The 57671-nt window shown below is 71.4% G+C and carries 49 protein-coding genes and 2 pseudogenes (2 of these 51 running past the window's edge); 21 read left to right on the plus strand and 30 right to left on the minus strand.

The features are described from left to right. Positions 1-389: the 3' end of an MFS transporter gene (locus ACLQ26_RS23025; RefSeq protein WP_425746396.1), read on the plus strand. The gene continues 820 nt to the left of window position 1, outside the view; 389 of the gene's 1209 nt are visible here — the last part of the coding sequence; its start codon lies beyond the left edge, outside the window; the stop codon is at positions 387-389. Between the two features lie 63 nt (positions 390-452). On the opposite strand, the gene ACLQ26_RS23030 is transcribed toward ACLQ26_RS23025, so the two are convergent. Beyond that, complete coding sequence (locus ACLQ26_RS23030; protein ID WP_425746397.1) at positions 453-1067, minus strand: HD domain-containing protein; 615 nt, start codon at positions 1065-1067, stop codon at positions 453-455. 124 nt (positions 1068-1191) lie between these two features. Here ACLQ26_RS23030 and ACLQ26_RS23035 point away from each other — a divergent pair, with 124 nt between their 5' ends. Beyond that, positions 1192-1626 carry a hypothetical protein gene (locus ACLQ26_RS23035; protein WP_425746398.1) on the plus strand — a complete coding sequence of 145 codons (435 nt, stop codon included), beginning with the start codon at positions 1192-1194 and terminating at the stop codon, positions 1624-1626. A gap of 8 nt (positions 1627-1634) precedes the next feature. Here the strand turns inward: ACLQ26_RS23035 and ACLQ26_RS23040 are convergent, their stop codons facing one another. The 12 genes from ACLQ26_RS23040 to ACLQ26_RS23095 form a co-directional block, all read right to left on the minus strand. After that, entirely contained in the window at positions 1635-2840 is a 1206-nt protein-coding gene (locus ACLQ26_RS23040) for a 2-oxo acid dehydrogenase subunit E2 (RefSeq protein WP_425746399.1), read from the minus strand. Continuing rightward, positions 2833-3846, minus strand: a complete 1014-nt coding sequence (locus ACLQ26_RS23045; protein WP_425746400.1) for an alpha-ketoacid dehydrogenase subunit beta — start codon at positions 3844-3846, stop codon at positions 2833-2835. Before ACLQ26_RS23045 ends, ACLQ26_RS23040 begins: the two co-directional genes overlap by 8 nt. Further along, positions 3839-4777 (minus strand): thiamine pyrophosphate-dependent dehydrogenase E1 component subunit alpha, encoded by a 939-nt coding sequence (locus tag ACLQ26_RS23050; RefSeq protein ID WP_425746401.1) that lies wholly within the window; start codon positions 4775-4777, stop codon positions 3839-3841. Before ACLQ26_RS23050 ends, ACLQ26_RS23045 begins: the two co-directional genes overlap by 8 nt. Beyond that, positions 4774-5022, minus strand: coding sequence for an acyl carrier protein (locus ACLQ26_RS23055; RefSeq protein ID WP_425746402.1), 249 nt, complete (start codon positions 5020-5022; stop codon positions 4774-4776). The genes ACLQ26_RS23050 and ACLQ26_RS23055 overlap by 4 nt, the downstream gene beginning before the upstream one ends. Further along, positions 5015-6898 (minus strand): HAD-IIIC family phosphatase, encoded by a 1884-nt coding sequence (locus tag ACLQ26_RS23060; protein ID WP_425746403.1) that lies wholly within the window; start codon positions 6896-6898, stop codon positions 5015-5017. Before ACLQ26_RS23060 ends, ACLQ26_RS23055 begins: the two co-directional genes overlap by 8 nt. 82 nt (positions 6899-6980) lie before the next feature. After that, positions 6981-8009, minus strand: a complete 1029-nt coding sequence (locus tag ACLQ26_RS23065; RefSeq protein ID WP_425746404.1) for a 3-oxoacyl-ACP synthase III family protein — start codon at positions 8007-8009, stop codon at positions 6981-6983. After that, entirely contained in the window at positions 8006-9703 is a 1698-nt protein-coding gene (locus tag ACLQ26_RS23070) for a hypothetical protein (RefSeq protein ID WP_425746405.1), read from the minus strand. Before ACLQ26_RS23070 ends, ACLQ26_RS23065 begins: the two co-directional genes overlap by 4 nt. After that, complete coding sequence (locus tag ACLQ26_RS23075) at positions 9700-9930, minus strand: acyl carrier protein (protein ID WP_234591281.1); 231 nt, start codon at positions 9928-9930, stop codon at positions 9700-9702. The genes ACLQ26_RS23070 and ACLQ26_RS23075 overlap by 4 nt, the downstream gene beginning before the upstream one ends. Continuing rightward, entirely contained in the window at positions 9927-11315 is a 1389-nt protein-coding gene (locus ACLQ26_RS23080; RefSeq protein ID WP_425746406.1) for an MFS transporter, read from the minus strand. Before ACLQ26_RS23080 ends, ACLQ26_RS23075 begins: the two co-directional genes overlap by 4 nt. Positions 11316-11327: 12 nt before the next feature. Beyond that, entirely contained in the window at positions 11328-17960 is a 6633-nt protein-coding gene (locus ACLQ26_RS23085) for a condensation domain-containing protein (RefSeq protein WP_425746407.1), read from the minus strand. Next, complete coding sequence (locus tag ACLQ26_RS23090) at positions 17957-18772, minus strand: thioesterase II family protein (protein WP_425746408.1); 816 nt, start codon at positions 18770-18772, stop codon at positions 17957-17959. The genes ACLQ26_RS23085 and ACLQ26_RS23090 overlap by 4 nt, the downstream gene beginning before the upstream one ends. A 113-nt stretch (positions 18773-18885) precedes the next feature. Then, positions 18886-19827 carry an NmrA family NAD(P)-binding protein gene (locus ACLQ26_RS23095; RefSeq protein ID WP_425746409.1) on the minus strand — a complete coding sequence of 314 codons (942 nt, stop codon included), beginning with the start codon at positions 19825-19827 and terminating at the stop codon, positions 18886-18888. Between the two features lie 63 nt (positions 19828-19890). Between ACLQ26_RS23095 and ACLQ26_RS23100 the strand changes: the two genes are divergently transcribed. Beyond that, a complete protein-coding gene (locus tag ACLQ26_RS23100; RefSeq protein ID WP_425746410.1) occupies positions 19891-20505 on the plus strand; it encodes a TetR/AcrR family transcriptional regulator in 615 nt (204 codons plus the stop codon). Positions 20506-20562: 57 nt separating this feature from the next. On the opposite strand, the gene ACLQ26_RS23105 is transcribed toward ACLQ26_RS23100, so the two are convergent. Further along, positions 20563-21171, minus strand: a complete 609-nt coding sequence (locus ACLQ26_RS23105; RefSeq protein ID WP_425746411.1) for a class I SAM-dependent DNA methyltransferase — start codon at positions 21169-21171, stop codon at positions 20563-20565. Between the two features lie 83 nt (positions 21172-21254). Here ACLQ26_RS23105 and ACLQ26_RS23110 point away from each other — a divergent pair, with 83 nt between their 5' ends. Next, positions 21255-22466: a low temperature requirement protein A gene (locus ACLQ26_RS23110; protein WP_425746412.1), complete on the plus strand. Its 1212-nt coding sequence runs from the start codon at positions 21255-21257 to the stop codon at positions 22464-22466. A 143-nt stretch (positions 22467-22609) separates the two neighbouring features. On the opposite strand, the gene ACLQ26_RS23115 is transcribed toward ACLQ26_RS23110, so the two are convergent. Then, positions 22610-22990 carry a hypothetical protein gene (locus ACLQ26_RS23115; RefSeq protein ID WP_425746413.1) on the minus strand — a complete coding sequence of 127 codons (381 nt, stop codon included), beginning with the start codon at positions 22988-22990 and terminating at the stop codon, positions 22610-22612. A gap of 410 nt (positions 22991-23400) precedes the next feature. Here ACLQ26_RS23115 and ACLQ26_RS23120 point away from each other — a divergent pair, with 410 nt between their 5' ends. The 5 genes and pseudogenes from ACLQ26_RS23120 to ACLQ26_RS23140 all read left to right on the plus strand — a co-directional run. Next, a complete protein-coding gene (locus ACLQ26_RS23120; protein ID WP_425746414.1) occupies positions 23401-23994 on the plus strand; it encodes a hypothetical protein in 594 nt (197 codons plus the stop codon). Positions 23995-24152: 158 nt separating this feature from the next. Continuing rightward, positions 24153-28082 (plus strand): ThuA domain-containing protein, encoded by a 3930-nt coding sequence (locus ACLQ26_RS23125; protein WP_425746415.1) that lies wholly within the window; start codon positions 24153-24155, stop codon positions 28080-28082. Positions 28083-28473: 391 nt separating this feature from the next. Next, positions 28474-28827, plus strand: coding sequence for a PadR family transcriptional regulator (locus tag ACLQ26_RS23130; protein ID WP_425746478.1), 354 nt, complete (start codon positions 28474-28476; stop codon positions 28825-28827). Further along, a complete protein-coding gene (locus ACLQ26_RS23135) occupies positions 28824-29885 on the plus strand; it encodes a hypothetical protein (RefSeq protein ID WP_425746416.1) in 1062 nt (353 codons plus the stop codon). The genes ACLQ26_RS23130 and ACLQ26_RS23135 overlap by 4 nt, the downstream gene beginning before the upstream one ends. Before the next feature lie 89 nt (positions 29886-29974). Further along, positions 29975-30130 (plus strand): annotated as a pseudogene (locus ACLQ26_RS23140) (DUF2975 domain-containing protein); the annotation flags it as partial. Positions 30131-30142: 12 nt separating this feature from the next. Here ACLQ26_RS23140 and ACLQ26_RS23145 read toward each other — a convergent pair. From ACLQ26_RS23145 to ACLQ26_RS23155, 3 genes are all read right to left on the minus strand, one after another. Further along, the gene (locus tag ACLQ26_RS23145; RefSeq protein ID WP_425746482.1) at positions 30143-30556 is read right to left on the minus strand and encodes a hypothetical protein; all 414 of its coding nucleotides are present in this window, start codon (positions 30554-30556) and stop codon (positions 30143-30145) included. A 162-nt stretch (positions 30557-30718) separates the two neighbouring features. Continuing rightward, entirely contained in the window at positions 30719-31153 is a 435-nt protein-coding gene (locus ACLQ26_RS23150; RefSeq protein ID WP_425746417.1) for a hypothetical protein, read from the minus strand. 220 nt (positions 31154-31373) lie between these two features. Further along, complete coding sequence (locus ACLQ26_RS23155; RefSeq protein WP_425746418.1) at positions 31374-31832, minus strand: septum formation initiator; 459 nt, start codon at positions 31830-31832, stop codon at positions 31374-31376. Positions 31833-31934: 102 nt separating this feature from the next. Here ACLQ26_RS23155 and ACLQ26_RS23160 point away from each other — a divergent pair, with 102 nt between their 5' ends. Genes ACLQ26_RS23160 through ACLQ26_RS23170 form a run of 3 tightly spaced genes read left to right on the plus strand, consistent with a single transcriptional unit; the run spans position 31935 to position 34511 of the window. Further along, positions 31935-32618, plus strand: a complete 684-nt coding sequence (locus tag ACLQ26_RS23160; RefSeq protein ID WP_363684145.1) for a response regulator transcription factor — start codon at positions 31935-31937, stop codon at positions 32616-32618. Further along, positions 32615-33928: an ATP-binding protein gene (locus ACLQ26_RS23165; protein ID WP_425746419.1), complete on the plus strand. Its 1314-nt coding sequence runs from the start codon at positions 32615-32617 to the stop codon at positions 33926-33928. Before ACLQ26_RS23160 ends, ACLQ26_RS23165 begins: the two co-directional genes overlap by 4 nt. Before the next feature lie 28 nt (positions 33929-33956). Continuing rightward, positions 33957-34511, plus strand: coding sequence for a DUF5872 domain-containing protein (locus ACLQ26_RS23170; RefSeq protein ID WP_425746420.1), 555 nt, complete (start codon positions 33957-33959; stop codon positions 34509-34511). Positions 34512-34544: 33 nt separating this feature from the next. Here ACLQ26_RS23170 and ACLQ26_RS23175 read toward each other — a convergent pair whose 3' ends face one another. Continuing rightward, complete coding sequence (locus ACLQ26_RS23175) at positions 34545-35426, minus strand: LysR substrate-binding domain-containing protein (RefSeq protein WP_425746421.1); 882 nt, start codon at positions 35424-35426, stop codon at positions 34545-34547. A gap of 70 nt (positions 35427-35496) precedes the next feature. On the opposite strand from ACLQ26_RS23175, the gene ACLQ26_RS23180 reads away from it, so the two are divergent. Together ACLQ26_RS23180 and ACLQ26_RS23185 are read left to right on the plus strand one after the other, a co-directional pair. Further along, positions 35497-35976 carry a GNAT family N-acetyltransferase gene (locus ACLQ26_RS23180; protein WP_425746422.1) on the plus strand — a complete coding sequence of 160 codons (480 nt, stop codon included), beginning with the start codon at positions 35497-35499 and terminating at the stop codon, positions 35974-35976. A 129-nt stretch (positions 35977-36105) separates the two neighbouring features. Further along, on the plus strand, positions 36106-36636 hold the full coding sequence (locus tag ACLQ26_RS23185; protein WP_425746423.1) for a PepSY domain-containing protein: 531 nt from the start codon (positions 36106-36108) through the stop codon (positions 36634-36636). Between the two features lie 63 nt (positions 36637-36699). Here the strand turns inward: ACLQ26_RS23185 and ACLQ26_RS23190 are convergent, their stop codons facing one another. From ACLQ26_RS23190 to ACLQ26_RS23210, 5 genes are all read right to left on the minus strand, one after another. Beyond that, positions 36700-38592, minus strand: coding sequence for an ABC transporter ATP-binding protein (locus ACLQ26_RS23190; RefSeq protein ID WP_425746424.1), 1893 nt, complete (start codon positions 38590-38592; stop codon positions 36700-36702). 268 nt (positions 38593-38860) lie between these two features. After that, entirely contained in the window at positions 38861-39208 is a 348-nt protein-coding gene (gene trxA / locus ACLQ26_RS23195) for a thioredoxin (protein ID WP_425746425.1), read from the minus strand. Then, entirely contained in the window at positions 39178-39570 is a 393-nt protein-coding gene (locus tag ACLQ26_RS23200) for a MerR family transcriptional regulator (protein WP_344353583.1), read from the minus strand. Before ACLQ26_RS23200 ends, trxA begins: the two co-directional genes overlap by 31 nt. Before the next feature lie 125 nt (positions 39571-39695). Continuing rightward, on the minus strand, positions 39696-40904 hold the full coding sequence (locus tag ACLQ26_RS23205; RefSeq protein WP_425746426.1) for a chitosanase: 1209 nt from the start codon (positions 40902-40904) through the stop codon (positions 39696-39698). A gap of 141 nt (positions 40905-41045) precedes the next feature. Then, positions 41046-41948 carry a LysR family transcriptional regulator gene (locus ACLQ26_RS23210; protein ID WP_425746427.1) on the minus strand — a complete coding sequence of 301 codons (903 nt, stop codon included), beginning with the start codon at positions 41946-41948 and terminating at the stop codon, positions 41046-41048. 70 nt (positions 41949-42018) lie between these two features. Here ACLQ26_RS23210 and ACLQ26_RS23215 point away from each other — a divergent pair, with 70 nt between their 5' ends. After that, positions 42019-42897 carry a dihydrodipicolinate synthase family protein gene (locus ACLQ26_RS23215; protein WP_425746428.1) on the plus strand — a complete coding sequence of 293 codons (879 nt, stop codon included), beginning with the start codon at positions 42019-42021 and terminating at the stop codon, positions 42895-42897. 33 nt (positions 42898-42930) lie between these two features. Here ACLQ26_RS23215 and ACLQ26_RS23220 read toward each other — a convergent pair whose 3' ends face one another. Continuing rightward, positions 42931-44556: a glycoside hydrolase family 43 protein gene (locus tag ACLQ26_RS23220; protein WP_425746429.1), complete on the minus strand. Its 1626-nt coding sequence runs from the start codon at positions 44554-44556 to the stop codon at positions 42931-42933. 252 nt (positions 44557-44808) lie between these two features. Between ACLQ26_RS23220 and ACLQ26_RS23225 the strand changes: the two genes are divergently transcribed. The 4 genes from ACLQ26_RS23225 to ACLQ26_RS23240 all read left to right on the plus strand — a co-directional run bounded on the left by ACLQ26_RS23225 (position 44809) and on the right by ACLQ26_RS23240 (position 49059). Then, positions 44809-46104, plus strand: coding sequence for an extracellular solute-binding protein (locus tag ACLQ26_RS23225; protein WP_425746430.1), 1296 nt, complete (start codon positions 44809-44811; stop codon positions 46102-46104). 52 nt (positions 46105-46156) lie between these two features. Further along, positions 46157-47155, plus strand: coding sequence for a carbohydrate ABC transporter permease (locus tag ACLQ26_RS23230; RefSeq protein ID WP_425746431.1), 999 nt, complete (start codon positions 46157-46159; stop codon positions 47153-47155). Further along, a complete protein-coding gene (locus tag ACLQ26_RS23235; protein ID WP_425746432.1) occupies positions 47152-47991 on the plus strand; it encodes a carbohydrate ABC transporter permease in 840 nt (279 codons plus the stop codon). Before ACLQ26_RS23230 ends, ACLQ26_RS23235 begins: the two co-directional genes overlap by 4 nt. A gap of 87 nt (positions 47992-48078) precedes the next feature. After that, positions 48079-49059, plus strand: coding sequence for a LacI family DNA-binding transcriptional regulator (locus ACLQ26_RS23240; RefSeq protein WP_425746479.1), 981 nt, complete (start codon positions 48079-48081; stop codon positions 49057-49059). A 38-nt stretch (positions 49060-49097) separates the two neighbouring features. Here ACLQ26_RS23240 and ACLQ26_RS23245 read toward each other — a convergent pair whose 3' ends face one another. The 5 genes and pseudogenes from ACLQ26_RS23245 to ACLQ26_RS23265 all read right to left on the minus strand — a co-directional run bounded on the left by ACLQ26_RS23245 (position 49098) and on the right by ACLQ26_RS23265 (position 55946). Beyond that, positions 49098-50249: an epoxide hydrolase family protein gene (locus ACLQ26_RS23245; RefSeq protein ID WP_425746433.1), complete on the minus strand. Its 1152-nt coding sequence runs from the start codon at positions 50247-50249 to the stop codon at positions 49098-49100. Continuing rightward, positions 50246-51655: an FAD-dependent oxidoreductase gene (locus tag ACLQ26_RS23250; RefSeq protein ID WP_425746480.1), complete on the minus strand. Its 1410-nt coding sequence runs from the start codon at positions 51653-51655 to the stop codon at positions 50246-50248. The genes ACLQ26_RS23245 and ACLQ26_RS23250 overlap by 4 nt, the downstream gene beginning before the upstream one ends. 309 nt (positions 51656-51964) lie before the next feature. After that, positions 51965-52993: pseudogene (locus tag ACLQ26_RS23255) on the minus strand (FAD-dependent oxidoreductase); the annotation flags it as partial. Then, entirely contained in the window at positions 52990-54582 is a 1593-nt protein-coding gene (locus tag ACLQ26_RS23260) for a GMC family oxidoreductase (protein WP_425746434.1), read from the minus strand. The pseudogene ACLQ26_RS23255 and the gene ACLQ26_RS23260, both read right to left, overlap by 4 nt. Next, positions 54582-55946 (minus strand): aspartate aminotransferase family protein, encoded by a 1365-nt coding sequence (locus ACLQ26_RS23265; protein WP_425746435.1) that lies wholly within the window; start codon positions 55944-55946, stop codon positions 54582-54584. Before ACLQ26_RS23265 ends, ACLQ26_RS23260 begins: the two co-directional genes overlap by 1 nt. Positions 55947-56293: 347 nt before the next feature. Between ACLQ26_RS23265 and ACLQ26_RS23270 the strand changes: the two genes are divergently transcribed. Then, positions 56294-57514 carry a glycosyltransferase gene (locus ACLQ26_RS23270; RefSeq protein ID WP_425746436.1) on the plus strand — a complete coding sequence of 407 codons (1221 nt, stop codon included), beginning with the start codon at positions 56294-56296 and terminating at the stop codon, positions 57512-57514. A 40-nt stretch (positions 57515-57554) separates the two neighbouring features. Next, positions 57555-57671 carry the beginning of a VOC family protein gene (locus ACLQ26_RS23275; RefSeq protein WP_425746437.1) on the plus strand. Its footprint extends 624 nt past the window's final position, so the window shows 117 of its 741 coding nt (coding positions 1-117); the start codon lies at positions 57555-57557; its stop codon lies off the right edge, out of view.

Genomic DNA, 57671 nt, shown 5'->3' on the forward strand with positions numbered 1-57671 from the left:
CCGTCGGCGTCGCCGGGACCGTGCTGTTCGCCGCGGGTTGCCTGGCGCGCTGCCTGCCCTGGTGGCCGGCCACGGTGACGGGCGCCGCGATCGCCGGCGTCGGGCTGCCGTGGACCCTTGTCGCGGCGGTGACCGCCGTGCAGACGCACACCCCGCCGGCGCTGCTCGGCCGGGTCGCCGCGACGGCTAACACCGTGATGTTCGGGCCTCTCGTCCTGGCGATCCCACTCGGGGCCGCCGCCGTCCACCTCGGCGGACGCCCACCGCTGGTCGCCGCCGCCGCGCTCTGCCTGACCGCCGCAGCCAGCCTGCGCCTGCTCAAGCCGTCACCGCCGTCACCGCCGGACCTGCCGGAGCGACCGCCGCCGCTGGTGATCGTTGGCAGCTGAGCAGTGCGACACGCCGGCCACACCACTGCTCAGCTGACAACGATCACGACCGACGAATGCCCGCTACCTGTCGGCGGCGCCGTGCGGATCGAGTACCGGATGGATGGCCTGAAAGGCGAGCCGGCGGTCCGCATCGGCGGCGATCCGGTCGAGGAGGTCGTCCAGGTCCAGGAACACCGACCACCGTTCACGGCCGGTGACGTCGGCCAGGTGGTCGACGAGCAACCCTTCCAGGTCGGTGACCCGCTTGCCCTTCCACACCTTGTCGGCGACGCTGACCAGCAGGTCGTCGACGTCGATGCCGTCCTGGTGCCAGGAGGCATGGGTGCGCGCGAATCGGGCCAGCGGCGCGGCGACACCCTGCTCCAGCAGCAGGTCGTAGCCGGCCGCCTCGTGCGCCGAGCCCGGCCCGGACAACTCCTCCGGATGCCGGACCTTGCCGATGTCGTGGGTGGCGGCGCCGAACAGCACCGCCGCACGGTCGACGCTCACCTGTGGAAACCGGTCCACCAGGGCGTCCGTGAGCTGCGCCGCGACGTCGTGGACGGCCCGCAGGTGCGCGGCGAGGCGCGGCGGCGCGTGCAGCGCCTCCAGCAGGGCCACGACCTGGTCGGGGAGAGGTCGCAACCGCGGGTCGCCGGGTGCGGTCAGGGCTCGGCGCAGTGCAGCGGAGGTCACCGCGCCAAGGGTACGACGGACCGCGGGCATCGAGATCGATTCGTGGCCGTACAGCCGCTGGGCAGGTATCGGCCGTCGTTAGCGTTTCGCCATGCGCCCAGCCCCGTCACCTCACCCACCGTCGGTGGACCCGCCCCCGAAGGCCCAGCGCACCGCGTGGATCGTCGCGGGCGCCGTCATTCTCGGATGCCTGGGGGCGCTGGCCCTACCGGTTGGCGGCTTTCTGTTGTGGATGTACGGCGGGCCGGACGTGGACGAGCCGCGCGCGGCGGCCGACCAGTTCATCGGTCGGCTGGAGAGCAACGACGACGTGGCCGCGTACGAATCCCAGTGCTCCGATGTCAAGACACGGACCAGCGCGGCGGCTTTCACCGCGGCGGTGGAGCGCATCGGCCGGCCCGTGTCGCACACCATGGGTCGGGCCGCCTTCCTGGACGAGCCCGGGAGCAGCGCCGCCGTGACCGTCGAGTTGACCGGCCGGACGGGCCAGACCACGACGCTGGATCTGCACCTCGAGTCGACGGGCGGCTGGCAGGTGTGCGACGAGGCATTCGGCTGACCGTCGCGTCACTCCTCGGCGAGCTGGTCGGGGGACTCCAGGGCCGCCTTCACCGCTTGGAGGAAGGCGACCGCCTCCCTCCCGTTGACCACGCGGTGGTCGTAGACGGCGCTGAGGTTGACGAACCGGCGCGTCACGACCCGGCCGTCGGTGTCCAGCGCCAACTCGTCCTGCGTGCCGCCGATCGCCACCACGCAGGTCTGGCCGGGGAAGACGATAGGCCCGGCGAGCACCACGTCCGGGTCGGTGTGCAGGGAGACGACGATTGTCCCGCCGGCCAGCTCACCGGCCCGGAAGCCCTCACCACCGGCCCGGGAGCGGAAGTCCATGAGCGTCTCGGCGATCTCCGCGCAGGTCAGCTCCTCCACGTCGCGGACCACCGGGATGAAGAGCCCCGTGCCGACGTCGATGGTGACGCCGACGTGGGCTGCCTCGGCGAGTCGTACGCTGCTGCCGTCGCCGGGTGAGGCGAAGAGCAACGGGTGGTCCTCGCGCAACCCGCCGATGGCCTTGACCAGCAGTTCCGGCAGGCCGACAAGGGTGCGGGTGGCGCGGGTCAGGTCACGGGCCACCGTGAGGGCGGCGTCGGCGCGGACCTTGATCACCGCGAGCGCCGCCGGCACCTCCCGGTGGGACTCGGTGACCACGGCTGCCACCGCGCGCTGGGCGCGGGAAAGGGTGTGCACCTGACGCGGATCGTCCGGCTCCGGGCCGTCGCCGGCCGCCAGCGCGGCGGCCGCGGCCACCACCACCGGCTCGGTAGTCGCCGCGGGCGCCGCCGACCGGTCGGCCAGCAGGCGCTCCACGTCGGTACGCCGCACGACCGCCTTGCCGAGGCCGCGCAGCTCGTGGTCGTCGAGGCCGTGCGCCGCCGCGAGTTCCCGGGCCGAGTCGGTCAGCACCGGCCCGCCGAGGTCGGCCTCCGGCAGGGGTACGACAGCCGGGGCGACCGTCTCGGCCAGGAAGCGCTGCCGGGCCTCTTCGTTGTCGAAGACGTGACCGATGACGTCGCCCGGGGCGCACTCCCGGTTGACCTCCACGAGCCGGTGCAGGACCCCGTCGCCGTCGCAGAGCAGCTCCTCGGCGGCCTTGGAGGTCTCCACCTCGGCGATCGGGTCGCCGGCGCGCACCTGCTCGCCGTCCCCGGCCAACCAGTCGAGCAGCACGTACGTCGTGTCGTTGTTGTTGAGCTTGGGGACGACCAGGTCAGTCACCACTGACGACCTCCTTCACGGCCTGGCGGATGTCGGTGTCCTGCACCAGCACTGTGCGTTCGAGATGCGCGGCGGTCGGGATGACGCTGTCCGCTGAGTGCACCAGACGTACCGGCGCGCGCAGCGCCCCCCAGAGCCGTCGGTGCACGACCTGCGCCAGCTCCGCGCCCCAGGTGCCGCCGGCGGTGCTCTCCTCGGCCACCACCACCCGACCGGCCCGCGCGATCGGCGGCAGCAGGGTGTCGGTGTCCAGGGGCCACAGCCGCGACGGCACCAGCACCTGGCAGACGATGTCGTCGCGCAGCAGCAGCTCCCGGGCCACCGCCACCGCGCGGGCGGCCAACCCACCGGGTACGACGAGCACGCAGTCGGCCTGCTCCTCCTCGTCCACCCGGATCCGGGCCACGTCGCCGTCCGGGCCGATCAGGTCGTAGCGGAACAGCTCGTCCACCACGCCGTCGGCGTACATCCGGCTGGTGTAGAGGACCTTGTCCTCGAAGAGCAGCCCGGGACGGCCGGTGGCGAGCATGCCCGCGAGCACCGCCCGGTTGTCGTGGAACGGCGACACCTCGTGCAGGCTCAGCCCGGGGATGCCCACGAAGTGCTTCAGCGGGCTCTGGCTGTGTGTCGGGCCGTACCCCCGGTTGCCGCCGCTGGGGCAGCGCACCACCAGGCGCATCGGCACCCGCCTGCCGTACATCGCTGTGGACTTGCTGGCGAAGTTGAGGATCTGGTCGAACGCCAGGGCCACGAAGTCGCTGAACATGATCTCGACGATCGCGCTCTGCCCGGCCAAGGCCAGCCCGCCGGCCACGCCGACGATGCCGCCCTCGCTCAGCGGGGTGGACAGCACCCGTTCCGGCCAGCGCGCCGACAGCCCCCGGGTCACCTTGAACGCCCCGCCGTACGGGTCGACCAGGTCCTCCCCGAGCACTGTCAGCGCGGGGTCGTCGGCCAGTAGCGCGTGCAACGCCTGGTTGAGGTTCTCCACCACCCGCTCAGCCACGGTCGGCCTCCGCCCAGTGGCTCGCCGGCCGGCCGGCGACGTCGGCGACCACCTGCGCCACGTACGCCCGTTGCCGCTCGTCGTGCACGCCGAACTGCTCCGGGTACGCCTGCGCGTAGCGGCCGTACCAGTCGTGTGCCCGCGCGTGCGCGATCTCCTCCGGGCGGCGGCTGTCGTCGCCCTTGCTGTGCGGTCCCACCCGGTGCGTGAGCAGCTCCACCACGTACGGCGTGGACCGCTCGCGGACCCGGTGCAGCACAGGCGTCAGCGCGGCCCGGACCACCTCGGTGTCGGTGGAGGTGACCCGCAGGTGGTCCACCCCGAACGCCCGCGCCCGGCCGCCGATGCTGCCGGCGAGCTGCGCGACTGTCGGCGTGGACTGGGCGATGCCGTTGTTCTCCACGACCAGCAGCAGCGGCAGGCCCCACAGCGCGGCCATGTTCAGCGCCTCGTAGACGGCGCCCTCACCCCAGGTGCCGTCACCCAGGTAGACGAGTGCCAGCCGGCCCGGCTCGGTGCGCTTGAGGTGCAGCGCCACCCCGGCGGCCACCGGCACGCTCTCGCCCTGCACCCCCGTCGACAGGTACCTGTCGCGCAGGATGTGCTGGCTGCCGCCGACGCCCTGGCACACCGCGCCCTCGCGGCCCATCACCTCGGCCAGCAGGCCGTGCGGGTCGGCGAACCGGGCCAGGTAGTGCCCGTGCCCCCGGTGGTTGCTGAACACGAAGTCGTCGTCGGTGAGCAGCGGGCGCAGCGCCACCGGCACGTACTCCTGGCCCAGGCAGGTGTGGGTGGTGCCGTGCAGCTCGCCCCGGCCGAACATGTCCAGCAACGCCAGCTCGAAGTGCCGGATCAGCAGCAGCAGGTCCAGGTCGGTGTCGGCGAGCCGGGTCGGCGCGATCGGCGGCGCCTCGGTGCGGGTGGCGGTCACCGGGCCACCCCGTCCAGCTCGCCGGCGACCAGGTCGACAAGCTCGCCGACCGCGGTCACCGCCAGGTACGCCCGCAGGTCCAGGCGTACGCCGAGGTCGTCCTCCAGCGCGGAGAGCAGACGCAGCGCCTCCAGGCTGGTCCAGTTGGCAAGCGACGCGAACCGGACGTCGGGCGAGATCTCCTCGGCCGGTACGTCCGCGACCTGCTCGATGAGGCCCGCGACGGTGGTGAACAGGTCAGGCACGGATGTCTCCCTCCTCCAGGGCGATCCACGCCGGCAGCAGCCGGGGTGGGGGGTGCAGCGGCAGCACGTGCCGGGTGGTGCCGTCCTCGACGGATGCCACGGTGAACCCGGCGGCGGGCCAGACAGCCCCGCCGGGCTTGTTGCGGGCGGTGGGCCGGAACAGGGCCTCCAGCCGGGTCGCGCGTGCGGCTCGGGCCAGCTCCGCCACCCGGTGTAACGCCGCCTGCTCGACGCCCCGGGAGAAGACCCGGCAGCTGAGCACGAAGTTCTCGATCACCCAGGCGTCCGGGTCGTTCCGGTCCAGCCACAGGCCGCCCACCAGCCCTTCGGCGCCGAACCGGTCGGTCACCTCGACGGTGAGCACCAGGTGGTCGGGGGAGCCGGCGCGCGCCCGGGTCTGCGCCTCGGTGTGCGCGCGCTCGGTCATGGTGAACTGGTTGGTGCGCAACCCGAGCTGCGCGACCCGGGGCAGGCTGTGCTCGTCGACCTCCCGGACTGTGACGCGCAGCTTCAGCTCGTGCAGGTAGTCGGCCGCCGAGTCGAACGTGGCGGCGAAGCGTTCCCGCCCGGCGCGGGCCCGGTACAGCTCGGTGCGCTCACGGTCGGTGGCGCCGGTGGCCAGCACTGTGAAGTGCCCCTCGGTGAGCAGCCGGGTGGGGAAGCCCGCCGGGTCGCCGGCCAGCTCCACCACCCGTACGGTCGGCAGCTCGCGGCGTACCAGCTCGCACTCGAACGGGCTGTCGTCGGCGAACACGACGGCGTCCAGGCCCAGGTTGAGGGTGGCGGCGAGCTGGCGCAGGTTCTCGTCCTTGCGCCCCCAGTTCACCGCCTGGGCGACGAAGTCGTCGGAGCGCAGCAGCAGGTCGGGGTGCTGCGCGAACGCCTCGGTCACCAGGTCGGGGTCGTTCTTGCTGCACACCGCGAGCAGTACGCCCTGTCGGCGCAGCGCCAGGGCGCGGCGCTGCACGTCGCGGTGGCAGTTGCCGGGATAGTCGGTGCCCAGCCGGATGCCGGTGAGCCCGTCGTCGCCGAGCACGCCCGCCCAGAGGGTGTTGTCCAGGTCCAGCGCGAGCACCTTCGCCGTCCGCCCGAGGACGGCGCGGCAGAAGGTGGCGGCCTCGTGGGCGTACCGGCGTTCCACTGTGGACGTCCACGCCATGCTGGCGAACCGGTACAGGCGCTCGTCGCGCACCGGGCCGTCGTGGTCCACCAGCAGCGTCTCCAGATCCACTGTGTACGTCGTGTCCCGCTCGCCCAGCTCCAGCAGCTGGGAGTTCAGCTCCCGCCAGATCCGTCCCAGCTCGGCCCGGCCGCGGAAGCTGACCAGGCCACGGTGCTCCAACGGCGACAGCGGCACGGTGTGCAGCAGGACCGCGCCCTCGGTGCGCGCCGCGTGCCCGCGCAGCGCGGCGGCGAGCACGCCGGCCCGCTCGCCAAGCACGTCGGCGAGGCCGGCCAGGTCGCCGGGGTCCCACTCGGCGGGCAGGAACCAGCCGTCGTGCAGCAGGCAGAGCGTGACGTCGGGCCGGAACTCGGCGAGCGCGGAGCGCGGATCGCTGAGGTCGAGCACGAGCTGGTCGAAGCCGGAGACGTGGATCTCGGCGGCGATGCCGATGCGCAGCAGCGCCACCCGCAGCAGAGGTTCCAGCGTGCCCGGCGTGAACGTGCCGGTGACCGCGACCCGCAGGGGGCGCAGCGGGAAGTCGGGGCTGGTCAGCTTCTCGACGGGCACGTCGGCGAGCAGCCGACCGGCGGACGCGACGACTGTGACCGCCGCGTCGTCCAGGTGGACCAGGGCGGGCGCCAGCTCCGGATCGGCGGCCGCGTCGGGTCGGCGCAGCCGGCGGATCCGGTGCAGGACCTCCTCGTCTCGCATGGTCGGTGTCCTTCCTCTCCCGCCGGGCGGGGTGGTCGTCGACGGGGGCCGGCAGGGCGTTCCCGTCGCTGGGTGCGGCAGGTCAGACCCGCAGCAGGGTGCAGACCCAGTGCATGCCGCTGCCGGTGCTGGTCAGGGCGACCAGGTCGCCGTCGGTCAGCTCGCCGCTGTCCAGGTGGCGTTCCAGGCCGATGAGCTGGTCGGCGCAGCCGATGTGGCCGTGGGCGAGGGCCAGCTCGACGTTTGTCCGCTCCAGCTCCACGCCGAGGTCCTTGGCCAGTTCGGCGAACTGTCGGGCGTTGTCGTGGAAGTGCACGAACCGGCGGACGTCGGCAAGCGTCACGCCGGCCCGGCCGCACGCCGCCTCCACCACCTGCCGGTTGCGCTCGCGGATGGTGGCGACGAACCGGAACATCCGGCGTACGTCCCCGGCGAAGAACTCGTTGAGCCGGTCGGCCGGGTCACCGACGCGTGGGGTGCCGCCGTCCGGGGTGAACGGCTGTGCCGCGCCACCGACGGGCATGCGCATGAAGCCCGCGTACCGGCCGTCGGTGATCGTCTCGGTGGCCAGCCAGCGGCACCTGTCATGATCGCGCACCAGCACTGCCGCCGCCGCTCCGTCGGAGAAGACGCTCGTGTTGACCTCCATCCGGTTCCAGTACGGCTCGCACACCCGGTTCGCGCCGATCAGCAGCGCCGTCCGGTACTCGGGGTGGGTGGCGAACCGTCCGGCCACCGTGTCGAACGCGGCCACCCCACCGCCGCACGCCTGGTTGAGCAGCACCGCTTCGGCCCGGTGCGCGCCGAGACGGGCCTGGGTGTGCGCGGCCGGATCCCAGTAGAGGTATTCGGCCAGGTCGGGGATGGCCAGCACCACGAGGTCCACATCGGCGGCGGACAGTCCGGCCCGGTCCAGGGCCGTGCCGCCGGCGACCACCGCCAGGTCGGTCACCCCGACGCCGGGGCCGGCCCGGTGGAAGGCGCGGTACTCCCAGGACCGCAGACGGTCCAGATCCTTGGTGTACGCGGCAGCGGCCGCCGCCACGTCGACGGGTTCACCGAGCACGTGGGCCAGGGCGGCCACCCCGACGCCGACCGGCGGGCCGCTCATCGCCGCACCGCCGTCGCGCGGTCTGTCGTCGCCCGGTCCGTGGTGGCCCGGTCCGTGGTGGCCCGGTCCGTGGTGGCCCGGTCCGTCGTGCCCCGGTCGGCCGTCGCGTCGTTGTCGGCGTCGGTGCGGGCGGCGCGCAGGCGGACCCGGGGGTCGGCGGGCGCGACACCGTCCAGCTCGGACAGGAAGCGCCGGGCGGTGCCGTTGCGGCCCGTGTCGGCATAGCGGATCAGCACCTCGCCGACCTCGGCCGCGCCGGCACGCCGGGTCAGCTCCCGCAGCACTTCCGCCTCGACACCCTTGCCGAGCACCGGGCAGGAGAGGGAGAAGACGTCGACTGTCCAGCGGTCGACGGACCGGTCCAGCGCCACGAGGCCCGCGATGCCGTAGTCGCCGAGCCGGTCGCGTACCCGGATCGCCAGCAGGTCCGCGGCCCGCGCGGCCAGCGCGGCGGCCGGTGGGGCGGGCGCCAGCGCGAAGTCGTGCGCGCGGGCGACCATCTCGGCGACCTCGGCGACCTCGGCGACCTCGGCGACCTCGGCGACCTCGGCGACCTCGGCGACGGCCACCGGCAGGTAGTCGACGTGCACGTCCAGGCCGGCAACGAAGTCGTCCAGGGACAGCTCGGTGGGCGCGACGGCGGGCCGGGACGTGCCGCCGCTCCACCGTCGGGCAGGGAGCCGGCCGGTCAGTCCGGCCGCCCGCAGCTCGTCCGACCAGCCAGCCGGGTCGGCCCCGAGCGGGACGTGTCGCGGCGGCGACTGCGCCGGGCCGGTGCCGGCCAGCACGAGCTGGGCCGGCGCGACGTCCAGCTCGTCGGCGATCTCGGCGAGCTGGTCGGCCAGGGGCCGGTCGTCGGTGACCCAGCCGTCGAGCACGCTCAGCAGGTCCGTGGCGTCGGCGCTCGACCACCAGTCGACGCCGGTGGCCCGCAACGCCACCCGTACGCCTGCCGCGCGCAGGTCACGCAGCGCCGGCAGCAGGTGGACTGCGCCACCGGCCAGCCCGTCGCCGTCGAGGACCAGCGCGCGGCAACCCGCGCCGAACCACCAGGCCACCAGAGCGGCGGTGGCGGCGCCGAGCCGCGCGAAGACCTCCTCGGTGTACGGCACCTTCGCGAACCGGAACAGCGCCTGGTGGTACGCCCGCTCGTCCCCGACGGCCCGTACCGCCTCGTCGGCGTCGACGAGCAGCACCCACGGGTCGCCGGCCAGCCGGTCGCGCAGCCGTTGCCGGACGGCTGTGGCGCTGGCGCTCACCCCGTCGGCGTGCAGCGCGTCGGCCGGCCCGTACGGGCGGGAGGTGGGGACGGGCGGCAGGACGTACACCAGCAGGGCGCCGTGGCGGCGCGCAGCGGTGACTGCCGCCTCCGCCCCGGCCAGCAGCTCCGCCGCCCACGCGTCGCCGGCCGGGCCGGGATCACCGGCCTCCTCCAGGCGCTGCGCCACCACAAGCACGTCGGGTCGCGCCTCGGCGAGGAAGCCGTCGGTGGCGAGGCACTGCTGGACGACCTGCTGGAACGGGCCGACGGCGAGCGTGGCGGGCAGGCCGGTGTCGTGCAGGCCCAGGCCGAGGTACGGCACCAGCGGGTCCACCGTGTAGCTGGCCAGCAGCGCCACGCGCAGGGCCGGCGTTGGCGGCTCGCGGGTGAGCGCCTGCCAGCGGGTGCGTCGGGTGAACAGGTCGGCGCTCATCGGGTCTCCGTGCCCTTGGCGCGCAGCACGGTCCGCAGCTCGCCGACGCTGCGCACGTCGCGGATCTCCTCGAAGGCGAAGGAGAGCCCGTAGACCTCCTCCAGGGTCACCACCAGTTGCAGGTGCCGCAGGCTGGTCCAGGTGCCGATGGTCTGCGGCCCGGACTCGTCGGTCACCTCGGCCGGGTCGACCTCCAGGACCCCGGCCACCACCTCGGTGAGCGTCACTTCGCCACCACCGCGCGGTCGTCGGTCAGCTCCTCGGTGCCGCTCGGCGAGGGCAGCGGGGCGGGCGGGTCGGTGGGCTCGTCGTAGTCGGGCAGGTCGACCTCCATCCGGCGGAGGCTTGGCGAGGCGAACCCGGCGGCGGCCACGCCGATGCCGAACAGGCCCACGATCACGAAGATCAGGCCCATTCCGGCGCCGGGTCCGCTGCCGACGAGCCAGCCGAAGTACGGCACCCCCGGCCCGCCGTCGCGCATCATCGGCTCGAACCAGCGGTCCGCGGCGATGCCGGCCAGGGCCGTGCCGCCGGGGTACGCCAGGTCCTCGATGAACTGGCGGGCGGCGAAGACCCGGCCCTGGTGCGACGGCTCGACCTTCTCCTGCCACACCGACTGGGCGTACCCGTCGATGAAGGGGATGGACAGGTGCAGGAAGAGCAGGGCGACCGACCAGACGATGATGCTGTCTCCGACGCCGTAGACGATCCGGCCGAGGACGCTGAAGACCAGGATGGCGACGAGCATCCGGCGGATCTTGTGGCGGGTGTTGGGCAGCAGGCCGAGCAGCAGCGCGCCTGCCACACCGCCCACCGCGCCGATGGTCTGCACCAGGCCGACCGCGTTGGTGCTGCTGTCGGTGCGGGCCAGGATCTGCGGCACCAGCAGGGCGAAGCCGACCGCGGCGAGCACGTTGATGGCGAACATGATCGCCTCCAGCCCGGTGAACGCCCGGCTGGCCAGGATGTAGCGGAAGCCGTAGATCGTGTCGTACCAGAAGCCGCCCTCGTCCTGCTGCGTCGAGCGGGGGATGGACGGCAGCTTCACCAGCAGCACCGCGCCGATCGCGACCAGGTAGGACAGCGCGTCGACGAACAGGATGACCTTGATGTCCATGAGGCCGAGCAGCGCGGCGGCGAAACCGGGGGCGAAGATCACCGGGATGGTCCGGACCGCGAACATCATCGCGTTGGCCCTCGGGTACTGGCCCTTCTCCATCATCACGGTGATGGTCGCCTGGTACGCCGGCAGCTGGAACGCGAGGAACGCGCCGGTGACCAGGTTGACCAGGTACAGGTGCCACACCTCGACCGAGCCGGTGAGGAACAGCAGCAGCACGGCGGCCGTGGTGACCGCCGAGCCGACGTCACTGAGCACGATTGTCAGTCGGCGTCCCCACCTGTCGACGAGCGCGCCGGCGATCGGGCTGAAGATCACTGTCGCGCCGAACGCGAACGCCATGAGCATGGTCAGGTCGAAGGCCCGGCCGGTGGCGTCCCACACCCAGATGCTCAGGGCGAAGTTCGTCATCCGGGTGCCGAGCGCCGACAGCAGCTGGCCGAACCAGATCGTGGTGAACCCGGCGAACCGGGACGGGCGTCGGAACGCCATGGGGGTCTCCTCCTACTGCCGTGGCGGTTGCCCGTGGTTTCCGGCCAGCCGCAACAGGCTGGTCCGGATGCCGTCGAGCAGGTTCTCAGCGGTCTCCGGCCGGAAGGCCGGAGTGGCGTAGCTCAGATCGACGCGGAGCGCGGGGCCGGTGAGCGACCCCGTCACGTCGAAGGGGAAGGGCCAGTGCCCGTCGGGGTCCTCGGTCGGCCCGAACGGCGCCGCGCAGACGTCGAGGAGTTGGGTGGCCGGGGCGACGTCGTCGAATCCGAAGCCGCCCATGTAGTTGACCGCGACAAGTGGCGGCGGCGTCGCGGCCAGCCGGGCGCGGACGTCCTCGTCCGGGCACAGGTACCGCAGCAGGCCGTACCCGATGCCGTTGTCCGGGACCCGGCCGAGCTGGCGGATCACCGAGCGGACCGAGCGGGCCGCGTCGGCGGTGGCGGGCAGCTCCAGCCGCAGGGGGTAGAGCACCTGGAACCAGCCCGTGGTGCGGCTGACGTCCACGTCGTCGAAGAGCGGTTCGCGGCCGTGGCCGGTCGTGGCGACGGTGACCGCGCCACCCGTACGCCCCGCCACTGTGGCCACCACTGCCCACACGAGCAGGTCCCGCACGCTGGCCCGCAGTCGACGGGCGGCGGCGTGCAGTCCCCGGGTCGCCGCCTCGTCCAGCGTCACGGTGGCCAGGCCCAGGTCACCGAGGCGGTACGGCGTGCCGGTCGGCTCGTCGGCCAGCCGGGGCAGCACGCCGTCGTCGGCCTGCGCCAGCCAGTACGGCACCTGCTCGCGCAGTGCCGCGGAGCCCGCGTACTCGGCCAGCCGCCGCGCCCAGGCGCGGTAGGACGTGGTCTTCTTCGGCAGCGCCGGCTCGACCCCGCGTTCGAGCTGGTCACAGAGCGTCTCCAGGTCGGCGAGGAGCACGCCCCGGGAGACCGCGTCGACGACGAGGTGGTGGTTGACGAGCAGCAGCCGGTCGGGCAGCTCCGGGCCGAGCCGGAAGTGCGCCACCCGGGCCAGCGGGCCGGCCGTGAGGTCCAGGCCGGTCTGCGCCTCGGCGCAGCGGGCCTCGACTGCGGCCTCCCGCTCGTCGACCGGAAGGCCGGTCAGGTCGTGGCTGACGAACGGGACGGCGTCGGCGGGGTCGGCGTGGTGCTGACGCCAGCTCCCGTCCGGCTGGCGGGTCAGTCGTAGCCGCAGCGCGTCGTGCTGGGCCACCAGCAGGCGGACGGCCTCGCGGACCAGCTCGACCGGGAGCGGACGGGCCAGCTGAAGGTAGTAGGGGTGGTTGAACAGGGCGGGCCGGCCCATGGTGGGGGCGACCAGGTCGGTGAACCAGCGCTGCGCGCCGGTCAGCGGGGCGTCGCCGTGCACCGCGCCCTGCTCGGCGTCCAGCGCCACAGTCGCCTCTCCGAGGCTTGCGGCCAGCTCGGCCACCGTGGGGTGGCGCACGAGCTGTCGCGGGGTGACCTGGATGCCTGCCGTCGCGCAGCGGGCGACGAGCTGCATCGCGAGCAGCGAGTCACCGCCGACGGCGAAGAAGTCGTCGTTGATGCCGAGCTGGTTGGTGCGCAGCAGCTCCGACCAGATCGCCACGAGCTGACGTTCCCGGTCGGTGCGCGGTGCGGCGGCGGCGCGGTCGGCCGAGCGTCGGTACCCGTCGGTGACCGCGCCGCGCAGCGCCGCCGCGTCGCCCAGCTCGGTGGCCACCTCGGCGAGCAGCCCGGCGGGAATCCGGTCGACAGGCGCGTCGGCGTCCCCGGAGACGGCCGCGTCGAGGGACCAGAGGCCCCGCAGCACGCCCACCGGCCCGTGCGCCGGGTCGAAGGGCAGCGCCGGGGTGTCCGGTGGCGGGGGCTCGGTGGCCGGGTGCAGGACGAGCGTGGCCGCGTCGGTGGGAGGGGTCGGGGCGTACCCGATGATTCCGGCGGTGACAAGCGCGGACAGCTGCGCGCCCTGCGGCGTCGTGGTGAGCAGCACCTCGCGTCCGAACCGGGCCTGGGCCGCGAGCAGCCGGGCCAGCTCGGCCTGCCGGTGCGCGGGCCCGGCCGGTACGACAAGCCGGCCCAGGGCCGGGTGCCGCACCGCCCGCCGCACCAGCAGCGTCGCGGTGACCGCCGCCAGCTCCGGTGACCAGTCCTCGCCGGTGAACAGCTCCGGCACCCGGTAGCGCCGCGCCCACGCCTCGACCGCGACGACGCAGACGTCCGGCCGGGCCTCGGCCAGCCGTGCGGTCAGCTCCGCGAGGACCGCGTTCCACTGTGACGTCCGGTACGGCGGCGACTGCGGGCACACCGCGATCGTCAGCGCCGCCGCGCTGTGTTCCCGGTGGACGTCAAGTGCCGCCAGCAGTTCGGTGTGGAAGTCGCGCAGCCCGACGATGCCCGCGCCGAGCGGGCCGGGTGTCCGGCGGTCCTCCCAGCGCAGCACCAGCGCGTTGTGGTCCCGTCGGCCGGTCGCCAGGCCGGCGGCCGGGTCGCGCAGCAGCCGCAGCAGCGCGCCGGGCGCGAGCTGTTCCAGGGCGTGCGGCAGGCCGAGCAGCCCGGTCCAGAAGCGGACGGCCGTCGCCAGCCCCGGCACCTCGACGGTTCCGCCGACGACAAGCCGGGGCACGGGCGGCGCGAGGCGGCGGGGCACCGGCGCGCGCCGTCCCCCGCCGAGTGGGGCGTCCGGTCGCCGAACCCCCTCGTCGAGCACCTTCGCGAGCCCGGTCAGCAGCCGGATCATCCGCTCCGGCCCGAACAGGTCGGCCCGGTACGCCAGGTCGGCGTGCAGGTCGTCGCCCTGCCAGGTGACGCTGAGGAAGAGGTCGAAGTCGACGCCGACGCTCGGCACGTCGACAGGCGTGGCGGTCAGCCCCGCGAACTCCGGCAGCTCGTCGGCGCCGTCCAGGACGTTGAGCACGCACTGGAACAGCGGGTGGTACGCGGCCTGCCGGGGCAGCCGCAGCGCCTCCACGATCGTCGCGAACGGCAGCCCCTGGTGCCGGTACGCCTCCCGTGCCGTGCGGTACGCCCGGGTCACCAACTGCCGGAAGGTGGGCCGGCCGCCCACGTCCATCCGCAGCGGCAGCAGGTCGGCGAAGCAGCCGATCAGCGGGGCGAGTTCGGCGCGTTCGCGGCCGGCGGTGGGTGCGCCGAGCACGACGTCCGGGTGCCCGCTCTCGGTGTGCAGCAGGGCGGCGAAACCGGCAAGCAGCACGGCGAACGGGGTGACCCCCTCCGCCCGGGCCAGCTCCCGCACCGCCGCGCCGAGCCCGCTGCCCAGCCGCTGGGCCTGGTAGCCGGCGACGTCCGAGCTTTCGGCAGGCCGGGGGTGGTCGGTGGGCAGATCCAGCAGCGGCGGCGCGTCGGCGAGCCGCTCCCGCCAGTACGTCAGGTGCGGCTCGACGGCCGCCGACGCCAACCAGTCGCGCTGGTGTCGGGCGTAGTCGGCGAACTGCACCGGCAGCGGCGGCAGCGGCCTGTCGACGCCTGTGGTGTGGTGGGCGTACCGGGTGGCGAGGTCGTCGAGCAGGATGCTCCACGAGGTGTTGTCGCAGACGATGTGGTGCATGCCGAGCAGCAGGTGCCAGCGCCGGTCCGGCAGCCGCAGCAGGCGGGCCCGCACCAGCGGGCCGGCCGCCAGGTCGTACCGGTGCGCGGCCAGCTCGGCGGCTGCCCGGCGCACCACCCGGGCCTGCTTCGCCGCCGGCAGGCCGGTCAGGTCAAGCGCCTCCAGCCACGGGTCGACGTGCGGGCGCACGACGGGTTCCGGCTCGCCGCCCCGGTCGGCGAAGGTGGTCCGCAGCACGTCGTGCCGGGCCAGCACGTCGTCGAACGCCCGCCGCAGCGACGTCGTGTCGAGGTCGCCGCGCAGCTCGACGGCGGCAGTGGTGTTGTGCCGGACCACGTCGTCGCCGAGCTGGTCGAGGGCCCAGAGCCGGACCTGCGCCGAGGACGCCACCGCCGGTGTGCCCGCAGGGGCGGGCGTGAGCGGGGCGAGCGCGGTGGCGTCCGGGTCGGCGTCCAGAACGGCGGCGAGCCCGGCCACGCTCGGGTTGGTGAACAGGGTGTAGAGCGACACCTCCCGGCCGAACTCGGCCTGCACCTGCGACAGCAGGCCGGTGGCGAGCAGCGAGTGTCCGCCGAGGTGGAAGAAGTCGCTCGTCACGCCTACCTGCTCGACGCCGAGCGCGGCGGCCCACAGACCGGCCAGTCGCTCCTCGGTCGGGGTGCGCGGCGCGACGATCTCCTCGTCGCCTGCCTCGACGCGGGCGGGGGCCGGGCGGCTGCGGTCGGCGATCGCCGCGGCGGTGCTCAACTCCTCGATGACGTACGCGGCCCGCTCCGCGCCGATCGTCGTCAGCAGCCCGCTCGGCCCGCTGGCCGGCACCGGCGCGGGCGGGTCCAGCGGCCAGACGTGGGCGAGCAGCCGACGCAGCTCGTCCCATCCGGCCGGCACGGCCAGCGCGAGGACACCGGGGTACGCGTCGCGCAGCGCCGCGACGGCCTCCGCGTCGGTGTCGAGCACCACTGTGGTGGCCGGATCGGCGCAGGCCAGCTCGCCGGCCGAGAACGGCCGCACCTCGTGACCGGGCAGCGCGTCGGCGAGCCTGTCGAGCGGCAGCCGCTCGCCGTCGACGAGCACGAGCCGACGCGGCTGGCCCACGAGCCGCCGCAGTTCCCGCAGCACGATCGTGCTCAGCGCCGCGAAGTACTCGCCCGTGTACGGCACGTGGCCCAACTCGTCCGCGCGCTCGTCGCTCACAGGCGTCACCGGATAGGCGCCGGCCTGGTCGGCCGCCCAGACCGCGTGGACCCCCGGGGTGCGGGCCGCCAACGCGGCAAGCCTGTCGTCGAGCCGGCCGGACCACTCGCCGTGCCGTTCGGCGGCGCGCGGCGACGCCGGGCAGACCACAAGCAGCAGCGGGGCGTCGGTGCGCCGCCGGTACGCGGCCACCGCCGTGTCGAGGTCGTCCATCGCCGCGTCCAGGGCCGCCTCGCCTGCGGTGTCGTCCTGTCGGCGCAGCCAGTCCTCCCAGCGCAGCAGGCAGACAGTGGCTTCGGCCGTCGGCCCGGCCAGCAGGTGGGCCACCAACTGGCCGTACCCGGCCAGCTCCACCGACGCGGGTACGCGCAGGAAGCGCAGCCAGAACTCCACTGGGTCGCGCAGCGGGTCCACTGTGAACGTGGCCGCCAGGGCGATGCGGTGCCGGTGCAGCCCGGTCACCTCCGACAGCGGCCGGTCCGGGTAGTCCGCCATGGCGCGCAGCAGCTCCGGCAGCCGGCCCACAGTCGCGGCGATGGTCTCGTCGAGGTACAGGTCGGCGTTGAAGTCGACAGCGCCCTCGATCCGGTCGCCCTGGACGGTCAGGCTGACGAAGAGGTCGAAATCGGTGAGGCCGCTCTCCGCGGGCACCGGCCGGAAGGTGACCCCGGCTGCCTGCCGCTGCCGCACCCCGCCGTCGGTCATCGTGGCCAGCACCTGGAACAGCGGATTCACGCTGGGGTCGCGGACCGGCCGGACCTCCTCCACCACCCGCGCGTACGGGGCCTCCTGGTGCGCGTACGCCTCGCTCACCGTGCGGTGCACCCGCCGGACGAGGTCGCGCACGCTCGGGTCGCCGCCGGTGTCCACCCGCAGCACCAGCATGGTGGCGAAGCAGCCGATCAGCGGTTCCAGGTCGGTGCTCGCCCGGCCGGCCGCTGGCATGCCGAGCAGCAGGTCGTCCTGGCCGGTGGCCTGCCGCAGCAGGGCGGTGAGCCCGGCGAGGACCACCGCGTTGACTGTGGCCCCGGCACCCCGGGCCAGCCCGGCGAGAGCGTCGGTCACCTCGGCGTCGACGGTGAACGGCAGGCTCCGGCCACGGTGGGTCTGCACCGGCGGGCGGGGGCGGTCCGGTGGCAGTGTCGAGCGGGCCGGCGCCGAGGCGAGCCGTTCCCGCCAGTGCGCCAGGTGGCCGGCCAGCTCCCGTTCGGCCTCCGGTCGGCGGCGTGCGGCGACGTGCGCGACGAACCGGGTGGGCAGCGCGGGCAGCCCGGCCGGCACGTCGGCGGCGAACTCGCCGTACCAGCTCACCAACTCCTCGACGAACACGCCTGCCGACCAGGCGTCGAAGACGATGTGGTGCGCCGTCACCAACAGCAGGTGCTCGTCGGCGGCGAGGGCGAGCAGCCGTACGGCGAGCAGCGGCCCGCTGGTGAGGTCGAAGGTGACGGCCGCGTGCGCGGCGACCTCCCGGTCGACAGCCGCCTGCCGCTCGGACTCCGGCACCGCCGTCAGGTCGAGGACCGGGAGCGGCACCTCCAGGGCGTCCGACACCCGTTGGGTGACGACGCCGTCGACGGACGCGAACACGATGCGCAGCGCGTCGTGCCGGGCCACCACCGCGTTGACCGCCCGGTGCAACGCCGCGACGTCCAGGGGCCCGCTGACCCGTTCGGCGAAGGGCACGTTGTAGACAGGCGTACCCGGCTCCAGCCGATCCAGGAACCAGAGCTGCTCCTGGGTGAAGGAGAGCGGGTAAGTCGCGGGGGTCGGCGTCGGGTCGGCAGCGTCGGATCGGTCGGCGCGAGCCTGGCTGGCACGGCTCTGCCGCAGGCGCAGGGCCAGCAGCTCCCGCTGCTCGGGGGTGAGGTCGGCGAGGTCCGGGTGCAGGTCCTGGGTCATCGGGTGGCCCCTTCGACGTACGCGCGGTCGGTGGCCGTCTCGCCGCCGAGCAGGCGGGACAGCGGGGGAGGGGAGTCGTGCAGGTAGAGGTGACCGCCGGGCACGACGGTCAGCGAGAAACCGGCGTCGGTGCAGGCCGCCCAGCCGGCGACCTCGTCCGGGCTGACCAGGGGGTCATCGGCTGCCGCCACCGCGTCCACCGGCAGCGGAAGCGGCGGCACTGTCGCCGGCCGGTACGACGCCACCACCGTCAGGTCGGCCCGCACGGTGGGCAGGATCAGCTCCAACAGCCCCGGGTCGGCGAGCATCTCGTCGGGGATTCCGCCCAGGTCGTGCAGCCACCGGGTCAGCGCCGCGTCGTCGAGGCGGTGCGCCGCGCCCAGCGGTGCGGCGTTTCGCGGCGGACGGGCTGCCGACACCACCAGACGCTGCGGTACGGGGCCGCCCCGCGCGACCAGGCGGGCGGCCACCTCGTATCCGATCAGGCCGCCCATGCTGTGGCCGAAGATCGCGAACGGCGCCGGCACCCGCGCGACGATCGCGTCGACAAGCGGGGGCGCCAGCTCGTCCATCGTGCTCAGCGGCGGGTCGGCCAGCCGACGCTCACGGCCGGGCAACTGCGCGGTCCACACCTCCACGTCGTCGCCCAGCAGACTGGCCCACGGCCGGTACGCGGCAGCGCCGGCACCTGCGTACGGCAGGCACACCAGCCGCAGCCGAGCGGCCGGGCAGGGCGCGACGCAGCTCAACCAGGCTGCTGCGCCGGCCGCTCGGGTGGCGGTCGTCGGCACGGATACGTGTGGTGTCGCCATGCCCGCACACGCTAGGAACGGGCCGTGACAGCGGTCTTAGCGTCGGCTGACGGTTCCTCGGGGTGTCCGCTGCGCGCGACCCGAGTGAGCAGGTCAGGTGATGCCGAGGGTGGTCAGGGGTTCGCCGGGTGGGGGTTCTCGGTGAAGGCGGTGGCGTGGTCGGTGACCCACTGGCGGAAGGTTCGCGGTGGTGTTCCGAGGATGTCGAATATCGTCGACGTGGTGTACGCCGGGTGTCCCATCGTGGCGTCCCAGGCGGCCAGGAGCATGTCCACCGCCGAGCGTGCGGTTTCCGGAATCTGGCGTCGGAAGTCGTCGGGCGACAGCTCCTCGAACGCGATCGGGCGGCCCAGCGCGTCACCGATGATGCTCACCTGTTGGGCCTGACTGAGTGATTCGGGGCCGGTCAGGACGTAGTCACCGCCTGCGTGCCCGTCCTCGCACAGGGTCCGCGCGACGACCTCGGCCACATCTCGGTCGTCGACGGGGGCCGTCTCGGCCGCGCCGTACGGCCACCGGACCACGCCGTCGCCACGGATGGCGGCGGCCCACCAGGAGAGGGCGTTCGACGCGAACATCCCTGGTCGGATGATCGTCGAGTCGAGTCCGGCGGCCGAGATGAGCCGTTCGATCTCCGCGTGCAACGCCGCCATCGGGTTCGGTTGCTGGAAGAACGGGTGCGGGGTCTGGTGTGGTGCGGACAGGTAGACGACCCGCTGCGCCTGGGCGGCAAGCCGCTCCACGACGGCCGCCGCGGTCTGCGCAGGAGCGGTCCAGACCAGGAAGACCGTACTGACGGCGTGCAGTGCGGCGTCGAGCGATTCGGGCACGGTGAGATCGCCGGTGACGATCTCGACGTTGGTGGGCAGTGTCGCCGCCGTCTCGGAGCGGCGCACGAGGGCGCGGACCGGCACGCCCGCAGCGGTCAGCAGGTCAACGACGCCGCGTCCGACGCGGCCGGTCGCCCCTGTGACAAGTACCGGAGGTCCTCCTGCGGGTGTCATGGCGATCTCACCGTCGTTGATCGAGTGCAGCGGGGTGTCCATCTGTTCCATGTCCCCCATGGAAGCGTTACCAAGTTAAAAAAGCAACTCGGTAACGAATGTTAGTCTGGCAACGTGATCGAGCCGGTCGGGCTACGCGCCCGCAAGAAGCTGCGAACGCGGGACGCGATCGCCGACGCGGCGATCTCGCTGTTCCTGGCGCGCGGGTTCGAGCAGGTATCGGTCTCCGACATCGCCGCCACTGCCGAGGTGTCGAAACCGACCCTGTTCCGCTACTTCGCCACGAAGGAAGACCTGGTCCTGCACCGTTTCGCGGACCACAACGGTGAGGCCGCACGCGTGGTGCGCGACCGTGGGCCCGACACCGCGCCGGTGACAGCGCTGCACAGGCATTTCCGAGCCGGTCTTGATCGCTTCGAGCCGGTCACCGGTCTCAATGATCATCCCGAGGTGGTGGCGTTTCATCGGCTGGTGTTCACCACCCCGAGCCTGGCGGGACGACTCACGCAGTACATGCTCGACGATGAGGCCGCACTGGCCGCCGTCCTCGGCCCGGGCATCGGAGCCCGACTGCAGGCCGCCCAGGTGATCGCGGTTCACCGCGTCCTGGCGCGGACCAACTGGCAGAGGATCGCCGATGGGCGAACCGCGCGCGATGTGCAACCCGAGGCGATCGTCGAGGCGGACCAGGCATTCGCCCAACTGCGCCACGGAACGGGCGACTCCTAGCCCGCCGTGCGGCGGCACACAGAACAGCCCGACACGGCCGAGGACGGTGCCGCCCGCTCACCCTTCGGCGGCGACCGCCGCGATGGCGAAGTGCGGGCGATGGACGCCACCGTCGGGACGCTCCAGGCGCTCGACCTCGGTGAAGCCGGCGCGCGCCAGCCGCTCGGAGATCTCGTCGACCGGCCACCGGTAGGCGGTGGTGACCTTGTGGTCGAAGGCGTCGACCTCGTCGCCGGCGAAGAGGCCGAGCACCAACCTCCCGGACGGGGTCAGGGCACGCCGGAACGCGGTGAGCACGCCGTCGAGTCGCTGCGGTGGCAGGTGGATCAGCGAGTACCAGGCCAGGATGCCGGCGACGGAGTGGTCGGCGACGTCGAGGTCGTCCAGCGACCCCAGGCGGTAGCTGCCGCCGGGATGGGTCGCCCGCGCGTGGGCGATGAACTCGGGGACCACGTCGATGCCCGTGGCGTCGACGCCCAGCGAGCGAAGGTAGTCGGTGAGGTGACCCGGGCCGCAGCCCAGGTCGAGCACCGCACCGGGTCGGCCCCCCAGGTGCCGGCCGATGAGGGCGAGGTCGTCGGCGTCCACCTTCTCCCGCGTGCCGAACAGTTCGATGTAGAGATCCGCGACCGAGGCGTACGCCTGCCGTACCTGTTCCGTGCCCACCGCCCGACTATAGGAACCCCGCACCGGGCGGCGCGCGCGCAACCCCCCGTCCCAAAGATCGTTAGTGCCGAGGGGTGGCCTGGATGTCGCACGGATGGACGGCACGGCTTCTGCGGGATCCGGTGGCCTCACCCCGGGCGGCCTTTCTCGAGCTCTTCTTCGATCTGGCCTTCGTCTTCGCCCTCACCCGTGTCGCACAACGGCTGATCACCGAACTGAACGCCAACGAGCCCGAGCGCGACGTGCTGGGCGGGGCCGCCGAGGCGCTGTTCTTCTTCCTGCTGCTCTGGCTGATCTGGATGCTGGCGGCCTGGGTCACCAGCCTCTACGACCCGGCGCTGGCGTTCGTCCAGGCGCTGGTGATCGTGGTGATGTTCGGCGCGCTGGTGCTGGCCATCGCGATGCCCCACGCGTTCGGCGGTCGAGCCGTGCTGTTCGCCGGCACCTACGTCATCATCCAGCTCGGCCGACCGCTGGCGCTCACCCTGGCGCTGCGCGGCCATCCGCGCCGGATGGTGACCACCCGCATCACGATCTGGACCGCCGTCGCCGCGGTGCCCTGGCTCGTCGGGGTCGCCGTGAGCGAGCACGCCCGGCCCGCGGTCTGGGCCGGCGCCCTGGCCATCGAGTACGTCGGGTTCGCCACCGGCTGGCCGATACCCCGGCTCGGCGCCTCCCGGGTGAACCAGTGGGTGATCAACGGGGTTCATCTGGTGGAGCGCTACCAGCAGGTGTTCCTGATCGCGCTCGGCGAGGCGATCCTGGTGATCGGCCTGGCCTCCAGCGCGGCCCCGATGACCCCCACGGAGATCGCCGGCTTCGTCGTCGCGTTCGCCGTCACCGTGCTGTACTGGCGAATCTACTTCCACCGCTCCGGACACCGGCTCCCCACGGCGATCCGCGAATCGCAGACCCCGGCGCGACTCGGTGAAAGGGCGACCTACGTCCACCTCGTGACGGTCGCCAGCGTGCTGATCACCGCAGTCGGATTCGAACTGGTCATCGCCCACCCCACCGGCGAGGGCACGTTGCCGACGGCCGTCATCGGGCTGGGCGGTCCGGCGCTGTTCCTCCTCGCGCAGGGCTGGGCGGACCACGAGGTCTTCGGGCGGCGCCCCATCCGCCGGCTGGCCGGGGCGCTGGTGCTGGTGGCGGCAGTCCCGGTCGGCGCCCTGCTGCCGGGACTGGCGGTCCTGGTCATGGCCGCCGTGGTGCTCAGTCTCGTCGGTGGGGCAGACACGCTGGCGAGCCACCTGCGAGGTTCACACGGTGATGGCGGGGGTCCGCCCGTCTAGGTCGCCAGCCCGCTGTCCCGGTAGCCAACGCCTGTCGCCGCCTCGTTTCGCACCACCGATCGAGCGCGTCTGCCGAAACGGCGGCGGGCCTCGATGTCGGGTTCGGCGTGCCCGAATCGGGCCAGGACCTCTCACCGCAGCCGTTACGTCTTCTTGCGCAGAAGCACCGAAATCGATTCGGGGTGCGCGACCATCGCGGGTAGAACGACAACCGATTCCAAGGCTTTCTGCTCATAGGACAGGTGAACCGTCCACTGCCCGGACTCATCACACTCTGCTTGATGTCGGGAGTGCCTGCCTGGATCAGCCCAACCGATGTCCCGCGCCCGCACCGCCGTCGCCAGTTCGGCGATCAGCACGGCGATGTCGACATTGATCGGCCGGGTACGAGGCTCGTGCTCCGTACCCCCGGGCCTCTTGACCGACTTCGCGGCGCGCAGCACTGCGTCGTAGGCGACGTTGCCGATAACGCCGGACAGGGCCGCGAGTGCTACCCACTGGACAATCGTCCAGCCCGGGCTCATGCACGGGAACGAATCGGGGTGCCTGGCTCGGAACAGCTGGTACTCGGCCCGCCACCGTCTGCTACTCGCCTCTTTCCAGGCGGCAGCGAGGGCAACAACCTCAGCCTCATCTGCCGGGGATCGCGCGAGAACGTCGATCAACCGTTGCCCAAGCGCCCGCTCTCGTCCTGCAAGCTCCGCCGCTCGCCGCTTCGCTGCTCGTACTCGGATGAGCTTGGGTGCCCAAACGTGGGCCGGGCGTTCCGGCATGAGAGTCAGCGTATCGGTCATCGCCACTTCGGCCTGGCCGCGACGCGTTTCGTCGACCGGGGTTCAGGGTTGCTCGGTGGAAAACCTGAGACGAAGACCGGGGCTGTCACCGGGGCTTCGCCCGGAGCCGGGCGCACGCGGACCACCAGATGATGTTGGGCATGAGACGCGCCGCATTCTTCGTGATCGCCGGGCCGGCCTGCATCGTGGGTTACGGGCTCGTACGCCTGTGGGGGAAGTCCGACGGGACGTACGGCCCGGGGTTCGACTGGCAGGCCGCGCACCTGGTCGCCCTGGCGGGCATGGTGTGCTTCGTGCCGGCGGTGCTGGCGCTGGCCGGCCTGCTGCGCCCCAGCCCGTGGCGCACCGGCCTGGTCGCCGTCACGCTTGTCGGGCTCGCCGCCACGATGGTGCAGTTCGGGGCGGACATCGTCGAGGGGCTGCTGGCCGCCGACCGGGCCGAGATGTCGGCGCTCGGCGCGGACTTCAAGGACATCCCCGGCGTCGAGGTGGTCGTCTACGACGTCGTACCGCAGCTGTTCTTTGTCGGTCTGGTCGTCCTGGCGGGCATGCTCGCCGCCCAGAGGCGGCTGCCGTGGTGGAGCGTCGCGCTGTTGCTGGTCGGCACCGTCCTGCCGGCCGTCACGCTCGACCTGCTGCCGCTCGGCGGTCTCGGCATGCTGGTGGCGCTCGCGCCGGCGGTGCCGGCGCTGCGGCGGCCCGCCCCGAGAGCCAGTCTGGAAACCGTAATTTGACCTTGCCAACCGAAGTCGTTCTGAGCTGCTGAGATAGCGCTCTCTCGGATGGTGCGAGACGCCTTGACGGGTCGGGGATCGAGCCGCGACGATGCAGGCACACCACCACCCGGCGTGATCGGCGCACGTCGTCCCCGCACCCGCGAAAGGACCTACCCGTGCGCAGATCCCTGCGAGCGTGGTTCGGCGCCGCGCTGAGCGCGATCCTCGTGCTGGGCGGCGTCGTCGCCACGCCACCCGCCGCCAGCGCAGCGCCGTTCACCGTGCTGGTGTTCAGCAAGACCGCCGGCTTCCGGCACGGATCCATCACCCCCGGCATCACAGCGATCCAGCAGCTCGGCGCCGCCAACGGGTTCACCGTCGAGGCCACCGAGGACGCGGGCCAGTTCACCGACGCCAACCTGGACCGGTTCGCGGCGGTGATCTGGCTGTCCACCACCGGTGACGTCCTCAACGCCGCCCAGCAGGCCGCGTTCGAGCGCTACATCACCGGCGGCGGCGGCTACGTGGGCGTGCACTCCGCGTCCGACACCGAGTACGACTGGCAGTGGTACGGCGGGCTCGTCGGCGCGTACTTCGCCTCGCACCCGGCGGAGCAGACCGCCACCGTCACGGTCGCCGACCAGGCGCACCCGTCCACGCGGGGGCTGCCGCAGCGGTGGAGCCGGTTCGACGAGCTGTACAACTACCGCACCAACCCCCGGGGCGCTGTGCACGTGCTGGCCACCCTCGACGAGAGCACCTACACCGGCGGCAGCATGGGGTACGACCACCCGATCTCCTGGTGCCAGAACTACTCCGGCGGGCGGGCCTGGTACACCGGCCTCGGCCACACCGACGCCTCGTACACCGACACGGCCTTCCGCCAGCATCTGCTCGGCGGCATCCAGACCGCCGCCGGGGCGGTAGACGCCGACTGCGGCCCCACGGTCACCACCAACTTCCAGCAGGTGGAGCTGGCCAAGGGCGCGGCCGAGACGGGCGAGCCGATGAGCCTCACCGTCCTGCCCGACCGGGGCGTGCTGCACACGTCGCGCAACGGTGTCATCCGGCACACCGACGCCGCCGGCAACACCAAGGTCGCCGCCACCCTGGCCGTCTACAGCGGCGACGAGGAGGGGTTACAGGGCATCAAGGCCGACCCCAACTTCGCCACCAACCGCTGGGTGTACGCCTACTACGCGCCACCGCTGAGCACGCTCGGCGGTGGCGCGCCTGCGGAGGGCACGCCTGCCGACTTCGCCGTCTGGGACGGCGTCAACCGGCTGTCCCGCTTCACAGTGAACGCGGACAACACCATCAACCTGGCCAGTGAGACGCTGATCCTCAACGTGCCCACCAGCCGGGGCATGTGCTGCCACGTCGGCGGCGACATGGACTTCGACGCGGCCGGCAACCTGTACCTGTCCACTGGCGACGACACCAACCCGTTCGACTCGGCCGGGTTCACCCCGATCGACGAGCGGGCCGGCCGTAACCCGGCCTTCGACGCGCAGCGCACCGCGGCGAACAGCAACGACCTGCGCGGCAAGGTGCTGCGCATCAAGCCGAGCACGGCGGGCGGTTACACCATCCCGGCCGGCAACATGTTCGCGCCCGGCACCGCGCGGACGCGCCCGGAGATCTACGCGATGGGGTTCCGCAATCCGTTCCGGATGAGCGTGGACAAGGCCACCGGTGTCGTCTACCTCGGTGACTACGGCCCCGACGCGGGCACCGCCGACCCGAACCGGGGGCCGGCGGGCAACGTGGAGTTCGCCCGCGTCGACCGCCCGGGTTTCTACGGCTGGCCGTACTGCACCGCCCGCAACGACGCCTACAACGACTACACGTTCCCGTCCGGGCCGTCCGGGGCGAAGTTCAACTGTGCCGGTGGGCCGGTCAACAACTCACCCAACAACACAGGCATCACCCAGCTACCGCCGGCGGTGCCGGCCTGGCTGCCGTACGGCGGATCCGGCTCGCCGCCGGAGTTCACAGGCGGTGGGCTGTCACCGATGGCCGGCCCGGTCTACCGGTACGACCCGAACAACACCTCCGCCGTGGCGTTCCCGCAGTACTACGACGGCACCTTCTTCGCCGGTGAGTTCGGCCGCCGCTGGATCAAGAACGTCAAGCTCGACGCGTCCGGCCAACCCTTGAAGATCAACCCGTTCCCGTGGACCGGCACGCAGGTCATGGACATGGAGTTCGGCCCGGACGGCGCGCTCTACGTGCTCGACTACGGCACCGGCTGGTTCAACGGCGACGCCAACTCGGCGCTCTACCGCATCGAGTACGCCCGCGAGGGCAGAGCGCCCGTCGCGAAGGTGTCCGCCACCCCGACCAGCGGCACCGCGCCGCTGACCGTCGCCTTCTCCTCGGCCGGCACCCTCGACCCGGACGGCGACCCGTTCACCTACGCCTGGGACTTCGACAACAACGGCACCACCGACTCCACCGCGCCGAACCCGAGCTTCACGTACACCACCAACGGAACCCGCAGTCCGACCCTGACGGTCCGGGACACCACAGGCAAGAGCGCCACCGCGAGTGTGGTCGTCACCGTCGGCAACAGCGCCCCGGTCGTCACCGTCAACACCCCGTTGAACGGGCAGATCTTCGCCTTCGGGGACGCGGTGCCGTTCAGCGTCACCGTCACCGACGCCCAGGACGGCACCATCAACTGCGCACGGGTGAAGGTGAACTACGTCCTCGGGCACGACTCGCACGGCCACCAGCTCGGCAGCGCGCAGGGCTGCTCCGGGGTCATCCAGACCTCGGCAGACGGCGAGCACGACACGGCGGCCAACATCTTCGGCATCATCGACGCCGAGTACACGGACCTGGGCGGGGGCGGCCAGCCCGCGCTGACCACGCACACCCAGGCGGTGCTGCAACCACGCGTACGCCAGGCCGAGCACTTCGGCGACTCCTCGGGTGTCCAGATCGTCGCCGGGGCGGCGGGACACGGCGGCGCGGCGGTCGGCTACGTCGACAACAACGACTGGATCTCGTTCCGCCCCTACAACCTGACCGGCGTCCAGTCGTTCAGCGCCCGGGTCGGCGCACCGGCCGGCGGCGGCGGGACGCTGGAACTGCGCGTCGACTCGCCCACCGGGCCGCTTGTCGGTTCGGCCACCGTGGTCCCCACCGGTGGGTACGCCACCTTCGCCACTGTCACCGGCGGGGTCACCGCGCCGACCGGCACCCGTACGCTGTTCCTGGTCTTCAAGGGCGCCGGGCCGTGGTTCGACATCGACGAGTTCACCCTCTCCGCCAGCCCTGGCGGTCCCGGGCCCGACCCGGACCCCGAACCGACCGGCAACCTGGCGCGGGGCAAGCCGGCGCGGGCGTCCAGCTTCGAGGGGGCCTACACCGCGGCGAACGCGTTCGACGGCGTCGCCGGCACCCGCTGGGGCAGCGCCTTCGGCGACCCACAGTGGATCGACGTGGACCTGGGCGCCACGTACGCGCTCAGCCGGGTCAAGCTCACCTGGGAGGCGGCGTACGGCAGCGGGTACCAGATTCAGACCTCGACGGACGGCGTCACCTTCACCACCATCCGCACGGTCACCGGTGGCGACGGAGGCGTGGACGACCTGACCGGGCTCACCGGCTCCGGCCGGTACGTCCGGCTCCTCGGCACCGCCCGCGGCACGGCGTGGGGGTACTCGCTCTACGAGTTCGAGGTGTACGGGGCCACCGGCAACCCGACCGGCGGCAACCTGCTGCTGAACAAGCCGACGTCGACGTCCAGCACCGAGGGGGCCGATGTGACAGGCGCACAGGCCGTCGACGGCAACCTCACCACCCGCTGGTCGAGCACCTTCTCCGACCCGCAGTGGATCCGCGTCGACCTCGGCAGCCCGACCGCGATCGGGCGGGTCAAGCTCGCCTGGGAGGCGGCGTTCAGCAGCGCGTACCAGATCCAGACCTCCACCGACGGCACCACCTGGACCACCGTGAAGACGGTGACCGGGGCCGACGGTGGCGTGGACGAGCACAGCGGCCTCGACGCCAACGGTCGCTACCTACGGATCTACGGCACGGCCCGGGCGACCGGTTACGGCCACTCGCTCTGGGAGGTGGAGGCCTACACGAGCTGAACCACCACCTGAGTCTGCCCTCACCGCCGATTGGGCGGTGGGGGCGGACTCGCCTCGATCACGTGATGCCCAGTAGCTTCGGTGGTCCCCTGACACCTACTCCTCATCACGTGATCACGGCGGGCCCCTGCGCGTGGTCCGCCCCGGGCGGGCGCTGGTCTTGAGGAGCGAGCGGCTAGGCGTAGGCGCGCGGCTCGGCGATTGTGCACATGAGGGATTTTTAGTAACGCCGCACCCGGTACGCCTGGCCTGTCGACCTGCGGGTGCCGCAACCCTGACGGGTCGAGAGGTGTCGAGCCGCGTCGAACCGCGCTGGCGGTGGCGATGGGCGCACCTTCAGGCACAGGTTGACGGTATATACCGGCCGACGTAATCTACATGCATGACATCGATGCAGGAGCCGACGTTCCTGATTCTCACTGCGTTGGCGACCGGGCCCAAGCACGGCTACGGCGTGACTCAGGAGGTCGCCGAACTCTCCGAGGGAACGGTGAAGCTGCGGGCCGGCACCCTCTACGGAGCCCTCGACCGCCTGGTGGAGCAGGAACTCGTCATGGTCGACCGGCAGGAGATCGTCGACGGGCGGCTTCGTCGCTACTACCGGCTCACCGACGCGGGTGCCGGCAAGCTTGCCGAGCAGGCCCGCCGCCTGCGCAAGCACGCGGAGGCGGCGGAAAGCCGGCTACAGGCGCGACCGAACGTGGCGTTCGGATTCACGGCAACCCCGTTCGGGGTTCGCCCATGACCGCCTGTGGGGAGGTCATGCGGGAGCTGTCGGCGCGCGTTCGGCTGGAACGCTGGTACCGGCGGCTGCTGTGGGCATATCCGATCGGGTACCGCCGCGCCCACGGCGAGGAGATTCTCACCATGCTCATGGACTCCGCCGAGCCGGGCCGTCGGATGCCCGCCCGCGCCGACGTGGTGGATTTGGTGCGCGGGGCGGTGCGGCAGTGGTTCCGGCTGCCGATCGGCCGTATGGCGGTGGTGGCGGCCCTGCTATCGGCCGTGATCCTCGGAGCCGTAGGAGCAGGCGTGGGCTCGTGGCTGGCCTGGCAGGCGGCCGCGCTGCCGTCCGACGCATCGGCCATCCACACTGCCGAAACGGTTCGGGGTGCCCCGTTGCGGGCACCCAAACTCGGTCGTGATGACTGGTTGGGAAATCCCCAAAGCAATGGTGTCAACGTCGCCGACGAGCAGTCATCAGATTGGACGCTCGAAGCAGCGAAGGCCCGCCTGCAGGCCGAGGGCTGGACCCCTGGCGGCAGCGAGATGTACTCCGGCGCCCCGGTCATCCGAGGTGGTAGGCAGATGGAGGCGGCCTCTGAAGAGTTCTACGCGATCAAGGATGGCGCCGTCGTCACCGTATCCGCCGTCACTATTCTGACGCCCGATGCGGGGGGTACGAGTCTGGCGACTCACCTTGGGGTAACCGCGCCGCGCTGGGAACCGGTGGCGATCATGCTGGGCGGACTCGTCGGCGCCGTCATCGGCTGGCTCCTCACCGGCTGGGCCGGGTATCGCCTGCGACGCCGAACATTGCCTCGCCGGCTGACCGTCGCCGTCCTCAGCCTCAGCGCGCTGTGGCTCGCCGCCGGACCCACCATCGGCCTGTACGAAAGGCTGGCCGACTTGGCCTTCCCCGGATCTGAACCCCAACCGGCTGACCCGGCCTACTTCTGGCTGTTTCTCGATCACCGCGCCCAACAACTGCACGGAGCACTGGCCATGGGACTTGCGATCCTGGTCGTAGCCGCCATGAGCCGCCGCCACCCCGAAGCGCGGCCCACCGCAACGGTGACCTAACAGTCATCCCGGCTCAGTCGGCCGAACCCGCTGGCTGAGCCGGGACCGTGCCCCTCGCTCCCATCACTCTGGTACCGCGACATCGGGTTCTCGTCCGCACCGTGCCCACCGGCGAAGTGTTCACCTCCGCCAACGGCCGTCGGATTGTCAGCATCGGCCTGGTGGTGGCGGTTGGCGGTAGCGCTTTCCAGATGCTCGGGTTCGCCGCCGGCAAGGCCATCATCGCCCGCTCCGCCGCGGCCGGCCACGTTCGTCACTCAGCTGCTGGGCGTCGGTGCGGGCTTCCGGGTGAACGGCCACGGATACTCCCCGAACAGGTTGGTGCACGCCGTGAGCATTCCCTGTCGGGCGTCGGCCAGGCGTTGATTGGCGGGTCCCGTGTCCACAGTGGGGTCGTTCTTCACCCAGAGGTCGCCGGCTTCCTTGGCCGCCGATCCCAGCCGCTGACCCGCCTCCCGGACGGCGGGATCGCTCGAGTCGATGGAGGCCATCGCGGTGGTCGCGTCCCCGATGGGGGAATCCTTTGCCTCGATGCTGCGGACCACGCGCGTGCACGCGGCGGCGGCCGCCTTGTCCGATGGCGTGGTGGAGCTGGGGGCGGGGGAGGGCGCTTCGGCGGGGGAGCAGGCGGTCAGCAGCAGCAGCGAGGCGACAACGAGGGTGCGGTTCACGGCAGGGAGCTTAAACGATCTTCAGGTCCTGATGCCGACCCCTTACGACCTGCTCGTCCTGGCCGGCACGTCACTGCTCGACCGGAGGGAGGCGCTGCGCCGGGTCACTCCGGGCCGCGACGGGAACACGAGCAGCCGGTGGGCGGTAGGGCGAAAGGCCAGTCAGTCATCCGCGGCCACGATCTGCACCACCGTCTGGTTCGTGCGGTCGACGAGTAGGAACTCATGGAATTCGTTGTGCACGCCACCCCAGTCGTGAAAGGCGTCCGGACCGATGTCTCGTAGCAGGTAGATCCCGTCGGCAGCACGCAACGGCTGGTACACCTCCTGCCGCAGTTCCGCCGTGAGGTGTTCGGGTACCGGTGCGAACTGTTCCGACCAGAAACGCAGGCGTCGTTCCGCGAGCTCGGGATCGATCGGGTCGTAGCAGTCGGGCGTGATCCGCTCACGCCAGTACGGTCCATGTCGATCCGGGTCACCGCCGGGCTCGGGCCCGGTGGCGTAGTTGTCGCCGAACCACTCGTGGTTGATCAGCGCGGCGACGAGGCCACCGTCGGGCTCGTCGATCGCGGTAATTCCGAATCGCTTGACGTCCACCCACTGAAATGTCTGATTGCGGAAGTTGATGAAATGGTGGCCAGTGGATACGAGGGGGGCTGTCATCTCACGTCCCGGTCACCGGCAGCGGGGTTGGGCCGCTTGGCCACTGGTTCCGGTTGGCCCTGCGGTTCGACGTTTCGCCACAGCGTCAGCATGACGCCATGGTGGCCTACCGTTCTCGCCCCGACAACCCTGCGCGCTGCGAGCTGTTGCGACGTCAGTCGTCGGCGACGGCGACCGGCTCCGCGCCGATGCACCGGACCTTCAACTCGTGCCTGCCGGCCGAGCCCTCGAACGTGACCTCGACGTCGTCGTCCGGACCCCGGTCCACGTCGCGCACCCGGTAGCCCTGCGCGGGCGCCCAGGAGACGAGGCGTACGCCGGCGGGACCGCACTCGGCCACGGCCGTGCCGCCGTCGGTGGCGAAACTGCGGCGTACGCCGGCATCGGGGCTGGGCGCGGTGCTCGCGGTGCCGGCCGGCGTGACGGCTGTCGGGGCGGCGGACGTCGCTTCCGGCGCGGCGAGCGCCCGTTCGATCTCGGCCTCGCTGCGCACCCCACCCGGTGTGCCGGTGAGGCTCTCGCCCACCAGACGGATCGCGCCCAACCCGATCAGGGTCGCCACGGCGACCGTGGCCACCCACCCGACGGCGACGAGAAGCGAACGACGGCCCATGACACGACTATCTCCGATCCGTCCTTGTCGCCGGCACATCCGGAGGCTAAGGCATGGTTAACGTGCGCGTCGCTGCCGGCGGGAGCCGTTAGCCTGCCGGGTGTGGCCCGCCTGCTGCTCATCGAGGACGACCTGACCATCCGTACCCCGCTGATCCGTGCCCTGCGGGAACGTGGCCACGCGGTGGCCGCGGCCTCGACCGCGATGGCCGGGCTGCGCGACGCCCTGGAGGACCGGCCCGACCTCGTCGTGCTCGACCTGGGCCTGCCCGACCTGGACGGACGCGAGCTGCTGCGGATGCTGCGCGCGGTCAGCTCGGTGCCTGTCATCGTGGCCACGGCCCGCGACGACGAGACCGAAATCGTCCGGGTGCTCGACGCGGGTGCCGACGACTACGTGGTCAAGCCGTTCACCGCCGCGCAGCTCGACGCCCGTGCCCGGGCGGTGCTGCGGAGGGGCCCCGCCGGCGCCGACGCGCAGGAGGTGGCCCTCGTCGTCGGCGGGCTGCGTGTCGACAGCCGGTCCCGGCAGGTCACCCTGGACGGCACGCCTGTGGAGCTGACGCCGCGCGAGTTCGACCTGCTGCACCACCTGGCCGGGCGGCCCGGCCAGGTGGTCACCAAACGCGAGCTGCTCACCGAGGTCTGGCAGATTCCGTACGGCGGCGCCGACAAGACCGTCGACGTGCACCTGTCCTGGCTGCGCCGCAAGCTGGGGGAGAGCGCCCAGCAGCCGCGCTACCTGCACACCGTGCGCGGCGTCGGGGTACGGCTGGAGGCGCCGTGAGGGCGCGGCTCGCGCTGCTGGTCGCGGCGGTCAGTGTGCTCACGCTCATCGCGTTCCTGGTGCCGCTGGCGTTGCTCGTCCGTACCGTCGCCCAGGACCGGGCCACCGTGCGGGCCACCGCCGACGCGCAGAGCCTCGTACCGGTGGTCGGGACCGCCGACGCCCCGACCATCAGGCTCACCGTCGAGCAGCTCGCCGCGGAGTCCGGTCGACAGGTGAGCGTCTTCCTGCCCGACGGTACGGTGCTCGGCGCCCAGGCGCCCCGTACGCCCGCGGTGGCCCTGGCCGCGCGGGGGCAGAGCCTCACCGGGGAGTCGGCGGCCGGCCGGGAGGTGGTCATAGCCGTGCAGGGCCGGGCGGACGGCACCGGGGTGATCCGGATCGTGGTGCCACGGCAGGAGCTGACTGCCGGGGTGACCCGGGCCTGGCTGGTGCTGGCGCTGCTGGGTGTGGTGCTGGTGCTGATCGGGTTGGCGGTCGCCGACCGGCTGGCGCGCACGCTGGTCCGGCCGATCAGCGACCTCTCCGCCGTGTCGCACCGCCTGGCGAATGCCGAGTTGGACGCCCGGGTCACTCCCGCGGGTCCGGCGGAGCTGCGCGAGGTGGCCGGCGCTCTCAACCACCTGGCCGGCCGGATCCAGGTCCTCCTGGTGCAGGAGCGCGAGCAGGTCGCGGACCTGTCGCACCGGTTGCGGACACCCCTGACGGCGTTGCGCCTGGAGGCGGAGTCGCTGCGCGACCCGGACGACGCGGCGCGGATCACCACCGCCGCCGACGGGCTCGAACGGGCGGTCACCGGTCTGATCCAGCAGGCCCGTTGGCGTCGCGCGCCGGCGCCGGGCACGGCCGCGTCGGATGCCGCGGCGATCGTCGCGGACCGGGTGGCGTTCTGGTCGGTGCTGGCCGAGGACACCGGTCGGGCGGTCCGCCTCGACCTGGCCCCCGGCCCGCTCACCGTCGGGGTGCCCGCCGACGACCTGACGGCCGCCGTGGACGCGCTGCTCGGCAACGTCTTCGCGCACACACCCGACGGCACCCCGTTCGCCGTCCGGCTCGCGAGCGAGAACGGGGAGGTGCTGCTCACCGTCGCCGACGAGGGGCCGGGCATGCCGTCGGGCGCGGTCCGGCGGGGTGCCAGCGCGGTCGGGTCGACCGGTCTCGGCCTGGACATCGCCCGTCGCGCCGCGCAGGCCGGCGGCGGCCGGCTGGAGCTGCGGACCGGGCCGCGGGGCGGGGCGCAGGTGCTGCTTCGCCTCGGTCCGTCGAGGTCGGGGCGGGAGGCTCCGTCGAGGTCGGGGCGAGAGGCATAGCCGCTGCGCTGCGGGGTAGCTGCCATCCATGGCGCGGTATACGAAACCCGAGCTCAGAGAACAGATCAAGGAAGAGATCAAGGCGTCCGACAAGGGCGGTCGGCCGGGTCAGTGGTCGGCGCGAAAGTCACAACTGGTCACCCAGGAGTACAAGAAGCGCGGCGGGGGATTCCTGGGCGAGAAGGACGAGCGGCAGAAGTCGCTCCAGCGCTGGGGCAACGAGAAGTGGCAGACGAAGGAGGGCGACACCCGCGCCCGCAAGGGCGACACGACGAGTCGTTACCTGCCCAAGAAGGCGTGGGACGAGATGTCGGAGAGCCAGAAGCGCGCGACCGACACCAAGAAGCGCGAAGCGTCCCGATCCGGCAGGCAGTACGTGGCCAACACCGGGCCGGCCAAGAAGGCGCGTCGAGACGCCACCACGGCCGGCCGCATGTCGGAGATGTCGGTCGCCGAGGCGGCCAAGCTGGTCCGTGGCCTCGACATCCGGCAGCTCAGGACCGCGCTGCGCAACGAGCACGCCGGCAAGGACCGCAAGACGCTCGTCCAGCGACTCGAGGCCGAACTCAACAGGCGCGGGTGACCCTGCGGTACGGCGGCTGGCGCACCGGGTAGCTCAGGGAGCCTGACGCGCGGCCTCGAAGCCCGTCGAGGTGATCCGGTCGTCCTGTCGGCGGCGCAGGATCTGTACCTCGGTGGTGGCCTCGGTGCCCGTCAACGGCAGGACTCCCACCGAGGCGGGCGCCACGGCGGAGATGCTCGCCGGCGCGATCGTCACCCCGAGGCCTGCCGCGACCAGGTGCGCCACAGTGGCCCAACTGGTGGCCTCCTGGACGATGTTCGGTGTGTAGCCGGCTTCCAGACACGGCCGGAGATTGCGCTGGTAGGCCCGCTCGCCGGCCACCCGGGGGAAGAAGACGAACGGGTCGTCGCGCAGCACGGCGGCGTCGAGCGCGAGGTCTCCCGCGTGCGGGTGATCGGCCGGCAGGACGGCGACGAAGGATTCGGTGGCGAACGTGGTGCCGACCAGGTCGTCGTGGTCGTCCGCGTCCCGAACCACGCCGAGATCGACCTCGCCGTTCAACAACCGGTCGACGATGTGCGCCGTGTACGCCTCGTGCAGGCGCAGGTGGACGGCCGGATGGCGTTCGCGGAATCGACGGATCGGCCCCGCCAGCCCGAGCGGGATCGCCGAACTGACGAAACCGATGTCGAAGCGCCCCTGCTCCCCGCGCCCGATCCGGCCCGCCTCCTGCACGTCGTCGGCCACGGTGGCCAGCAGCCGCCGGCACCGGTCCAGATACGCCTCGCCCGCGGGCGTCAGCGCCACCGACCGGGAGGTACGCACGAACAGCGGCGTGCCGATCATCGCCTCGAGTTGGCGGATCTGCTGCGACAGCGGTGGCTGGGCCATCCGCAGGCGCACCGCGGCCCGGCCGAAATGGAGCTCCTCGGCGACCGCGACGAAGTAGCGCAGGTGGCGCAACTCGGGTTCCATACTTCGAGGATACGGATGACCCCGAACAAGATATTGGACGTTCGAATGGCGGTGGCCGGAGAATCGAACCATGAAGCCGAGCACGCTGACCATCACGTCGATGACGACCGCTGCGGAGGCCGAGGCCTTCCGGACGCTGAACGAGGAATGGATCTCCCACTTCTTCACCATCGAGGAGTCGGACCGCAAGACGCTCAACGACCCCTTCGCCGCCATCGTCGACCCCGGTGGCGACGTGCTGATCGTCCGCGACGGCGGGGAGATCATCGGCTGCGTCGCCCTGGTCCGCAGCTCGGACGAGGTCTTCGAGCTGTCGAAGATGGCGGTGCTCCCGTCGGCGCGCGGCAAGGGCCTCGGCCGCCAGCTCATCGAGGCCGCGATCGAGCGCGCCCGCCAACTCGGCGCGACCACCCTGTTCCTGGGCAGCAACACCAGGCTCGCGAACGCGGTGCACCTCTACGAGACCGCCGGTTTCCAGCACGTCAGCCCGGAACAGATCCCGCTGCCGCCGTACGCCCGCGCCGACGTCTTCATGAAGATGGCGCTCTGACCACGTCCGGCCGACGCGGAGTTCCGGAGCCCGGCGCGGGCTTAACCCCGCCTTAGCGTTCGGACAGCGCGGCGCTATCCCCGTTCAGCCGATCCTCGGAGTCGACAACCGAGGAGAGGTGGACACACGATGAAGCGCACCAATCTGCTTCTGGCGACGGTCGGCGGCTCGGCGGTGCTGGCGGTGGCCGGGGTCGCGCTGGGCGTCGCGGCCGCGAACGACACGCCGACCGGCGACACGGCACTCGCCGCCGCCACTGTCGCTCCGACGGGCACGGACGCGCCGGACGACAGCGCCACCACCGCCGCGCCGGGCACCACCGGCACGCCGACGGCCGAAACCCCATCGGGTACGCAGTCGAGCGGCTCGTCGTCGGCGGGCACCGCGCCGGCGGGCAGCGCCGTCGACGAGAAGCGCGCCGGTGAGATCGCGCTCGCCAGGGCCGGTGGCGGCCAGATCGTCGAGGTCGAGGCCGAGCAGGAGAACGGCAGGCCGGTGTGGAGCGTCGAGATCGTCGCCGGCGACACCGAGCACGAGGTGGACGTCGACCGGGACAACGGTTCGGTGGTGAAGGCCGAGCAGGAGCCGATCGACGCCGATGACAAGAACGACGCCGATGAGAACGACGACGACGCCGATGACCAGGACGACGACGACTGACCGTCAGTTGCCGCCGCCCGTTCCGGGGATCTCCCGAAGCGGGCGGCGGCTCTTGTCGTGGCCTCAGACGGCGACGCGTTGCTCCTGGATCGTCGGCTCGTCCTGGTCGAACTGGGTGCGGTACAACTCCCGGTACCGGCCGCCGGCGGCCAGCAGATCGCCGTGTCGCCCACGCTCGACGATGCGCCCGTCCTCGACGACGAGGATCTGGTCGGCCGCCCGGATGGTGGAGAGCCGGTGCGCGATGACCACGCTCGTCCGGCCGGTCAGGGCTTCGGCGAGGGCCTCCTGAACCGCGGCTTCGGAGGTGGAGTCGAGATGCGCCGTGGCCTCGTCGAGGATGACCACGCGCGGACGGGCCAGCAGCAGTCGCGCGATGGTGAGCCGTTGCCGCTCCCCGCCCGACAGCCGGTATCCGCGTTCACCGACGACAGTGTCGAGCCCATCGGGAAGTGTGCGGATCAGGCCGTCGAGGCGGGCCCGCCGGAGCACCTCCCACATCTCGTCCTCGGTCGCGTCCGGCTGGGCGAACGCCAGGTTGGCGCGGATGCTCTCGTGGAACAGATGCCCGTCCTGGGTGACCACACCCAGCGCCGTCCGGATCGACTCGGCGGACAGGTCACGTACGTCGACGTCGGCGAGCTTCACCGCGCCGTCCTCGACGTCGTACAGGCGGGGGAGGAGCTGCGCGATAGTGGACTTTCCCGCCCCGGAGGAGCCGACGAGGGCGACCATCTGCCCCGCCTCGGCGCGGAACGACACCCCGTGCAGCACTTCCTCGCCACCGCGGGCGTCGAGCTTCACCACATCCTCCAGAGAGGCGAGCGACACCTTGTCCGCCGAGGGGTAGCCGAACCGTACCCCGTCGAACTCCACCGCGACCGGCCCGTCGGGAAGCGGGCGGGCGTCGGGCTTGTCGAGGATCAGCGGCGTGAGGTCGAGGATCTCGAACACCCTCTCGAAGCTCACCAGCGCGCTCATCACCTCCACCCGCGCGCTGGCCAGCGAGGTCAACGGCGCGTAGAGGCGCGACAGCAGCAGCGCGAGGGCGACCACGGTTCCGGCGTCGAGGCTGCCCCGCAGGGCGTAGAGGCCGCCCAGCCCGTAGACCAGGGCCAGCGCCAGCGAGCCGACGACTGTCAGCGCGGTGATGAAGACCCACTGGAGCATGGCGGTACGGATGCCGATGTCCCGCACTCGACGGGCCCGCGCCGCGAACTCGGCAGACTCCTCGGCCGGCCGCCCGTACAGCTTGACCAGGGTTGCGCCGGGCGCGGAGAAGCGTTCGGTCATCCGCGTGCTCATGGCCGCGTTGTGCGCGGCAGCCTCGCGCTGCAACTGGGCGAGTTTCGAACCCATGCGGCGTGCCGGGAGGACGAAGATGGGCAGCAACACGAGCGCGAGCACCGTGATCTGCCACGAGAAGCTGAGCATCACCGCCAGCGTCAGTGCCAGGGTGACAGCGTTGCCGACCACGCCGGACAGGGTGTCGCTGAAGGCGCGCTGCGCGCCGATCACGTCGTTGTTCAGGCGGCTGACCAGCGCACCGGTGCGCGTGCGGGTGAAGAACGCCACAGGCATGCGTTGCACGTGGTCGAAGACGGCCGTCCGCAGTTGGACGATGAGCCCCTCACCGATGCTGGCGGAATGGAACCGTGTCACCAGACCCAGGCCGGCCTCGGCCAGGGCGATGACCGCGATCAGCACCGCCAACCGGATCACGACGCCGCTGTCGGCGCCGTCGACGATCGCCTCCACCACCCGTCCGGCGAGGACCGGCGCCGCCACCGTGAGGACCGCCGTCACCACGCTCAACAGCAGGAACCTGACGATCAGGGCCCGGTGCGGCCGCGCGAACTCCGCGATGCGCCTGAGGGTGACACGGGACAGCGGTCGTTCTTCCTGCGCGTTCATCGCGTGGCGCAGTGACGTCCACGCGGTAACTTCCATGCTCATTCGGTACCTCCGCGACGAGGTTAGAACCTCATCCGAGGTTGAGGTCAAGCGAGTTTGCGTGGCGTTCCGGTGCCGCGCCGTCACCTGGACTCGCTTGTCGCCACGCCGCACCGCGGGGCTGCGAGCCGGGCGCGGTCACCCCGCCCGGGCTCGCGACCTCCCGAGGTGGTGGTGCTGTTGAGCGGTATACCGCAGAGGTATGAATATGACTCTGAGGTATACCGCTCACCGCCGGCTGCCCGGGGCGGCACTCGACAGGCGGTGACGGTCAGAGGCCGGCGTGCAGGGTCAGGCTCTGCCGCAGGTGGAGCTTCGGCCGGGATCCGACGATCGAGCCGACGACCTCACCCCGACGGAACACCAGCAGCGTGGGCAGGGACATGACCTGGTAGCGCCGCGTGACCTGCGGGTTCTCGTCGGAATTGAGTTTGGCGATGACCATCCGGTCGCCGAACTCCTGTGCCAGCTCGACGAGGCTCTTCTCGATCATCTTGCAGGGTGGGCACCACTCGGCCCAGAAGTCGACCACGACGGGCCGGTCGCTGGTCAGCACCAGCTCGGCGAACGTGGCGTCGGTGACGGTGGTCAGGGAGCCGACTGTCGTTTCCTGGGGCATGTTTCCTCCCGGTGCGCGATGGCGTGGGTGAGTTGGGTGCGCAACTGCTGACGGACCGCGGTGAGCCGATCGAGGTAGTCGTCGACCTCGGCGAGCTTGCGCCGCAGCACCAGCACGGAATCGGGGCAGACGTCGCCGGACGCGTTGCCCGCCCGCAGGCAGGCGACGAACGGACGGACGTCGTCGAGGCCGAAGCCGACGTCGAGCAGCGCCCGGATCTCCCGGACGACCCGCAGCTCCGCCTCGTCGTAGACGCGGTAGCCGTTGGCCGAGCGCTGTGGGCGTACCAACCCGTGGGCCTCGTAGTAGCGCAGCGTCCGGGTGCTCGTGCCGGCCCGTTCCGCCAGCTCGCCGATCAGCATCAGACCTCCTCGACCAGCCCGTCGCGACCAGGCTAAACCTTGTCGTCAGCGTCAAGGCAAGGTCGCGCGACAGCACGGCTCAGGGCGCCGCGAGGTGACGCCCTGAGCTTCGGTGCGTGCGGTCCCTAGCCGATGCGGAACTGCTGGCCGTAGACGGCGAACGTCAGCGGCGTGTTCAGGTTGAAGTTGCCGTTGTTGAGGAACACCCGCTGGGCGGTGTCGACGCGGGACGTGTCCGAGTGGGCCTCTTCCTTCTTCATCTCGATGACCCGCTCGTCGAGGAACACGTTGAGCCAGGTCCGCTCGTCGCCGCCCTGGGCCGGCGGCTTCGCGCGGGCGAGGGCGCGGCTGCGGATCTGGCGCATGCCCTCGTACCCGTGCATGACCGCCGCGTCGTAGTAGGCGAACTGGCCGAGCGCCCGCACCCCGTCGGTCTTGCCGTCGCGGACCGACGGGTTGAAGTACACCCGGTCCCGTTCGGCCTCCTGCGCCGCCCGGAACACCGAGTCGTTGGCGGCGGTCCGCCAGTCGCGGGGGAAGTTGGGGTCGAGACCGGCGTGCGACGCGGTGCCGTTGACGTTGCGCAGCGCCGGCAGGTACCCGGCCAGTACGTTGCCCGGCTTGCTGCTGGTGTACGCCTCGACCAGTTCGAGCATGTCCCCGGTGCCGGAGCAGAAGCCGATGATGCCTGCGGTGTAGCCGCGGCCGTCGCCGATGTCCTCGATGTAGGAGAACTGCGCGCGCCAGTCGAGCGAGGAGTTCTCCGCCGCCGAGACGAGCTGCATGGCGACATCCTTCTTCGCCGCGTCGTCGAGGTTGGTGCCGGCCGGCACGCTGGCGGTCGGCGTGGGGGTGGTGCCGCCGCCGGGCAGCGTCCACCGCTGGTTGGTGGTGCCGCCGCAGGTCCAGATCTGCAACCGCGCGCCGTTGGCGGTGCTCCGGTCGGTCACGTCGAGGCACTTGCCCGAGGCGGTGTTGACCAGGGCGCCGCTGCTGGCCGTCCACTTCTGGGCACCGGTGTTGTTGCAGTCGTACAGCTGGACCTTGGCGCCGTTGGCTGTCGACGCGGCGGTGACGTCGAGGCACTTGCCGAGCGCGCGGATCGAGTTGTCGGTGTTGCCGACCGTCCACGTCTGGGCCGCGCTGCCGTTGCAGTAGTAGAGCTGCACCGCCGTGCCGTTGGCCGGATTGGCGCCGGCGACGTCGACGCACTTGCCGCCGAGGCCGGTGATCGGGCCGGCGGTCGCGGCGCTTGCCGACGGCAGGCCGTAGCCGACCGCCGCGACGCCGATCAGCAGGGTGCCCACGACGTAGGCGGCTGTTCTCTTGCGCACCATGGTGTTCCTCGGGGAAGGGGCGGCGTGCCGCCGGCCGGTCGGTGCCCGGCGCGGCGATCGGCCCCGGCGGGCACCGCGAGCTTCAGGAAACAGTATTAACAGATAGCGGTACGTCGATCAACTGTTGATCGGCGACGATCAGGACTGATCGAGGAAGTCGGTGGTGGCACCGCGTAGCGCGGCGACGCACGCGACCACCGCGGGGTGACCGCCCGCGCCCCTTCGGTAGGCGACGCGCGTGCGGCGGCGCATGGCCAGCGGCAGCAGCCGGACCTGCGGCGATGGCCGCGCGATGGCGAGCTGCGGAATGAGAGCGACGCCCTGACCTGCGGCGACGAGAGCGAGCATGGCGTCAAAATCGTCGGCGTGATGCCGCACGGTCGGCGTGAAACCCGCCATCCGGCAGGCGTGCAGGGCCACCGCGTGGCAGAGCGTGCCAGGACTGCCAATGATCCACTGCGCGTCGCGCGCCCCGCTGACCGGGTCGGCGACGACCATGTCAGCGGTGGCGCTCGGCACGGCGAGGAAGACGGTCTCCTCCAGCAGCGCGATCGAGTCCAACGCCGGGTCGGGTGGGGTCGGCGCGGTGTCGTAGTCGTGCAGCAGCGCGACGTCGAGCCCTCGGCTGCGCAGAGCGGCCGGCATGTCGACCGGGTCCAGCTCACTGATCATGAGGTCGAGGGCGGGATGGTCGCGGGCCAGGGCGACCAGGGCGCCCGGCAGCAGGGTGCGTACGGCACTGGGGAAGGCACCGATGCGTACGCTCCCGCGCAGGCCGGTACGGGCGGCCGCCACTGTCGCGTCGGCGGCCTCCAGGGCGGCGAGGATGACCTCGGTGTGCTGCACCAGCGCGGTGGCGGTCGACGTGAGGCTGACCCGACGCCCGGTGCGCTCCAGCAACCGGGTGCCCGCCTCCCGTTGCAGGGCGGCGAGTTGCTGTGAGACGGCGGACGGCGTGTAGGCGTGCGCCTGGGCGACGGCGGCGATGGTGCCGAGGCGGGCCAGGTCCCGCAGGAGGACCAGGCGGCGAACGTCAAGCATCAGCTCAGCTTACGGATGGGTGGAGCAATCGGAACTGGACCTTCCCGGTCGCTCGTCCGAGAGTGGAGGCATGACTCTGACCGGCCTGTACGTTCCGCTGATCACGCCGTTTGACCTCACGGGGAGCATCGCCGTCGACGCGCTCACGGCCCTCGCGACCGATGCTCTGGACGCTGGCGCGGCCGGGCTGGTGGCGCTCGGCACGACGGGGGAGCCGACCGCCCTCAGCGACGACGAGCGCGCCACGGTGCTCGACGTCCTGGCCGCGCTCTGCCGTTCGCGGCGCGCGCACCTGCTCGTCGGCGCCAACGGCGTCGATGCGTTGCGCGCCCTCTCCGGCCGGCCCGAGGTGACGGCGGCGCTCTGCCTGGTGCCCCCGTTCCTCCGGCCCGGCCCGGCGGGAGTGCTCGCGTACTTCGCCCACCTCGCCCAGGCCAGCCCGGTGCCGCTTGTCGTCTATCACGTCCCGTACCGCACCGGACAGCACCTGCGCGCGGACGATCTGCGGCAGCTCGCCGGCCTGCCCGGCGTCATCGGCATCAAGTACACCACCGGCGCGATCGACACCGACACAGTCGACTTCCTCGCCGACGTCCGGCCCGGCTTCGCCGTGCTCGGCGGCGACGACCCGCTCATCTCCCCGCTGCTCGCCCTCGGCGCGCACGGCGTCATCGCGGCCTCGGCCCAGGTCGCGGCCGCGGACTTCGTCCAGGTGGTCGCACACTGGCAGCTGGGGGACCTTGTGCGTGGGCGGGCGCTCGGCCACCGGCTCGCGGGCCTGTCGGCGGCGCTGTTCGCCGAGCCGAACCCGACAGTGATCAAGGCGGTGCTCCACGCCCAGGGCCGCATCCCGACGGCCGCCGTACGGCTGCCGCTGCTGCCCGCCGGGCCGGATGCCGCCCGGCGGGCGCTGCGGCGCCTGGACGAGCTGACGAGCGCGTCGAGGTGACCGGACGACACCCGCCGGGGCGCGTCCGCGTGCTCAGTGCTCCCGGTAGGTGGCTCGGTCGAAGTCGGCGTACACGCCGTCGCCGCCGAGATCCTGCACCCACAGGCCGACGAACGCCCCGGTGAAGCCCCACGCCGCGGGCTCCCCGTCGATGATCAGGGCGGCGTGCTCGTCGGACAGGATCGTCGCGTCCAGGTCGACGGGCAGTCGCTGCCAACCCGCGCCGAGGTCGTAGTCGAAGCGCACCACCGGCCCGTCGAACACCGCCCGCAGACCGACCCGGCCCACACCGCTGGCGTCGACGGTCAGGTCCGGATACGGGGTGCGCCGCCCGTTGTCGGAGCTGAGCAGCTCCAGCACCGTACGCCCGTCGTCGGCGCGGGTCAGGTAGAGGTGATGCCAGTTGAGGGTGTTGTAGTACGCGGTGATCCCGGCGAGCTGTCGGTGGTCGACCGGGTCGAACTCGACAACGGTCTCGAGTGAGCAGTGCGTCGCCCCGACACGTCGCGCGACCAGGCTCGGCGCCTGCCGACCCACCGGCGACTGCCCACCGTGGATCCGCAGGTGCGAGGGTCGCGACCGCAGGTCGACCCAGTCCACGGTTGCCGGCCGGCGCAGCGTCGACCAGCAGGAGGCCAGCTCGGCGGCGTCGAAGTCGTCGGTGGTGGGCTCGTCCGGCCACGGATGCGGGGCCAGGTCGGGAGCGGCGACCTCCTCGGCGGGCACCCCACCGGGAATCCGGGGCCAACCGCCCGACGGCCACTCGACCCGCTGGATCGCCGTCTCCCGGCCCAGCACACAGTTGCCCAGCGGCGAGTAGGGGCGGCCGACCAGGTGGGCCAGGTACCACCCGCCGTCGGGGGTCTGGACCAGGCTGCCGTGACCGGCCTTCTGCAACCGCAGGTCCGGCCGACCCACGGAGCTGAGCAGCGGCCCGTCCGGGTCCACCTCGTACGGGCCGAACAGCTCCCGCGAGCGGGCCACGGTGACCTGGTGCTCCCAGCTCGTGCCGCCCTCGGCGGTGATCAGCCAGTACCAGCCGTCGTGGCGGTACAGGTGCGGGCCCTCGGTGACGCCTACCGGCGTGCCGGTGAACAGGATGCGCGGCCGGCCGACGAGACGACGCGCCGCGCGGTCGTACTGCTGGATCTCGATGCCACCGAAGCGGTCCCGACCGGGCCGCCAGTCGGCGCTCATGCTCAGCAGCCAGCTGGTGCCGTCGTCGTCGTGGAACAGGGCGGCGTCGAAGCCGCGCCCGTGCAGTTTCACCGGATCCGACCAGGGGCCGGTGATGTCCGGCGCGGTGATCAGGAAGTTCTGCGGATCCCAGTAGCCGCTGGCGAAGCTGGCCACGTCGCTGTAGACGAGGTGGAACTCCCCATCGTGGTACGTCAGGTCGGGTGCCCACACACCGTTGGAGTCGCCGCAGCCGCGCAGGTCGAGCAGGCGGCGGTCGGTGATGATCCCGCCCAGGGGGCGCCAGTGGACGAGGTCGCGCGAGTGGTGCACGCGGACCCCCGGATACCACTCGAACGTCGAGGTGGCCAGGTAGAAGTCGTCGCCGACGCGCAGGATCGACGGATCCGGGTGGAACCCGGCGAGGACGGGGTTGCGGATCGACCAGGCAGCGGTCGCCACGTCAGCGGTGTCGGTCGACACGGGGGCGGCTCCTCTGTGCGGCTATGAAACTTCCGGAAACTTGCGGGACCAGATCACTGGAAGCCCCTCGTACGGTAGCCGGTCTTATCGCGATAGGACAGGGGTCTTGACCGCTGGGGGAACTGCTCGTAGCGTCCCGGCCATCGATCGGTAATACCGACGAAGCAATGAAAGTTCCGGAGATCCAGGTTCGAACCCTTGCCGGCTCGGCCGGCGTCCGAGCACCCCGTGAGTCCCCCGAAGGGATGGATCATGACAGCGCACCTTTCCCGCCGATCGCTGCTCGGCCTCGCCGGCGCCGGCGCCGGCGCCTACCTGCTCAGCGCCTGCAGCGGCGACGAGAAGTCAAGCGACCCGAACGCCCCGCAGACCATCAACTGGTGGCACATCCAGAACACCGAGCCGATGCTGCCGGTGTGGGCCGCGATGGCCAACGAGTACAAGACCGCGCACAGCAACGTCACGTTCACGATCCAGCCGCTGGAGAACGAGGCGTTCAAGGCCAAGCTGACCACCGCCACCCAGGCGGGCGACCCGCCGGACCTCTTCCAGTCGTGGGGCGGCGGCGTGCTCAAGCAGCAGATCGACGCGGGCCTGGTCAAGGACCTCACCGACGACCTGAAGGACCTGGTCGGCGGCATCCTGCCCGCGGCCATGCAGCCGTACACGATCGACGGCAAGATCTACGGCATCCCGTTCGACATCGGCATGGTCGGCTTCTGGTACAACAAGGACCTCTTCACCCGCGCCGGCATCACCGAGACGCCCGCCACCTGGGCGGCTCTGCTCGACGCGGTCCGCAAGCTCAAGACCGCCGGCATCACCCCGGTCGCCATCGCCGGCAAGGACAAGTGGCCCGCCCACTTCTACTGGTCCTACCTGGCGATGCGCATCGGTGGGGTCGGCGCGCTGCAGAAGGCCGTCGACGACAAGAACTTCGACACCCCCGAACTCGCCGCCGCTGGTGAACGCCTCAAGGAACTCGTCGACCTGCAGCCTTTCCAGAAGGGCTTCCTCGGCGCCGAGTACGGCTCACCCGACGGGCAGGCCGCCACCATGGGCAACGGCCGCGCGGCCATGGAACTGATGGGCCAGTGGGCGCCGGCGATGCAGGTGTCCAGGTCCACCAGCAAGAAGGGCATCGGCGACAAGCTGGGCTTCTTCCCGTTCCCGGCCGTGGACGGCGGCAAGGGCACCTCCACCGAGGTCTTCGGTGGTGGCAACGGCTTCGCCGTCGGCAAGGACGCGCCGGCCGCCACCATCGACTTCCTGAAGTTCCTGCTCAGCGCCGACAACCAGCGCCGGTCCGCGAAGACCGGCGCGGTGCTGCCCACGGTGAAGGACGCCACCGACGCCATCACCGACGCCAACAACAAGGTCGTCGCGGAGACCCTGGCCAAGAACACCGGCTTCCAGCTCTACCTCGACCAGGCGTACGCGCCGGCGCTCGGCCAGCAGATCAACGACAGCGTCGCCGAGATCGTCGCCGGCAAGAAGGCGCCCGCGGCGATCCTCAAGGACATCACGCAGGTGGCGAAGACCGTCTGACCGTGACCCCGTATTCATCCCTAGCCGGCGATAGAACCCGAGTGGAGCAGGCATGACCAGGCCATCGACCGTGTCGGACAACAGGCGCGGCGACACGGCGACCGATCCGCCGGCACCGGGGCCGGGCACCGCGCGACAGCGCGGCCGCCAGCCCCGGCCGGGCCGGGGCGGCGTCCTCGCCGTCTTCCTGGCACCGGCCCTGGCGCTGTTCCTGTTGCTGGTCGTCGCGCCCATCGTGGTCGCCGGCTACGCCAGCATGTACAAGTGGAACGGTTTCGGGCTGCCGGAGAACTTCATCGGGCTGGACAACTACACACGCGCCTTCGGTGATCCGACGTTCCGGGGCGACCTGTGGCGCGGTCTCGTGCTGGTGCTGCTGTCGCTCACCGTGCAGTTGCCCGCCGCGCTGGCCCTGGCCATGCTCCTCAACCAGCCGCTGCGCGGCCGGGCCGCGTACCGGCTGATCTTCTTCGCGCCGTACGTGCTCTCCGAGGTCACCACGGCGGTCCTGTTCACCCTGGTGTTCTCGCCCAACCGGGGCCTTGGCGAGTCGGTCTCCCGGTGGTTGGGCGCCGACGCGGGCGCCGTCTTCGCGGACCCGGACACCGTGCTGTTCGCGGTCTTCCTGGTGGTGTCCTGGAAGTACTTCGGCCTCTACATGATGCTCTTCCTGGCGGCCCGTCAGGGCATCCCGAAGGAGCTGTCCGAGGCTGCGGTCACGGACGGCGCCAGCGCCTGGCAGGCGTTCCGGTTCGTCACTCTGCCCCTGCTCGGCCCGACGATCCGCATCAGCATCTTCCTGTCGGTCATCGGCACCATCCAACTGTTCGACATGGTCTGGGTGTTGACCGGCGGCGGCCCGATCCACACCTCGGAGACGATGGCCGTCACGATGTACCAGTACGGCTTCCGTCGCTTCGAGGTCGGCTATGCCAGCGCGATCAGCATCATCATGTTCCTGCTGAGCCTCGTCTTCGCCCTCTTCTACCAGCGCATCGTCCTGCGTCGCGACACCGACGGCGCGATCACCAACCAGGGAGGCCAGCGATGACCGTCACGGCGATCCGCGCCCAGCGGGCCCGCAGCCTCGTGCTGCATCTCATCTGCATCGCCGTCGGCGCGCTCATCGTCGTACCGGTGTGGTTCGGCGTGATCGGCGGCTTCAAGGACAACGGGCAACTGTCGACCAACCCGCTGGGTCTGCCCGACCCCTGGGTGCCGCAGAACTACACCGACCTCTTCGTCTCGGGGGTCTTCTGGCGTCAGCTCGGCAACAGCCTGCTCATCGCCGTCAGCAGCACCCTCATCGTCGTCGGCGCGGCGGCGATGGCCGCGTTCGTCTTCGCGCGCTACGCCTTCCGGGGCCGCGAGTTTCTGGTGACCCTGTTCGCGATCGGCCTGATGTTCCCGTTCGCGGTGGCCATCCTGCCGCTGTTCGTCCTGCTGCGCGGCATGGGCCTGCTCGACAACCCGCTCGGCGTCATCCTGCCCCAGGCCGCCTTCGGGTTGCCGATCACCATCATCATCCTGCGCCAGTTCTTCCGTACCATTCCCGCCGAGGTCGAGGAGGCCGCCGTCCTCGACGGCTGCGGCTCCTTCGGCTTCTTCTGGCGGGTCCTGCTGCCGATGGCCCGGCCCGCCCTGGCCACCGTCTCCGTGCTGGCCGTCGTCACCAGCTGGAACAACTTCATGCTTCCGCTTGTCGTCTTCAGCGACCAGAGCTGGTGGACCCTTCCCGTCGGAGTGCAGGCGTTCCAGGGCCAGTACGTCGACGACACCGCTCGGGTCCTCGCCTACGTCGTCCTGTCCATGCTTCCCGCCCTGGGCTTCTACGCCGTGGCCGAACGCCAGCTCATCGGCGGCCTGACCGGCAGCGTCAAGGGGTGACACCGGATCGCCAGACGACCTGAAGCGTCCCGCCAGACGAAGGAGCGGACCGTGGGCTCCGACAACGGCCGAAATGTCACCATCGCCATGATCGCGCGACTGGCCGGTGTGTCAGTGCCCACGGTCTCCCGGGTCATCAACGGCCGCTCCGACGTCGCTCCCGATACCCGGGAGCGCGTCGAGGCGCTGCTCAACCACCACGGGTACCGCCGCCGTACCCAGGCCCGGCGGACCGAGGCCGCACTTGTCGACCTGGTCTTCAACGACCTGGACAGTCCCTGGGCCGTGGAGATCATCCGTGGGGTGGAGGACGTCGCCCGGGCCAGTGGCGTCGGCACGGTCGTCTCCGCCATCCACTGGCGCATCTCCTCGGCCAAGCAGTGGCTGGACAACATGCGGACCCGATCCACAGTGGGCGTCATCTTCGTGACGTCGATGGTGAACCCACCTCTGCAGGCGGAGCTGCGCCGGCTGCACCTGCCGGTGGTCATCATCGATCCCGCCGGTGTCGACCCGCAGGAATCGCCCACCATCGGCGCCACCAACTGGGCGGGCAGCCTGAGCGCCAACCAGTACCTGCTCGGCCTCGGCCACCGCCGCATCGGCTTCATCGCCGGGCCACCACACCTGATGTGCAGCCGGGCCCGGATTGACGGCTACCGCGCGGCGCTTGGCGCCGCCGGTATCGCCGTCGACGACGGGCTCATCCGTCCGGGCAACTTCTACCACGAGGCCGGCTTCACCTCGGGTACGCAACTGTTGTCCCTGCCCGACCCGCCCACCGCCATCTTCGCCTCCAGCGACCAGATGGCACTCGGCGTCTACGAGGCCGTCCGCAAACGCGGCCTGCGGGTGCCCGACGACATCAGCGTGGTCGGCTTCGACGACCTGCCGGAGGTCCGCTGGTGCTCGCCGCCGCTGACCACGGTCCGACAGCCACTGGCCGAGATGGGCATGCTGGCCGCACGGACCGTGCTCCGCCTCGCCGGGGGTGAGAAGAGCGAGAGCCCGCGCATCGAACTCGCCACCGAACTCGTCGTCCGCGACAGCGCCGGCCCGCCCCGGTGACCGGCGCGAACGGGTTCGGCACTGAGGTCAGGTTGCCGTCACCGCACGAGACGGCCGAAGGCTCGCACGTCGTCGACGAACAGGTCCGGCTCCTCCATCGCGGCGAAGTGACCACCCCGGTCGGGCTCGTTCCACCGCACGATGTCGGCCAGGTAGTGGTGCGCCAGCCCGCGCAACGGCTGGAAGGGATCGTGCGGGTAGACCGTGACGCCGGCCGGAACCCGTATCGGTTCCGGCCGCCAGCCGGAGGCCATCGCGCGCATGCCCTCCGCGCCCTCGTAGTAGAGCGCGGCCGACGTGCCGGCGGTGGCGGTGACCCAGTAGATGGTCACGATGGTCAGCAACCGGTCCCTCGACACCGCGTCGTCGGGCACCTTTGCCGCGTCGGTCCACTCCCCGAACCGCTCCACGATCCAGGCCAACTGGCCCACGGGCGAGTCCGTCAACGCGTACGCCAAGGTCTGCGGCCGGGTCGACTGCAGCTTCATGTATCCGGACAGCTCCGCGTCGAAGCGGCCCATGAGTGCGAGACGCGCCTGGTCGACCTCGCTGAGCCCGGCCAGTTCCTCCGGGTCGCCGGACGGAAAGGTCATCAGCATGTTGACGTGCAACCCGATGACATGATCTGGTGCCACGGCGGCGACCTGCTGCGAGATGACCGAGCCGGCGTCGCCGCCCTGGACCACGTACTGGTCGTAGCCCAGCTGGTTCATCAGCTCGGCCCAGACCGGCGCGATGGTGCCCGCGTGCCACCCCGGGCGGGCCGGGCCGGAGAAGCCGAACCCCGGCGGACTGGCAAGGACGAGGTGGAACGCGTCGGCCCGGTCGCCGCCGTGCGCGGCAGGGTCGGTCAGCGGGCCGATGACGTCGACGAACTCGGCCACCGAGCCCGGCCAGCCGTGGGTGATCAGCATCGGCACCGCGTCCGGCTCCGGGGAACGTACGTGCAGGAAGTGAACGGTGGCGCCGTTGATCTCGGCGAGGAACTGGGGGTACCGGTTCAGCTCAGCTTCGGCGGCCCGCCAGTCGTACTGGGTACGCCAGTACTCAACGAGCTCACGCAGGTACCACACCGGTACGCCGCGGCTCCAGTCGTCGTCTCCCAGTGGCGCGGGCCAGCGGACGTCGGCCAGCCGACGGTGGAGATCGTCGATGGCGGCCTGCGGAATCTCGATGTGGAACGGTTTCATGACGCGGCCCTCTCTACCTGGTTGGTTGGGTCGAATGCGGTGAGAGACCCGGCCGCCGGCCCGGTTGTGCGGTCGCGTGACAGCCGCAGCACGCGCCGGACGAAGCCGGGGCGCATCAGCGCGCTCGGCGGGTCGATCAGGCCGGCCACACGCATAAACGTCGCGGTGATCGCCGGGTCCTTGGTTGCCGCGTACTGCACCCGGGCCATGTACGCGTTGCCCACGCGCACCATCGCCGACCGTTTGCCGGGTACACCTGGGAAGTCGAGGTCGCCGCTGGTGGAGATCTGCCACGGCACGTCCACGACGCGACCGATGTCGCGCAGGAACCCGCGCGGCTCGGGCGGCGCGCCGCGGAGCAGCCACTTGCGCAGCGTCATGGCCTCGATGGCGGCGACCGTCATGCCCTGGCCGTAGACCGGGTTGAAGCTGCAGACCGCGTCGCCGAGCACGAGCAGGCGCTCCGGGAAGCGGGACAGCCGCTCGTACCGGCGACGCAGGCTCGCCGGGAAGGTGAACGTCACGGGCTCGGTCAGCGGCTCGGCGTCGCGCAGCCCGTCGTACACGTCCGGCACTGGCAGCGAACGGGCGAAGGCCAGGAAGCCGTCGGGGTCCGACGGCGGGTGGTCGCCAAGAATCCCGGTCAGCGACACGATGCACTCATGCTCGCCGACCTGCCCGAAGAACGCGCCGCGCGGGTGCGCTGGCGACGCGACCGGGTTGATGGACTGGGTCCCGTCGAACATCTCCGGCTGCTTGCGGTATAGCCGGGTGGTGTACGCCAAGCCGATCTTCATGCGTTCCTCGATAGGGCGCTGGTAGCCCAACTGCTCCAGCCACACCGGCAGGCGGGAGCCGCGCCCGGTGGCATCGATGACGAGGTCCGCGCCGAGAACGCTCTCCGTCCCAGTCACCATGTCGCGCAGCGCCACCGCGGTGACGCGCCGGTTGTCGGCGGTGGCCCGCAGGCCGGTCAGCTCGGTGCCCTGCCGGTACGTCACGTTGGGCAGCGCAGCGACCCGGGAACGCAGATACTCCTCGAGGACCGGCCGTTGAGTGGTAATCGACAGCAGGCCGGTACGGGCCGGCTGAACGCGCCGGCCGTCGAAATACCAGCGCATCTCACCGAGATCACCCACCGGCACGCCACGGCTCTGCAGGTCGGACCGCAGGCCCGGGAAGAGCTCGGTCAGGATCAGGTATCCGCGTCCGTGCAGTCCGTGCGCGTGCGCGGTGTGCGGTGTGCCGCGCCGGGGAACGTCGATGCCGAGCACCTCGTCGCGATCGACGACGACCACCTCGTGATAGTGGTCGGACAGAACGCGCGCCGCGAGGGTCCCGGCCATGCTGCCGCCCACGACGACGGCGCGTTGCCCGACGACGACATCCGGCCTCCCAGCCGGCACCGTCTCGGCGTCGACCTTGCCTGCGGAGCGCAGAACGCGGGCGATGAAGCCGGGCTTCATCAGCGCGCTCGGCGGGTCGACCAGGCCGGCCACCCGGAAGAACGCGCGGGTGAAGTCGCCGTCGCGCTGGGCTGCGGTGTGCAGCCGGGCGATGAACGCGCCGCCCATCTTGACCTTGGCGGTACGCTTCCCCTCGATCGCGGGCAATGCCAGGTCACCGCCGACGGAGGTCTCCCACGGCACGTCGACGATGCGACCCACGGCCCGGAAGAACTCGCGCGGTCTGGCGGGACCGCGGGCCAGGTGCTCGGCCAACGCGTCCGCCTCCATCGCGGCCACCGTCATTCCCTGGCCGTACACCGGGTTGAACGCGCACACCCCGTCGCCGACGACCAGCAGACCGTCCGGGAAGCGGGTCAGCTTCTCGTACCGGCGCCGGACGCTGGCCGGCACGCGGAACATCGCGGGCTCGGTGAGCGGCTCCGCGGTGCGAATCGCCTCGTAGATCTCCGGTGCGTCCAGCGATCGGGCGAACTCCAGGAACCCCTCGTGGTCCTTCGGCGGGTGGTCGCCGAGCAGCCCCGTAAGGGACAGCAGGGCCACGTTGTCGGGGAACTTGCCGAAGAAGGCTCCGCGCATGTTGCCCGGGTGCGGCACCGAGTTGATCGCCAGGTCGGTGCCGAACGGGTCTGTGCGCAACCGGAAGTACTGCGACACATAGGCCAGGTCGATCCGCACCTTGTCCTCTGCCGGCCGTTGGTAGCCGAACTGCTCCAGCCACGCCGGGGTGCGGCTGCCGCGGCCGGTCGCGTCGACCACAAGGTCGGCATCGATCGTCTCGGGCGTGGCCCCTGGTTCGTCTCCGACGACCCGCACGCCGGTGACCCGGCTGTGGTCGGCCGTCGTCGCCAGACCTTGAACAACGGTGCGCTCCCGCATGACCACATCAGGCATTTCGACCACCCGCCGGCGCACATAGGCCTCCAGCGTCGGCCGGTTGGCCGAGACGCTGGTCAGGCCCGAGTGCGACTGTTGCAGCGCGCGACCGCGGAAGTACCAGCGCAGATCCCCCGACAGGTCGCCGCTGAGCACGCCGTCGGCGGTCAGGTCGGCCTGCATACCGGGGAAGAGCCGCTCCATCACCTCCTGTCCTCGGGCCAGCAGAGCGTGCGCGTGGTGACCCTGCGGCACACCCGCACGCGGGCCGGTCACGCCGACGACGGTGTTGCGCTCGACGACCACGACCTGGGCATACCGGTCCGCCAGCACCCGGGCCGTCACAAGGCCAGCCATTCCGGCACCGAGCACGACCGCCCGGCTGCCGAGCCTCTCGCTCATTGATGCACCTCCATCAAGTCCTTGCGGGTGTGGACCGCCTCGGTGCGGCCACGGATCAGGTCCGCGGCCCGCTCCGCGACTGCGATGGTCGGGGCGTTGGTGTTGCCCCTCGGCACAAGCGGCAGCACGGATGCGTCCACCACGCGCAGGCCGTCCACCCCGTGCACCCTCAGATCCGGGTCCAGCACGGGGCCGATCGCGCAGGTGCCGGCCGGGTGGAAGACCGACTGGGTGTGTGCCCGCACGAATGCATGCAGGTCCGCCTCGTCGGTGGAAGCCGGGTACGCGTACGGGCGCACGGTGTACGGCGCCAGCGATGGCTGCCTGGCCAACTCCATGGCGATTCGCAGGCCGGCTGTCATCGTCCGCAGGTCCGCAGTCTCCTCGTAGTACTGGTGCCGGATACGCGGCTTGGCTGTCGGGTCGTCGGAGGCGAGGCTGACCTCGCCGCGGCTGGCTGGCCGCAACACGCACGGGCCGAAGGAAATGCCGTGCTCGGTCGACTCGCCGAGGGCGCACTCGACGAACATCACCGGCAGCACGTGGTACTGCACGTCGGGGGCTGCCAGGCCGCTCTGGGTACGCACGAAGCCACCGGCTTCCGGCACGTTTGACGACAGCGGTCCGCTGCCGTCAGCTTCGAACTGGCGAACGTTCCTTTCCTCACCGGCGGACAGCAGGCTGACCGGCTCGTCGTGTGTGTAGACCAGGTATATGGCGGGATGGTCCTGCAGGTTGCGGCCGACCTCGGGCAGGTCGGCGAGGATCGGCACGCCCACCGCCGCGAGGCGTTCGGCCGGACCGATCCCGGACAGCATGAGCAACTGCGGAGAGTTGTACGCCCCGGCGGCCACGATGACCTCGCGCTGCGCCCGGATGTCGACCACCTCGTCGTACCGCTGGACCCGTACCCCGCAAGCCCGCCCGCCCTCGACGAGGACGCGGTGTGCGTGGGTGCGGGTGCGCACGGTCAGGTTGGGTCGAGCAGCCGACGGGTGCAGGTATGCCGCCGCGGCGCTGCACCGCCGCCCGTTGCGCTGGTTCACCTGATAGAAGCCGAAACCGTCCTGGCTCGGGCCGTTGAAGTCGTCGTTGGCCGGGAACCCGGCCTCCATCGCGGCACCTACGAACGCCGCCGCCATCGGGTTGCGCGAACGGCTCTCGGCGACCGGCAGCGGGCCGCCGGTCCCGTGGTAAGCCGAGGCGCCTCGCTCGTTGTCCTCGCAGCTGACGAAGTACGGCAGCATGGTCTCGTAGGTCCAGCCGGGCTGACACCACTCGTCGAAGTCGCGGGCGTTGCCCCGGATGTGCACCATGCCGTTAAGCGCGCTGGTGCCGCCGAGGACACGTCCCCGTGGCAGATAGAGCCGGCGCCCGCCCAGCTGTGGCTCCTCGTTGCTGTTGTAGTCCCAGTCGTACTGCGAGCGCAGCAGCTTGCCGCCCGCCGCTGGGATGCGGATGTTGTCCGAGTCGTCAACAGGTCCGGCCTCGAGCAGGCACACCGTCACGTCAGGGTCCTCGCTCAGCCGCGCCGCGAGCACGCAGCCGGCGGTGCCGGCGCCGACAATGACGTAGTCGTAGGACTCCATCACGAGTGGCTGGCGGGTCGGCGGCGCAGCACGTCGGCCAGCGCCTGCGCGGCGCGGTCGACCTCGGGCCGGGAGATGACCAGCGGCGGGGCCATGACGAGGGTGTTGCCGTACTCCCGGGCCGCCACGCGGTGCTCGTCGCGCAGGGCGACGGTGACCCAGTCGGCCATCAACGGTTCCCGGGTGTCCCGGTCGGCCACCAGTTCCACGCCGGCGGTGGCGCCGGCTACCCGCACCTCGCCGACATTGGGCAGGTCGGCAAGGGGGGCCAATGCCTCGCGCAGCCACGTGCCGACCGTGCGGGACCGATCCACCAGGCCTTCCTGCTCAAGCAGGTCGAGGTTGGCGTGCGCGACCGCGCAGGCGGCGGCGTGGCCGGAGTAGGTGTGACCGTGGAACAGATACGTGTCGCCGCCGGCGATCGTCTCGGCGATCGCGTCGCTCATGAGCACCGCCCCCAGCGGGGCGTAGCCGCTGGTGAGGCCCTTCGCGACGGTCACCAGGTCGGCCTGCATGCCGCGCTCGACCGAGTCGTACCAGGCGCCGGTCCGGCCGAAACCGGTGACGACCTCGTCGGCGATGAGCAGGATCCCGTGGAGCGACAGCAGTTCGCGCACCCGCGGCCAGTAGTCCGCGGGCGGTATGAGAACCCCCGCGCCGCCCATGACCGGCTCGCCAATCATCGCCGCCACGTTGCTGGGGCCGATCCGCTCGATGGTGGTGGCCAACTCCTCGATAAGGAAGTCGGTGAGATCCCGGCCGGGACAAATGTCCGGCGCGCGGTAGCTATGCGGGGGCGAGACCCGCGCCACGTTCGCGAACTCCGGCCCGATGCCCGCGTGAATGCCGGGGAACCCGGTCGCAGCGCCGCTGGCGTAGGTGGAGCCGTGATAGGCGAAGTTCCGCGAGATGAACCAGAGGCGCTCGGGCTCGCCGCGGTGGTGGTGATAGAGCCGGGCGAACTTGAAGGCCGTCTCCACGCTCTCAGATCCGCCGTTGGTGAAGAACACCCGGTCCAGCCCGTCGGGGGCCAGGTCGACCAGCCGCTGCGCGAGCGTGATGGACTGGTCGTTGGCGAAGATGTCGAACCCGGTGTAGTACGCCAGATTGCGCATCTGACGGGCCGCCGCGTCAGCCAGTTCCGGCCGACCGTGCCCGACCTGCGCGACCCAGTTGCCGGCGCCCATGACGTCGAGCAGTTCCACACCGGACGCGTCCCACACCCTGCAACCGTCTCCGCGGACGATCGTGATGCGCTTCGACCGGCCGCCGTGGTGGTGCGGATGCACCAGCACCCGCCGGTCGGTCTCGGCGAGCTCCGCCGCGGTCCGCATCGTGCGCGGCATCTCGTTGACGACAGACATGGCACTCTTCCCCTTACCGATATGTGCTGGCTTGCACTGCGAACAGGCGGCCCCGTGGGCGGGTCATCAGGCCGACTCGGGGCGTCCGGGTCTCGTGTCCAGACCGAGCCACAATCACGTCGTTGATGTGGAAAGGGCTGATCGTCCGAAGCCGTCATCAGCAACGGGATGACCGCGATTTCTCCCTCGCCGGAGTCGGGCGACGCCTTGAAAGTGTCATCCGGCCGTCGTCGCGTGGGCATCTTCAGGAGTGCGTCGCGGACGGCACTCTGGGAGGTGAACGCGGAAGTTGCCGTCGGCACACTGGCAGGGTGGACGCTACTAGGACAGCAAGCTCGGTTCCCCGGGTGACGGTGGTCATCCCGACCTACAACCGGCGCGAATTGCTGCGTGAGACGCTGCGGCACCTCGCCAGGCAGCGGATGCCGGCCGACGAATTCGAGGTCGTCGTCGCTGACGACGGTTCGTCGGACGGTAGCCGCGCGGTGGTCGAAGAGGCGTCGCAGCAGCTGCGGATCAAATACCACTTCCAGCCGGACGAGGGCAACCGGGTGACCGTGGCCCGCAACGCCGGCGCACGGATGGCCGCCGCGCCGCTGCTGGTTTTTCTCGACAGCGGCGTATACGTCGGGCCGGACTTCTTGACCGAGCACGTCGCCGCCCACGCCGAAGGCGAACGGCTGGTCGTGGTGGGCTACACCTGGGGCTACGACTTTGAAAAGGAAACTCCCCCCGGTCTGGCCGAGGCAGTGGCCGAGTCGCTGCCGGAGGACGTCGTCGCTCGGCTCCACGACTCGGCGGACTTCTTCGATGCCCGGCACGCGGCGTTCGTCAAGACCGACTTCGACCTCGGTCGGATGGTCGCACCGTGGGTCCTGCTCTGGGGGCTCAATTTTTCCCTATCCGCCGAGGACTACTGGCGGGTGGACGGCTTCGACGAGGGCATAGTCGTCTGGGGTCTGGACGACCTGGAACTGGGCTTCCGATTGTTCAAGGCCGGCCTCGAATTCCGGCTCAGCCGCACCGCCTGGGCGGTGCACGCACCGCACGAGCGGCCCCCCCTGCCCGACGCCCTGGCCAGTGCCATGGTGAACATGCGCCGGATGATGTCCAGGTTCCCGGAGCCGATGACCGAGCTGGCCTGGAACCTGCTGAACAACGACGATGACCTGCTGGAGGTGGATGAGAACTACCGGTTCCTGATCGGCTGTATCGATCAGGCCCGGTCAGTCGACGTGGCGGCGGAGGTGGCCGATCTGCTGCCGCAGCTACCACCCGGCCGCCTCGCGGTGTTCGGCGCGGGTGGCCGCCTGCCGGCGGAACTGGCCGGCGCGGTGACCCTGGACTTCGACGCCGACGCGGTGGCCGAGCTCGGTGCCACGTACCACGCCATCGGCATCCGCACCCCGATAACCGACAACGCCGTGGATGTCGTGGTCCTGACGTCGCGCCTGGCCGGACTCTGGCCGCGCTGGTCGGCCGAGATCCTGGCGGAGGCCGCCCGAGTCGGCGGATCGGTACACCTCACGCCCGCGTTGATGCAAAAGACGGCCGCCATTTCTCGATAGGCTGACGACCAGAGGTAATCGATGGACGTGGAGGTCCTAAATGACAACGCCACGACTCGGCAGCATTCTGCTCGGTTCGGCCGACCCGGAACGGCTGCGCGCCTGGTACATCAAGGCGTTCGAACCGCTGCAGCAACCGTCCGGCTTTCTCGACTTC

The sequence above is a fragment of the Micromonospora sp. DT43 genome (genome assembly GCF_049841645.1).
Taxonomy (GTDB): Bacteria; Actinomycetota; Actinomycetes; order Mycobacteriales; family Micromonosporaceae; genus Micromonospora.

Coding starts and splice junctions, on each gene's coding strand:
- ACLQ26_RS23060 (WP_425746403.1), bottom strand. CDS start 6,898: ATGCGAGACGAGGAGGTCCTGCACCGGATCCGCCGGCTGCGCCGACCC.
- ACLQ26_RS23065 (WP_425746404.1), bottom strand. CDS start 8,009: ATGAGCGGCCCGCCGGTCGGCGTCGGGGTGGCCGCCCTGGCCCACGTG.
- ACLQ26_RS23070 (WP_425746405.1), bottom strand. CDS start 9,703: ATGAGCGCCGACCTGTTCACCCGACGCACCCGCTGGCAGGCGCTCACC.
- ACLQ26_RS23080 (WP_425746406.1), bottom strand. CDS start 11,315: ATGGCGTTCCGACGCCCGTCCCGGTTCGCCGGGTTCACCACGATCTGG.
- ACLQ26_RS23085 (WP_425746407.1), bottom strand. CDS start 17,960: ATGACCCAGGACCTGCACCCGGACCTCGCCGACCTCACCCCCGAGCAG.
- ACLQ26_RS23090 (WP_425746408.1), bottom strand. CDS start 18,772: ATGGCGACACCACACGTATCCGTGCCGACGACCGCCACCCGAGCGGCC.
- ACLQ26_RS23095 (WP_425746409.1), bottom strand. CDS start 19,827: ATGGAACAGATGGACACCCCGCTGCACTCGATCAACGACGGTGAGATC.
- ACLQ26_RS23110 (WP_425746412.1), top strand. CDS start 21,255: ATGTCGCACGGATGGACGGCACGGCTTCTGCGGGATCCGGTGGCCTCA.
- ACLQ26_RS23115 (WP_425746413.1), bottom strand. CDS start 22,990: ATGAGCCCGGGCTGGACGATTGTCCAGTGGGTAGCACTCGCGGCCCTG.
- ACLQ26_RS23120 (WP_425746414.1), top strand. CDS start 23,401: ATGAGACGCGCCGCATTCTTCGTGATCGCCGGGCCGGCCTGCATCGTG.
- ACLQ26_RS23130 (WP_425746478.1), top strand. CDS start 28,474: ATGCAGGAGCCGACGTTCCTGATTCTCACTGCGTTGGCGACCGGGCCC.
- ACLQ26_RS23135 (WP_425746416.1), top strand. CDS start 28,824: ATGACCGCCTGTGGGGAGGTCATGCGGGAGCTGTCGGCGCGCGTTCGG.
- ACLQ26_RS23155 (WP_425746418.1), bottom strand. CDS start 31,832: ATGGGCCGTCGTTCGCTTCTCGTCGCCGTCGGGTGGGTGGCCACGGTC.
- ACLQ26_RS23170 (WP_425746420.1), top strand. CDS start 33,957: ATGGCGCGGTATACGAAACCCGAGCTCAGAGAACAGATCAAGGAAGAG.
- ACLQ26_RS23175 (WP_425746421.1), bottom strand. CDS start 35,426: ATGGAACCCGAGTTGCGCCACCTGCGCTACTTCGTCGCGGTCGCCGAG.
- ACLQ26_RS23180 (WP_425746422.1), top strand. CDS start 35,497: ATGAAGCCGAGCACGCTGACCATCACGTCGATGACGACCGCTGCGGAG.
- ACLQ26_RS23185 (WP_425746423.1), top strand. CDS start 36,106: ATGAAGCGCACCAATCTGCTTCTGGCGACGGTCGGCGGCTCGGCGGTG.
- ACLQ26_RS23190 (WP_425746424.1), bottom strand. CDS start 38,592: ATGAGCATGGAAGTTACCGCGTGGACGTCACTGCGCCACGCGATGAAC.
- trxA (WP_425746425.1), bottom strand. CDS start 39,208: ATGCCCCAGGAAACGACAGTCGGCTCCCTGACCACCGTCACCGACGCC.
- ACLQ26_RS23200 (WP_344353583.1), bottom strand. CDS start 39,570: ATGCTGATCGGCGAGCTGGCGGAACGGGCCGGCACGAGCACCCGGACG.
- ACLQ26_RS23210 (WP_425746427.1), bottom strand. CDS start 41,948: ATGCTTGACGTTCGCCGCCTGGTCCTCCTGCGGGACCTGGCCCGCCTC.
- ACLQ26_RS23215 (WP_425746428.1), top strand. CDS start 42,019: ATGACTCTGACCGGCCTGTACGTTCCGCTGATCACGCCGTTTGACCTC.
- ACLQ26_RS23225 (WP_425746430.1), top strand. CDS start 44,809: ATGACAGCGCACCTTTCCCGCCGATCGCTGCTCGGCCTCGCCGGCGCC.
- ACLQ26_RS23230 (WP_425746431.1), top strand. CDS start 46,157: ATGACCAGGCCATCGACCGTGTCGGACAACAGGCGCGGCGACACGGCG.
- ACLQ26_RS23235 (WP_425746432.1), top strand. CDS start 47,152: ATGACCGTCACGGCGATCCGCGCCCAGCGGGCCCGCAGCCTCGTGCTG.
- ACLQ26_RS23240 (WP_425746479.1), top strand. CDS start 48,079: ATGATCGCGCGACTGGCCGGTGTGTCAGTGCCCACGGTCTCCCGGGTC.
- ACLQ26_RS23245 (WP_425746433.1), bottom strand. CDS start 50,249: ATGAAACCGTTCCACATCGAGATTCCGCAGGCCGCCATCGACGATCTC.
- ACLQ26_RS23260 (WP_425746434.1), bottom strand. CDS start 54,582: ATGGAGTCCTACGACTACGTCATTGTCGGCGCCGGCACCGCCGGCTGC.
- ACLQ26_RS23265 (WP_425746435.1), bottom strand. CDS start 55,946: ATGTCTGTCGTCAACGAGATGCCGCGCACGATGCGGACCGCGGCGGAG.